The 56,495-nt window shown below is 48.2% G+C and carries 71 protein-coding genes and 1 pseudogene (2 of these 72 cut by a window edge); 14 read left to right on the forward strand and 58 right to left on the reverse strand.

Going from position 1 to position 56,495, the window contains the following annotated elements:
• From SPSYN_RS06445 to SPSYN_RS06460, 4 genes are all read left to right on the forward strand, one after another.
• Positions 1-380: the 3' portion of an MOSC domain-containing protein gene (locus tag SPSYN_RS06445; RefSeq protein WP_161821668.1), read on the forward strand. It extends 55 nt beyond the left edge of the window; 380 of the gene's 435 nt are visible here — the last part of the coding sequence; its start codon lies off the left edge, out of view; its stop codon occupies positions 378-380.
• A gap of 294 nt (positions 381-674) precedes the next feature.
• The gene (locus SPSYN_RS06450; RefSeq protein WP_161821669.1) at positions 675-1,721 is read left to right on the forward strand and encodes a tetratricopeptide repeat protein; all 1,047 of its coding nucleotides are present in this window, start codon (positions 675-677) and stop codon (positions 1,719-1,721) included.
• A gap of 236 nt (positions 1,722-1,957) precedes the next feature.
• Positions 1,958-2,386, forward strand: a complete 429-nt coding sequence (locus SPSYN_RS06455; RefSeq protein WP_243152944.1) for a MarR family winged helix-turn-helix transcriptional regulator — start codon at positions 1,958-1,960, stop codon at positions 2,384-2,386.
• Between the two features lie 22 nt (positions 2,387-2,408).
• Positions 2,409-2,702 carry a transcriptional regulator gene (locus tag SPSYN_RS06460; RefSeq protein ID WP_161821670.1) on the forward strand — a complete coding sequence of 98 codons (294 nt, stop codon included), beginning with the start codon at positions 2,409-2,411 and terminating at the stop codon, positions 2,700-2,702.
• Positions 2,703-2,752: 50 nt separating this feature from the next.
• On the opposite strand, the gene SPSYN_RS06465 is transcribed toward SPSYN_RS06460, so the two are convergent.
• Positions 2,753-3,688 (reverse strand): substrate-binding domain-containing protein, encoded by a 936-nt coding sequence (locus SPSYN_RS06465; RefSeq protein ID WP_161821671.1) that lies wholly within the window; start codon positions 3,686-3,688, stop codon positions 2,753-2,755.
• A gap of 236 nt (positions 3,689-3,924) precedes the next feature.
• Here SPSYN_RS06465 and SPSYN_RS06470 point away from each other — a divergent pair, with 236 nt between their 5' ends.
• Complete coding sequence (locus SPSYN_RS06470) at positions 3,925-4,116, forward strand: hypothetical protein (RefSeq protein ID WP_161821672.1); 192 nt, start codon at positions 3,925-3,927, stop codon at positions 4,114-4,116.
• A 219-nt stretch (positions 4,117-4,335) separates the two neighbouring features.
• On the opposite strand, the gene SPSYN_RS06475 is transcribed toward SPSYN_RS06470, so the two are convergent.
• The 6 genes from SPSYN_RS06475 to argC all read right to left on the reverse strand — a co-directional run bounded on the left by SPSYN_RS06475 (position 4,336) and on the right by argC (position 11,455).
• Entirely contained in the window at positions 4,336-5,544 is a 1,209-nt protein-coding gene (locus SPSYN_RS06475; RefSeq protein WP_161821673.1) for an argininosuccinate synthase, read from the reverse strand.
• Between the two features lie 37 nt (positions 5,545-5,581).
• Positions 5,582-6,529: an ornithine carbamoyltransferase gene (gene argF / locus SPSYN_RS06480; RefSeq protein ID WP_161821674.1), complete on the reverse strand. Its 948-nt coding sequence runs from the start codon at positions 6,527-6,529 to the stop codon at positions 5,582-5,584.
• A 167-nt stretch (positions 6,530-6,696) separates the two neighbouring features.
• Complete coding sequence (locus SPSYN_RS06485) at positions 6,697-7,893, reverse strand: acetylornithine transaminase (RefSeq protein ID WP_161821675.1); 1,197 nt, start codon at positions 7,891-7,893, stop codon at positions 6,697-6,699.
• A gap of 107 nt (positions 7,894-8,000) precedes the next feature.
• The gene (gene argB / locus SPSYN_RS06490; RefSeq protein ID WP_161821676.1) at positions 8,001-8,888 is read right to left on the reverse strand and encodes an acetylglutamate kinase; all 888 of its coding nucleotides are present in this window, start codon (positions 8,886-8,888) and stop codon (positions 8,001-8,003) included.
• A gap of 160 nt (positions 8,889-9,048) precedes the next feature.
• Positions 9,049-10,263 carry a bifunctional glutamate N-acetyltransferase/amino-acid acetyltransferase ArgJ gene (gene argJ / locus SPSYN_RS06495; RefSeq protein ID WP_161821677.1) on the reverse strand — a complete coding sequence of 405 codons (1,215 nt, stop codon included), beginning with the start codon at positions 10,261-10,263 and terminating at the stop codon, positions 9,049-9,051.
• 148 nt (positions 10,264-10,411) lie between these two features.
• Entirely contained in the window at positions 10,412-11,455 is a 1,044-nt protein-coding gene (gene argC, locus SPSYN_RS06500) for an N-acetyl-gamma-glutamyl-phosphate reductase (protein ID WP_161821678.1), read from the reverse strand.
• A gap of 146 nt (positions 11,456-11,601) precedes the next feature.
• Here argC and SPSYN_RS06505 point away from each other — a divergent pair, with 146 nt between their 5' ends.
• From SPSYN_RS06505 to SPSYN_RS06525, 5 genes are all read left to right on the forward strand, one after another.
• A complete protein-coding gene (locus SPSYN_RS06505) occupies positions 11,602-11,829 on the forward strand; it encodes a hypothetical protein (protein WP_161821679.1) in 228 nt (75 codons plus the stop codon).
• 405 nt (positions 11,830-12,234) lie between these two features.
• Positions 12,235-13,065, forward strand: a complete 831-nt coding sequence (locus tag SPSYN_RS06510; protein ID WP_161821680.1) for an inositol monophosphatase family protein — start codon at positions 12,235-12,237, stop codon at positions 13,063-13,065.
• Between the two features lie 170 nt (positions 13,066-13,235).
• Positions 13,236-13,451 carry a hypothetical protein gene (locus SPSYN_RS06515; protein WP_161821681.1) on the forward strand — a complete coding sequence of 72 codons (216 nt, stop codon included), beginning with the start codon at positions 13,236-13,238 and terminating at the stop codon, positions 13,449-13,451.
• Positions 13,452-13,760: a spore coat protein gene (locus SPSYN_RS06520; protein WP_161821682.1), complete on the forward strand. Its 309-nt coding sequence runs from the start codon at positions 13,452-13,454 to the stop codon at positions 13,758-13,760.
• A gap of 649 nt (positions 13,761-14,409) precedes the next feature.
• Positions 14,410-14,898: a TIGR00725 family protein gene (locus SPSYN_RS06525; RefSeq protein WP_161821683.1), complete on the forward strand. Its 489-nt coding sequence runs from the start codon at positions 14,410-14,412 to the stop codon at positions 14,896-14,898.
• A 167-nt stretch (positions 14,899-15,065) separates the two neighbouring features.
• On the opposite strand, the gene SPSYN_RS06530 is transcribed toward SPSYN_RS06525, so the two are convergent.
• The 6 genes from SPSYN_RS06530 to SPSYN_RS06555 form a co-directional block, all read right to left on the reverse strand.
• Positions 15,066-15,533 (reverse strand): DUF441 domain-containing protein, encoded by a 468-nt coding sequence (locus SPSYN_RS06530; protein WP_161821684.1) that lies wholly within the window; start codon positions 15,531-15,533, stop codon positions 15,066-15,068.
• Between the two features lie 11 nt (positions 15,534-15,544).
• Positions 15,545-17,095 (reverse strand): helicase-related protein, encoded by a 1,551-nt coding sequence (locus SPSYN_RS06535; RefSeq protein ID WP_161821685.1) that lies wholly within the window; start codon positions 17,093-17,095, stop codon positions 15,545-15,547.
• Positions 17,079-19,391, reverse strand: a complete 2,313-nt coding sequence (locus SPSYN_RS15960) for a DEAD/DEAH box helicase (protein WP_243152945.1) — start codon at positions 19,389-19,391, stop codon at positions 17,079-17,081. Before SPSYN_RS15960 ends, SPSYN_RS06535 begins: the two co-directional genes overlap by 17 nt.
• Before the next feature lie 159 nt (positions 19,392-19,550).
• The gene (amrS, locus tag SPSYN_RS06545; RefSeq protein ID WP_243152946.1) at positions 19,551-20,552 is read right to left on the reverse strand and encodes an AmmeMemoRadiSam system radical SAM enzyme; all 1,002 of its coding nucleotides are present in this window, start codon (positions 20,550-20,552) and stop codon (positions 19,551-19,553) included.
• Positions 20,553-20,603: 51 nt separating this feature from the next.
• Positions 20,604-22,010, reverse strand: a complete 1,407-nt coding sequence (amrA, locus tag SPSYN_RS06550; RefSeq protein ID WP_161821686.1) for an AmmeMemoRadiSam system protein A — start codon at positions 22,008-22,010, stop codon at positions 20,604-20,606.
• Positions 22,011-22,261: 251 nt separating this feature from the next.
• The gene (locus tag SPSYN_RS06555; protein WP_161821687.1) at positions 22,262-22,918 is read right to left on the reverse strand and encodes a LysE family transporter; all 657 of its coding nucleotides are present in this window, start codon (positions 22,916-22,918) and stop codon (positions 22,262-22,264) included.
• Positions 22,919-23,261: 343 nt separating this feature from the next.
• Here SPSYN_RS06555 and SPSYN_RS06560 point away from each other — a divergent pair, with 343 nt between their 5' ends.
• Positions 23,262-24,038, forward strand: a complete 777-nt coding sequence (locus tag SPSYN_RS06560; RefSeq protein ID WP_161821688.1) for an enoyl-CoA hydratase/isomerase family protein — start codon at positions 23,262-23,264, stop codon at positions 24,036-24,038.
• A gap of 70 nt (positions 24,039-24,108) precedes the next feature.
• Positions 24,109-26,778 (forward strand): cation-translocating P-type ATPase, encoded by a 2,670-nt coding sequence (locus tag SPSYN_RS06565; protein ID WP_161821689.1) that lies wholly within the window; start codon positions 24,109-24,111, stop codon positions 26,776-26,778.
• A 68-nt stretch (positions 26,779-26,846) separates the two neighbouring features.
• On the opposite strand, the gene cwlD is transcribed toward SPSYN_RS06565, so the two are convergent.
• The 43 genes and pseudogenes from cwlD to SPSYN_RS06775 all read right to left on the reverse strand — a co-directional run bounded on the left by cwlD (position 26,847) and on the right by SPSYN_RS06775 (position 52,728).
• A complete protein-coding gene (gene cwlD, locus SPSYN_RS06570; RefSeq protein ID WP_161821690.1) occupies positions 26,847-27,650 on the reverse strand; it encodes an N-acetylmuramoyl-L-alanine amidase CwlD in 804 nt (267 codons plus the stop codon).
• A gap of 224 nt (positions 27,651-27,874) precedes the next feature.
• Positions 27,875-28,267: a 30S ribosomal protein S9 gene (rpsI, locus tag SPSYN_RS06575; protein ID WP_161821691.1), complete on the reverse strand. Its 393-nt coding sequence runs from the start codon at positions 28,265-28,267 to the stop codon at positions 27,875-27,877.
• A gap of 21 nt (positions 28,268-28,288) precedes the next feature.
• Positions 28,289-28,720, reverse strand: a complete 432-nt coding sequence (gene rplM / locus SPSYN_RS06580) for a 50S ribosomal protein L13 (RefSeq protein ID WP_161821692.1) — start codon at positions 28,718-28,720, stop codon at positions 28,289-28,291.
• Positions 28,721-28,910: 190 nt separating this feature from the next.
• The gene (gene truA / locus SPSYN_RS06585) at positions 28,911-29,654 is read right to left on the reverse strand and encodes a tRNA pseudouridine(38-40) synthase TruA (protein WP_161821693.1); all 744 of its coding nucleotides are present in this window, start codon (positions 29,652-29,654) and stop codon (positions 28,911-28,913) included.
• A gap of 57 nt (positions 29,655-29,711) precedes the next feature.
• Positions 29,712-30,506, reverse strand: coding sequence for an energy-coupling factor transporter transmembrane component T family protein (locus tag SPSYN_RS06590; protein WP_161821694.1), 795 nt, complete (start codon positions 30,504-30,506; stop codon positions 29,712-29,714).
• Positions 30,503-31,381: an energy-coupling factor transporter ATPase gene (locus SPSYN_RS06595; RefSeq protein WP_161821695.1), complete on the reverse strand. Its 879-nt coding sequence runs from the start codon at positions 31,379-31,381 to the stop codon at positions 30,503-30,505. Before SPSYN_RS06595 ends, SPSYN_RS06590 begins: the two co-directional genes overlap by 4 nt.
• Entirely contained in the window at positions 31,363-32,205 is an 843-nt protein-coding gene (locus SPSYN_RS06600; protein ID WP_161821696.1) for an energy-coupling factor transporter ATPase, read from the reverse strand. The genes SPSYN_RS06595 and SPSYN_RS06600 overlap by 19 nt, the downstream gene beginning before the upstream one ends.
• 70 nt (positions 32,206-32,275) lie before the next feature.
• Entirely contained in the window at positions 32,276-32,617 is a 342-nt protein-coding gene (rplQ, locus tag SPSYN_RS06605; protein ID WP_161821697.1) for a 50S ribosomal protein L17, read from the reverse strand.
• A gap of 9 nt (positions 32,618-32,626) precedes the next feature.
• Positions 32,627-33,574: a DNA-directed RNA polymerase subunit alpha gene (locus SPSYN_RS06610; RefSeq protein ID WP_161821698.1), complete on the reverse strand. Its 948-nt coding sequence runs from the start codon at positions 33,572-33,574 to the stop codon at positions 32,627-32,629.
• A gap of 58 nt (positions 33,575-33,632) precedes the next feature.
• Entirely contained in the window at positions 33,633-34,259 is a 627-nt protein-coding gene (gene rpsD, locus SPSYN_RS06615) for a 30S ribosomal protein S4 (RefSeq protein ID WP_161821699.1), read from the reverse strand.
• Positions 34,260-34,281: 22 nt separating this feature from the next.
• On the reverse strand, positions 34,282-34,671 hold the full coding sequence (gene rpsK / locus SPSYN_RS06620) for a 30S ribosomal protein S11 (RefSeq protein WP_161821700.1): 390 nt from the start codon (positions 34,669-34,671) through the stop codon (positions 34,282-34,284).
• Between the two features lie 13 nt (positions 34,672-34,684).
• Positions 34,685-35,056: a 30S ribosomal protein S13 gene (rpsM, locus tag SPSYN_RS06625; RefSeq protein WP_161821701.1), complete on the reverse strand. Its 372-nt coding sequence runs from the start codon at positions 35,054-35,056 to the stop codon at positions 34,685-34,687.
• A 20-nt stretch (positions 35,057-35,076) separates the two neighbouring features.
• Positions 35,077-35,190, reverse strand: coding sequence for a 50S ribosomal protein L36 (gene rpmJ, locus SPSYN_RS06630; protein ID WP_161821702.1), 114 nt, complete (start codon positions 35,188-35,190; stop codon positions 35,077-35,079).
• 39 nt (positions 35,191-35,229) lie between these two features.
• On the reverse strand, positions 35,230-35,448 hold the full coding sequence (infA, locus tag SPSYN_RS06635) for a translation initiation factor IF-1 (RefSeq protein WP_006522848.1): 219 nt from the start codon (positions 35,446-35,448) through the stop codon (positions 35,230-35,232).
• A gap of 21 nt (positions 35,449-35,469) precedes the next feature.
• Entirely contained in the window at positions 35,470-35,763 is a 294-nt protein-coding gene (locus SPSYN_RS06640) for a KOW domain-containing RNA-binding protein (RefSeq protein WP_243152947.1), read from the reverse strand.
• Between the two features lie 88 nt (positions 35,764-35,851).
• Positions 35,852-36,598, reverse strand: a complete 747-nt coding sequence (gene map, locus SPSYN_RS06645; protein ID WP_161821703.1) for a type I methionyl aminopeptidase — start codon at positions 36,596-36,598, stop codon at positions 35,852-35,854.
• 13 nt (positions 36,599-36,611) lie between these two features.
• On the reverse strand, positions 36,612-37,877 hold the full coding sequence (gene secY / locus SPSYN_RS06650) for a preprotein translocase subunit SecY (RefSeq protein ID WP_423828287.1): 1,266 nt from the start codon (positions 37,875-37,877) through the stop codon (positions 36,612-36,614).
• Positions 37,878-37,890: 13 nt separating this feature from the next.
• Positions 37,891-38,334: a 50S ribosomal protein L15 gene (rplO, locus tag SPSYN_RS06655; RefSeq protein WP_161821704.1), complete on the reverse strand. Its 444-nt coding sequence runs from the start codon at positions 38,332-38,334 to the stop codon at positions 37,891-37,893.
• A 12-nt stretch (positions 38,335-38,346) separates the two neighbouring features.
• The gene (rpmD, locus tag SPSYN_RS06660; protein WP_161821705.1) at positions 38,347-38,526 is read right to left on the reverse strand and encodes a 50S ribosomal protein L30; all 180 of its coding nucleotides are present in this window, start codon (positions 38,524-38,526) and stop codon (positions 38,347-38,349) included.
• An 11-nt stretch (positions 38,527-38,537) separates the two neighbouring features.
• Positions 38,538-39,038: a 30S ribosomal protein S5 gene (rpsE, locus tag SPSYN_RS06665; RefSeq protein ID WP_161821706.1), complete on the reverse strand. Its 501-nt coding sequence runs from the start codon at positions 39,036-39,038 to the stop codon at positions 38,538-38,540.
• A gap of 29 nt (positions 39,039-39,067) precedes the next feature.
• Positions 39,068-39,433: a 50S ribosomal protein L18 gene (rplR, locus tag SPSYN_RS06670; protein WP_161821707.1), complete on the reverse strand. Its 366-nt coding sequence runs from the start codon at positions 39,431-39,433 to the stop codon at positions 39,068-39,070.
• 21 nt (positions 39,434-39,454) lie between these two features.
• Entirely contained in the window at positions 39,455-40,000 is a 546-nt protein-coding gene (rplF, locus tag SPSYN_RS06675; protein ID WP_161821708.1) for a 50S ribosomal protein L6, read from the reverse strand.
• Positions 40,001-40,024: 24 nt separating this feature from the next.
• Entirely contained in the window at positions 40,025-40,423 is a 399-nt protein-coding gene (gene rpsH / locus SPSYN_RS06680; RefSeq protein ID WP_161821709.1) for a 30S ribosomal protein S8, read from the reverse strand.
• Positions 40,424-40,444: 21 nt separating this feature from the next.
• A complete protein-coding gene (locus SPSYN_RS06685; RefSeq protein ID WP_161821710.1) occupies positions 40,445-40,630 on the reverse strand; it encodes a type Z 30S ribosomal protein S14 in 186 nt (61 codons plus the stop codon).
• 40 nt (positions 40,631-40,670) lie between these two features.
• A complete protein-coding gene (rplE, locus tag SPSYN_RS06690; RefSeq protein WP_161821711.1) occupies positions 40,671-41,213 on the reverse strand; it encodes a 50S ribosomal protein L5 in 543 nt (180 codons plus the stop codon).
• Between the two features lie 23 nt (positions 41,214-41,236).
• Complete coding sequence (gene rplX / locus SPSYN_RS06695) at positions 41,237-41,563, reverse strand: 50S ribosomal protein L24 (protein ID WP_161821712.1); 327 nt, start codon at positions 41,561-41,563, stop codon at positions 41,237-41,239.
• Positions 41,564-41,592: 29 nt separating this feature from the next.
• Positions 41,593-41,961, reverse strand: coding sequence for a 50S ribosomal protein L14 (gene rplN / locus SPSYN_RS06700; RefSeq protein WP_161821713.1), 369 nt, complete (start codon positions 41,959-41,961; stop codon positions 41,593-41,595).
• 45 nt (positions 41,962-42,006) lie between these two features.
• Positions 42,007-42,273 (reverse strand): 30S ribosomal protein S17, encoded by a 267-nt coding sequence (rpsQ, locus tag SPSYN_RS06705; protein WP_161821714.1) that lies wholly within the window; start codon positions 42,271-42,273, stop codon positions 42,007-42,009.
• A gap of 39 nt (positions 42,274-42,312) precedes the next feature.
• Entirely contained in the window at positions 42,313-42,516 is a 204-nt protein-coding gene (gene rpmC / locus SPSYN_RS06710) for a 50S ribosomal protein L29 (RefSeq protein WP_006522863.1), read from the reverse strand.
• The gene (gene rplP / locus SPSYN_RS06715) at positions 42,506-42,940 is read right to left on the reverse strand and encodes a 50S ribosomal protein L16 (RefSeq protein ID WP_161821715.1); all 435 of its coding nucleotides are present in this window, start codon (positions 42,938-42,940) and stop codon (positions 42,506-42,508) included. Before rplP ends, rpmC begins: the two co-directional genes overlap by 11 nt.
• A 5-nt stretch (positions 42,941-42,945) precedes the next feature.
• The gene (gene rpsC / locus SPSYN_RS06720; RefSeq protein ID WP_161821716.1) at positions 42,946-43,611 is read right to left on the reverse strand and encodes a 30S ribosomal protein S3; all 666 of its coding nucleotides are present in this window, start codon (positions 43,609-43,611) and stop codon (positions 42,946-42,948) included.
• A gap of 1 nt (position 43,612) precedes the next feature.
• The gene (gene rplV / locus SPSYN_RS06725) at positions 43,613-43,957 is read right to left on the reverse strand and encodes a 50S ribosomal protein L22 (RefSeq protein ID WP_161821717.1); all 345 of its coding nucleotides are present in this window, start codon (positions 43,955-43,957) and stop codon (positions 43,613-43,615) included.
• A gap of 24 nt (positions 43,958-43,981) precedes the next feature.
• Positions 43,982-44,266: a 30S ribosomal protein S19 gene (gene rpsS, locus SPSYN_RS06730; RefSeq protein ID WP_161821718.1), complete on the reverse strand. Its 285-nt coding sequence runs from the start codon at positions 44,264-44,266 to the stop codon at positions 43,982-43,984.
• 33 nt (positions 44,267-44,299) lie between these two features.
• Positions 44,300-45,127 (reverse strand): 50S ribosomal protein L2, encoded by an 828-nt coding sequence (rplB, locus tag SPSYN_RS06735; protein ID WP_161821719.1) that lies wholly within the window; start codon positions 45,125-45,127, stop codon positions 44,300-44,302.
• A gap of 60 nt (positions 45,128-45,187) precedes the next feature.
• Entirely contained in the window at positions 45,188-45,472 is a 285-nt protein-coding gene (gene rplW / locus SPSYN_RS06740; RefSeq protein WP_161821720.1) for a 50S ribosomal protein L23, read from the reverse strand.
• A complete protein-coding gene (gene rplD, locus SPSYN_RS06745) occupies positions 45,472-46,095 on the reverse strand; it encodes a 50S ribosomal protein L4 (protein ID WP_161821721.1) in 624 nt (207 codons plus the stop codon). Before rplD ends, rplW begins: the two co-directional genes overlap by 1 nt.
• 29 nt (positions 46,096-46,124) lie before the next feature.
• A complete protein-coding gene (gene rplC, locus SPSYN_RS06750) occupies positions 46,125-46,754 on the reverse strand; it encodes a 50S ribosomal protein L3 (RefSeq protein WP_161821722.1) in 630 nt (209 codons plus the stop codon).
• 153 nt (positions 46,755-46,907) lie between these two features.
• Positions 46,908-47,216, reverse strand: a complete 309-nt coding sequence (gene rpsJ / locus SPSYN_RS06755) for a 30S ribosomal protein S10 (protein ID WP_161821723.1) — start codon at positions 47,214-47,216, stop codon at positions 46,908-46,910.
• 39 nt (positions 47,217-47,255) lie between these two features.
• Positions 47,256-47,456: EF-Tu C-terminal domain-related protein (locus SPSYN_RS15860; RefSeq protein WP_480935853.1), on the reverse strand; the 201-nt coding region annotated here is incomplete at its 5' end.
• A gap of 2 nt (positions 47,457-47,458) precedes the next feature.
• Positions 47,459-47,951, reverse strand: a pseudogene (locus SPSYN_RS16470) (MCP four helix bundle domain-containing protein); the annotation flags it as partial.
• An 809-nt stretch (positions 47,952-48,760) separates the two neighbouring features.
• Positions 48,761-51,166 (reverse strand): AAA family ATPase, encoded by a 2,406-nt coding sequence (locus tag SPSYN_RS06765; protein WP_161821725.1) that lies wholly within the window; start codon positions 51,164-51,166, stop codon positions 48,761-48,763.
• Positions 51,163-52,287, reverse strand: coding sequence for a metallophosphoesterase family protein (locus SPSYN_RS06770; protein WP_161821726.1), 1,125 nt, complete (start codon positions 52,285-52,287; stop codon positions 51,163-51,165). Before SPSYN_RS06770 ends, SPSYN_RS06765 begins: the two co-directional genes overlap by 4 nt.
• Before the next feature lie 159 nt (positions 52,288-52,446).
• Positions 52,447-52,728, reverse strand: coding sequence for a DMT family transporter (locus tag SPSYN_RS06775; protein ID WP_243152948.1), 282 nt, complete (start codon positions 52,726-52,728; stop codon positions 52,447-52,449).
• A gap of 155 nt (positions 52,729-52,883) precedes the next feature.
• Between SPSYN_RS06775 and SPSYN_RS06780 the strand changes: the two genes are divergently transcribed.
• Together SPSYN_RS06780 and SPSYN_RS06785 are read left to right on the forward strand one after the other, a co-directional pair.
• Positions 52,884-53,126, forward strand: coding sequence for a DUF378 domain-containing protein (locus tag SPSYN_RS06780; RefSeq protein ID WP_161821727.1), 243 nt, complete (start codon positions 52,884-52,886; stop codon positions 53,124-53,126).
• Positions 53,127-53,756: 630 nt separating this feature from the next.
• Complete coding sequence (locus SPSYN_RS06785) at positions 53,757-54,080, forward strand: hypothetical protein (RefSeq protein WP_161821728.1); 324 nt, start codon at positions 53,757-53,759, stop codon at positions 54,078-54,080.
• Positions 54,081-54,344: 264 nt separating this feature from the next.
• On the opposite strand, the gene SPSYN_RS06790 is transcribed toward SPSYN_RS06785, so the two are convergent.
• Positions 54,345-55,268, reverse strand: coding sequence for a D-alanyl-D-alanine carboxypeptidase family protein (locus SPSYN_RS06790; protein ID WP_161821729.1), 924 nt, complete (start codon positions 55,266-55,268; stop codon positions 54,345-54,347).
• A 432-nt stretch (positions 55,269-55,700) separates the two neighbouring features.
• Positions 55,701-56,495, reverse strand: the 3' portion of a protein-coding gene (locus SPSYN_RS06795) for a hypothetical protein (protein WP_161821730.1). It continues 159 nt past the right edge of the window; only the last 795 of its 954 coding nucleotides appear in the window; the start codon falls outside the window, past its right edge; the stop codon is at positions 55,701-55,703.

Here is a 56,495-nt window from a genome sequence, read left to right on the forward strand (position 1 = left end):
ATATCGGTAACTGTAATCTGTTGGCTGATCATGGTTTGGAAGGGGACGCGCATGCCGGTCCCTGGCACCGTCAAGTTAGCCTGCTGGCTCTGGAAAGCGTGCAAAAAATGCGCGATATCGGGCTGGACGTTAACCCCGGGGATTTTGCCGAAAATATTACCACTGTAGGTATTAACCTGGTTGACCTGCCCATTGGCACAAAATTAGCCATCGGGGATGATACCCTGGGCGAGGTTACCCAGATTGGCAAGGAATGTCACACTAAATGCGCTATTTACTACCAGGCCGGGGATTGTGTCATGCCGAAGGAGGGTATTTTTATCAGGGTTTTAAACGGCGGCCATATTAAAGTTGGCGACCAGGTGCGGGTCGTGCATTAACAAGTTAAGCAACATCTCGCTATCTGTAAAAAATTGATCTCATGTCGGCTTACTTCGCTACGCCGCAGCGAAAAAAAACTAAATGCCTACCACTATGGTGCAGTAAGGTGGTGATAGTACTTTCCAGGCTATCAACACCTTACTGCTGCGTCCTTTTACGAGACGTTCCCTTATAGAACAGCGACATAGCAAACTACCGTGCATTTCGGCTGAGAAAAATAACGGATTAAGCAGGTATACAGGTTACTATGTCAGAATTAAGGGAATTATATTTGCCTGAAGGAGGGACAAGCATTGTCTAATGATAACATGACCACTGCAGCGGAGCTAAGGGAATTAGCCAATCAGCAACCCGATAGCCCGGAGGCTATCGTTGGCTTTGCCAAACAGCTGTTTAATATGACTTGTGTACAGGATGAAGCAGGTACTAAAGCTGCCGTAGAGGAACTTGGCAAATTAGCCGAGCAGCACCCCGAATATACGGCTGTGACCGTTAGATTTGCCCAGGGACTGTTCAATTTAACTTGTGTACAGGACGAAACAGGCGCAATGGCAACAATAGAGGAACTAAGTAAGCTGGCCGACCGGTACTCCGATTACGAGGAGGTTGTCGCCGCCCTTGCCCAAGGGCTGGTTAACTTGGCTAACCGGCAAGATGAGGCCGGTACCAGAACTACTGTGTCAAAGTTAAGAAAATTAGCTAATGAGCACCCCAATAATGAGGTGATTGCAGTTTCATTGGCCTACGGGCTGGTCGACCTGGCTAATAAACAGGACGAGTCCGGGGCGCTGACTGCTGTGAAGAAGCTTAAGAAATTAGCCAATCAGCACCCCGATAATCAGATGCTTGTAGTTACCTTAGCCTACGGGCTGGCCGATCTGGCCAGTAAACAAAACGAGGCCGGAGCCAAAGATGCTGTGGCTAAACTCAGAATTTTAGCCGACCGACACCCCCATCTTCCAGAGCTGGTCGTTGAATTAGCCAAAGGGCTGGTCAATCTGGCCAATCAGCAAAATGAAAAAGGGGCTACGGCTACTGTGGCCAAGCTAAGGAAATTAGCAGACCTGCATCCCGGTTCGGCTGAAATTATCGTTGCCCTGGCCTTTGGTTTGTTTGATCTGGCCTGCAAGCAGGATGCGGAAGCGGCTGAGGTTACCGTGGCGGAGCTAAGGGAATTATCGCACCGGCACCCCGGTAATGAGGAGGTTTTAATTAGATTCATTAATGGGCTGGTAGTTTTGGCTAATAAACAGGGTGAAGCCAATGCAGAAGCTACTGTAGCGGAGCTGCAGGAATTAGCCGAACAGTACCCCGCATTGTTTAAGGGCAATTATCATTAAACAAGCTCCAAGAAAAGCGTACATAACTTATGCCTGCGAGCTGCTGCGTTAACAGCAGCTCGCAGTAATTTCTATATATTTCAAGTGCAGCCTCAGCAAGCAATGTAATACACATATTTTAGGGCCATACCGCTTCTATGCCCTGTAAAATGATTAACCCTGCTAATTATTAATTGACATAACTATAATTGTAGTTTATAATTATTCTAAAGATTGTTAAAGGAGCCCTTGACACCGTGATTAGACTGGAAAACATTAGCGAATTCGATACCCTGCTTCAAGAGCTGGTTAAAGCTAATACCTGCCGGCTGAAAGGGCTCTTTAATGGCCAGGTAACACAAACACAATTTTTTTTACTCAAGCTCATGGCAGCACATGAGCATTGTAAAGCAGCCGATATTGCTCATATCTTAGATATTTCCCCATCGGCTGCCACCACGATTATAGACCGGCTTTTTAAAAACGGCTGGATAAAAAGAGAACGCTCCGACCAGGACCGGCGTATCGTATGGCTTAAATTAACCGAGCAGGGGAAAAAGCTGCTGTCCGATATCGAGGCCAGGAGGCTGCAATTATTAATGCGGCAGTTTGAGCATCTAACCGAAGAAGAAGTAATAGCGGCGTGTCAGGTATTGAAAAAAATTCTGACCGGGGCTGAAAAATAGTGTCTGGAAAGGGGTGCAGCGCATGAGCGTTATTGAAGGTGTTTTAAACTTCATCTTAATCTACTTTATCGTAAGTGGGATATTTAATTATATAGCTTATTCCCGGGCCAAAAAAGCAGCTAATCAAGCAGAACAGGAGCTGTCGGCATTTAATCTGCCCGTTAAAGAAGAAATTGAGCTGGTCCATGATCATATTTGTGGTTCTACACTGCCCAAGTCAGAAGCCTATGTCCTGGCTAAGGACGGCATCCGGCACTACTTTTGCAGCTGGGCATGCCGGAATAAATTTATTGAGGACAACAAATGTAAATGCTAACCCATGGTGGGAACCCCCTCCATGGGTTTGTTATATCCCTTCATTTTACATTACAGTTCCCCAACAATCTCGCCCATCATTGAAGTATCATAGCCACCCATCCCGTTTACTTCAGCTTTGAATTCATCTGACCTCAAAATAGCCATCACGGTTTGAAAATTGGATTTTTCCAGGTCATGCTTATACAACACGAGATCATAGCGTTCTTTCTTTAAGAAAACGAAATCCACTTCCGGCACCTGTAAAGCATCTTTTTCAATGCCCAGCCCAACATCAGCAAGCCCTCTAGCCACAGTACTGGCCACCGCGATGTGGGTTGTTTCTTCATTCTGATAACCCTGGATTACCCGTGCATCAATATTTAATTTGAGCAATTGTTCATCAAGCATAGCCCTGGTTCCTGAACCCCTGTCACGGTTAATCAAGGTTATATTTGGCTTGAGCAGGTCCGGCCAATCATGGATATCTTTGGGATTACCGGCAGCTACATAAAACCCCAGATTCCGATACACCAGATTAATTACCACCATACGCTGGCCGGGCAGCAATCTGCGAACATAGGGGATATTATATTCTCCTGTTTCGCCATCCCAGAGATGAGTTGCCGAAATATTTGCCGTGCCCTTATAAAGCGCCAGCAAACCGTCAATGCTGCCAACGTACGAACGTAATGAACGAAGCAGGGGATTCTTTTTTTCCAGGTAGCGTGTCAGTACATCCAGTATGATGTCTTGACCGCAAATAATTAATCCCTGATTTTCTATAATCATCTTTTCCAGTGAGTTCGGCAGATTCGCAGTGGTTGTTTCCATTGGTGCAACTGCTGCATGCATATATTTTTGCAGGTCGGCCGGGCTGATACGAATTTTCTTGCCCACCCGATAAGAAGGAATTTCTCCGCGTTTTAATAATTCGTAAACCGTTCCTCTGGATATTTTTAATAGCTTGCCTATTTCTTCCGGCGAATAGGAAAAGGGATCTTTCATGTTTTCACCTCATACAAAAACAGGGATTAAATTCGTATTACCCCTTGTCAAATATTATAACATATTATAAAATTTTATTTGATAAGGTTTAGTATCAATTAATATCAAGTTGTACAAATATATATTTTTTATAATGCAATGCAGTACTGTTTAGTTTTTTAAGCTCCAAATCATGGGTTACCGGTTGCATTTGCAGTTTTAGATATAATGAACACTTTCAGAGAGGATGTGGTCAAATGAAACAATACTGGCAATTTGACTATCATAGTGAATTTGGATGGAAGACCCGCTACTTCCACGCTACAGAGGCCAAAGTCCAGGGCCGGGTCAAGAGGTATACCGCCGATAGCAAAGAACTCAGAAATATTAGTAAGTCCAGGGCCAAATACCTCAGGGAGGAACTAAAAGCGCACATTATTGAATTATAATCTGATCTTAGTTATGCAGCTAAAATAACACTTACTATTGCACACTTAGAGTCAAACTATTTTAGCCTGGTTTGTCAATCAGGCTACTTTATTTATATCAACAATTATATATAGCACATAGATCATAATAAACAGTTTATCTTTCCTCAGATGATTTACCGGTTTTAATGTGTATTAGCTTAATAATAAAGCGGAGCCTGTTACCGGCTCCGCTTTAATTTATTTCCGCAAACCTGCTTGCCTTTCCATCAGTGCCCGCACCTTCAGCGGCAGGCCGAACAGGTTGATAAACCCGGCGGCGTCAGCCTGGGTGTACACTTCGTCACGGCCAAAGGTGGCCAGTTCTTCGCTGTACAGGGAATACGGCGAGGTGGTCCCGGCAGGGGTGCAATTGCCCTTGTACAACTTCATCCGCACAGTGCCGGTGACGGTACGCTGGGTTACATCGACAAAGGCATCCAGCGCCTCCCGCAGCGGAGAGAACCAGACCCCGTCATAAACAAGCTCGGCATAACGGGAGGCCACGAGTTCCTTGTAATGCAAAGTTGCCCGGTCTATGGTGAGCAGTTCCAGCTCCCGGTGGGCCAAATACAGGATGGTGCCGCCAGGGGTTTCATAAACGCCCCGGGACTTCATGCCCACCAGCCGGTTTTCCACCATGTCCACCACGCCAATGCCGTTGGCCCCGCCCAGTTTATTCAGCTCCATAATTAGTTCGACGGGAGGCAGCTCCCGGCCATCTACCTTTTTGGGTATGCCCTGTTCAAAGTAGATTTCCACATAGGTGGGCGTATCCGGGGCCTTTTCCGGCGGTACGGTGAGCAGCAGCACATCACCCGGCGGTTCCAGACCCGGATTTTCCAACTGCCCGCCCTCGTGGGAGAGGTGCCAGAGATTGCGGTCCATACTGTAGGGCCGGGATTTGGTCACCGGCACAGGAATGCCCCGGGCCTCGGCGTAGTCAATGGCATCATCCCGGGAGCGAATATCCCACTCCCGCCAGGGGGCTATTATTTTCAGCTCGGGTTTCAGAGCCTTCACGGCCAGCTCAAAGCGCACCTGGTCATTGCCCTTGCCGGTGGCGCCGTGGGCTACCGCTTCGGCCTCTTCCTGCTCGGCGATTTCCACCAGTTTTTTGCCGATCAGCGGCCTGGCCATGGAAGTGCCCAGCAGGTACTTGCCTTCATAAATCGCCCCGGCCTTTAAGGTGGGGTAAATATAATCGGTGACAAATTCTTCTCTGACATCTTCGATATACAGCTTGCTGGCCCCGCTTTTGATTGCCTTTTCATGCAGCGGCTCCAGCTCCTCGCCCTGGCCCAGATCAGCCGCCATAGCGATCACTTCATAGCCGTAGTTTTCCTTCAGCCAGGGTATGATGATAGAGGTATCCAGGCCTCCGGAATATGCCAACACTACTTTTTTCATGTTTGCCGACTCCCTTCTTAGTTACAGTAACGTTTGGCTATTTCGCCATCAGCAGCGCCATTACGGCCTTATGGGCATGCAGGCGGTTTTCAGCCTCGTCAAACACCGCTGAATGGGGCCCGTCAATGATATCCGGGGTCACCTCTTCACCCCGGTGAGCGGGCAGGCAATGGAGGAATATGTAATCCGGTGCCGCCAGGGCTGCCAGCCGGCTATTAAGTTGATAAGGTGGGAACGCCTTCTCCCTGGCCCTTTGTTCGCTTTCCTGGCCCATACTAGCCCAGACATCGGTCACCAGTACATCGGCCCCGGCCACAGCTTCCTCAGGGTTGTCGGTTATCGTTACCGAACCCCCCGTCTCCTGGGCATCCTGCCGGGCTTCCGCCACGATCTCCTCCCGGGGCATATAGCCTTCCGGGGAAGCCACGCTGATGTGCAGGCCGGTTTTGGCACAGCCATGGAGCAGCGAGTGGCAGACGTTGTTGCCATCTCCCACAAAGGCTAGCTTCAGGCCGGCCAGGCGCCCCTTGTGCTCCTGCACCGTCAGCAAATCGGCCAGTACCTGGCAGGGATGCATCAGGTCGGTCAAAGCGTTAATCACGGGTACGGAACTATACTCGGCCAGTTCCTCCACATCGCTCTGGGCAAAGGTGCGGATCATGATGCCGTCCAGGTAGCGTTCCAGCACCCGCCCGGTGTCGGCAATGCTTTCCCCCCGCCCCAGCTGAATGTCATTGGAGCTTAGAAACAGGGCGTAGCCGCCTAGCTGGTACATGCCTACCTCGAAGCTGACCCTGGTGCGGGTAGAGGACTTTTGAAAAATCATGCCCAGGGTCTGCCCTTTAAGCAGCGCGTGGGGCTTGCCCTGTTTTTGCGCTTGTTTCAGCTGCCGTGCCGTATCCAAGAACAGTGCAATATCCTGCGGGGTAAAGTCATGCAGAGAGAGCAGATCCCTCCCCCTTAAGGTATAGTTGATCGATTCCATTTAATTCACCGCTTTTCCTATAAATTACCACATCAGTAGAACTGGTAGATAATCTAGATCTACCATAACACGGCAAGATTTACAAGGTAAAACTATCAGCCAGGAAATATATTTGGCTTGATGCTTCCCCTACCCCGGAAGGTAAAAAGTGTCCCAATGGCTTATGCTCAGGCTTGCTGCTCCTGCAGCACCTCGTCTAAAATCCCCATCGCCCTGTCCACGTCCCCGGTGGTAATGGTCAGCGGCGGCACAAAACGCAGCACGGTATTGTTGGCGCAGTTAATCAGCAACCCTCGTTCCCGGCAGGCGTCTACAAACCCTGCACCCGGTACGGCCAGCTCCAGGCCCAGCATCAGCCCCAGGCCACGCACTTCCTTAATGAAGCTGTATTTACCGGCCAGCTCCTGCAGCTTTTCTTTAAAGTATGCCCCAACCTGGTTGCAGTTTTCCATCAGACCACCGTTAAGAACCGTCTGCATAGCGGCGATACCGGCAGCGCAGGCCAGGGGATTGCCCCCGAAGGTGGCCGCGTGGTCACCGGGCGCAAAGGCCTCAGCCACCTGCTCTTTAGCCAGCAGAGCGCCGATTGGGAAACCGCCGCCCAAAGCTTTGGCCAGGGTGAATATATCGGGTTCTACGCCGTAATGCTGGTAGGCCAGAAATTTGCCGGTACGCCCCAGGCCGGACTGCACTTCATCAAAAATTAGCAGCAAACCATGCTTATCGCACAACTCCCGCACCCCGGCCAGGTATTCTTGCGTGGCCGGTCGCACTCCGCTCTCACCCTGTACCGGTTCCAGCATTATCGCGCAGCTATGCTCATTGATAGCCTCACCCAGCGCTGCCAGGTCGTTAAATGGAACATATTTAAAGCCCGGGGGCAGCGGTTCCAAATCTTTTTGGTATTTCGGCTGCCCGGTGGCGGTAATGGCGGCCAGGGTCCGGCCATGAAAGGAATTCTCCGCGGTGATAATTTCGTACCGATCGGGGCCGTGATGCTTTTTGGCCCACTTTCGGGCAAGCTTAATAGCACCCTCATTGGCCTCGGCCCCGCTGTTGCAAAAGAACACCCGGTCGGCACAACTGTTGGACACTAAAATTTCCGCCAGTCGCGCTTGATTTTCAATATAATACAGGTTACTGACGTGAATCAAACGCGCGGCCTGCTCCTGTATCGCCTGCACCACTGCCGGGGGGCAATGTCCCAGTGAATTAACCGCTATACCGGCCACGAAATCAAGATATTCCCGGCCTTCCGCGTCCCACAGCCGCGCCCCTTCGCCTCGTACCGGGGCAAGGGGAATGCGCCCGTAGGTATGCATCACATATTGATCGCTTAATTGCATAATTTCATCAGTATTCAATGTTTAGCCCTTCCTTCTGCAAAATGGGTGCATGGGATCAGGTTCTTCTGCCGAGCCAATGCCCCGCGCCCGTTTGTCTTTCGCCCCTCCGACAATCAGTTCAAGTATTAATTCGTGACCATTGTGCCCACACCCTGATCGGTGAATATTTCCAGCAGCAGTGAATGGGGCACCCGGCCGTCGATTATGTGGGTGGTGCCCACCCCTCCCTGCAGCGCACAGGTACAGCATTCCACCTTGGGGATCATGCCCCCGTCGATGATGCCCTGCTCAATAAGCCGGGGTACATCCTGCATGGTGACCGTGGAAAGTAGTGAATTTTTATCTTTGCGGTCGGCTAATATCCCCTCAACATCGGTGAGAATAATCAGCTTATCGGCGTTTAAAGCCACCGCCAGGGCACCGGCAGCGACATCCGCGTTCACATTATAGCTGTTGCCGCCCTCGCCCACAGCTACCGGCGCCACCACGGGAATATAGCCTTCTTTGAGCAGCGTATCCACAATCCCGGGGTTTACTTCCCGTATTTCACCAACCAGGCCGATGTCCACGGCTTCCTCGCTGCCATCCGGATTACGCATCAGGTGCAATTTTTTATCAGCCACCAGCAGGTTGGCGTCCTTACCGGAGAGGCCCACCGCCGTGCCGCCGATATCATTGATCAAACCTACAATATCCTTGTTGATTTTACCCACCAGCACCATCTGGGCAATTTCCATGGTTTCCGCATCGGTTACCCTGAGGCCGCCGATAAAATTGCTTTCAATGCCCAACCTTTTTAACATGCCGGTAATTTCCGGTCCCCCGCCATGTACTATCACAGGTTGCATGCCTACATATTTCATCAACACTGCATCAGTCAGCACCGCTTTTTTTAACTCTTCATTCACCATGGCATGGCCGCCGTATTTAATAACCACAGTTTTACCGTAAAACTTCTTTATATAGGGCAGGGCTTCCACCAGAATACCCGCCTTTTCCATTGGGCTCGGCACCCAGCCACCTCCTCTCTTTCGGGGTCAGGCTTTAACTTTCTTAAACTAACCGTATAATCTAAATATATTGATACAGTCCAACAACACCACCTGGCCTCACGATATCGTCTATTCATTTCATTATTAACGCTGTTGCAGTGCAACAATTCTACACGCACAGTTAAGTTCGATAGCTGCCATTGATGCGAACGTAATCATAAGTGAGGTCACAACCCCAGGCGGTGGCGCTGTGCTCTCCGTTATGCAGATCGATAGTAAAAATCACCTGCCGGCCAGACAGCATCCCGGTAGCTTTTTCCTCATTGAAAGCAAGGGCTCCGCCATTTTTGGCCACCTGGATATCACCTACAAATATATCCACGACATCCGGGTTAAAGCTGGCCCCGGAATACCCGGCGGCACAGATAATCCGGCCCCAGTTGGCATCCTTGCCAAACACGGCCGCCTTCACCAAACTGGAGGAGGCCACAGCTCGGGCAACCAGGCGAGCATCCTGCCGGGTGGCCGCGCCATGCACCCGCACCTCAAGCAACCGGGTAGCCCCCTCACCGTCTGCAGCACAGGCTATAGCCAGCTTGCGGCACACCGCTTCCAGCGCCGCGCCAAAGGCGGCGTAATCCGCATCCTCCCCGCTGATGGGCCGGTTGCCTGCGGCACCGTTAGCCAGTACCAGTACCATATCATTTGTGCTAGTGTCGCCATCCACGGTAATCATATTAAAGGTGCGCTCCACCGCCCCGGTCAGCGCCTGGTGCAGTAAATCCGAATTAATGGCAGCATCGGTGGTAATAAAGCACAGCATAGTGGCCATGTTGGGGTGAATCATTCCCGATCCTTTAGCCATGCCGCCAATGGTGACTTGCACCCCGCCCAGCTCCACGGTCACCGCCGCTTCCTTGGCCACAGTATCCGTAGTCATGATGGCGATGGCGGCGTCATGACCGCCCTCCCGGCTCAATTGCGCCGCCGCCTGCCGTACACCGGACAGGACCCGGTCCATGGGCAAGGGCTGACCGATGACCCCGGTGGAAGCCACGAGCACCTGCTCCGCAGCCAGGCCTAACTGCTGCGCGGCCTCGCCGGCCATAGCCCGGGCATCCTCCAGCCCCTGGGGCCCGACACAGGCATTGGCATTGCCACTATTGGCCACAACAGCTCTGGCTTTGCCATCTTTAATATGTTCCATAGTTAGCAGCACGGGTGCCGCTTTAACAATATTGGTGGTAAAAACCCCGGCAGCAGCCGCCTCCCGATCCGAATACACCAGTGCCACATCTTTTCTTTCATATTTGATCGCCCCTACTGCCCCGGCTGCCGTAAAGCCCAGGGGGGACGTGATACCTCCGGCTATCTCTACATACGCTGTTTGCGACATGCTTGTTTTCCTCCAAACTCAACTGTTCTTTCTGTATCGCCCCGGTGTATACCTTTACCGCATCCAGGTCTGCCCGGGCGACTATGGCCGGCCGGCAAAACAAAACAATACGTTCCGTTTAAAACCAAAGCCCCTTAGTTATTAAGACTTATGGATACAACCCCGGCCGGTCCAAACCCATGGTTTCCGGCAAATCGTACATCAGATTCATATTCTGCACAGCCTGGCCCGCCGCTCCCTTGATTAAATTATCAATAACGGAAATTACCACCACCCGCCCGGTGCGCGGGTCAACCACCGGCACCAGGTCGCAGTGATTCGAGCCGGCTACTGCCTTGGTCTGGGGCAGTAACCCCTCAGGCAGCACCCGCACAAAAAATTCACCGTTATAATATTCCTCATATAAGGCACGCACCTTCGCCGCTGAAATTTCCTGCTTTAGCCGAGCGTAAAGGGTGCTTAAAATACCCCTGTTCATGGGGGTGAGGTGCGGGGTAAAGGAAATCACCATATCTTCACCCGCCAGCTTGCTCAGCTCCTGTTCAATCTCCGGGGTGTGCCGGTGCTGGCCAACATTATAGGCGCGGAAGTTTTCGTTTACTTCAGCAAAATGCACGCCCAAGGACAGACCCCGGCCGGCCCCGGAAACCCCCGATTTACAATCCGCCACCACCGTGCCGGTATCCACTAAACCGTGGGCTAACAGCGGGGCCAGCCCCAGTATAACACTGGTGGGGTAACAGCCCGGATTGCCTACCAGGCAGGCCGACCTTATTTTATCCCTGTGCAGTTCAGGCAGCCCGTACACCGCCTGCTCCAGCAAATCCGGCGCGGTATGTTCAACCTTATACCACTTTTCATAGACCTCCCGGCTGTCAAAACGAAAGTCTGCGCCCAGGTCAATAAACTTTTTCCCCTGCCTCAGCGCTTCCCTGGCTACGGGCATGGCATGCCCGTGGGGCAGGGCGGTAAAGATAACATCAGCTGCGCCGACCAGGGACGGCGGGTCCAGCTGAAGGCATTTCTGATCTACGTATCTGTATATATAAGGATAAACCTCATAAAACTGGCTGTCCTCATAACTCTGTGTGGTCAGCGCCACCAGCTCGGCCTGGGGGTGCGATACCAGCAAACGCACAAGCTCGGCCCCTGCGTAACCCGTAGCACCGATTATACCAACTTTAATTTTCATAGTAAATACCCTCCAAAAGCCATGCAATAATTATACATAGCCATGAATAATAATACAACAATTTTCCCTGCACATCTTTTAACCTATTTTCATAAATTACCTGTAATGAATAAAATTTATCCTATAAAAGGAGGTGCACCGGCTAGATGGCAGACAATAACCAAACTCCTTTTGACAGTCCGCTGGTTACGCTGATGCTGATGTTGGCCGCTAACACCCCTGATCCGGCGGGCAGTTTAAATAACCTGGGTCAGGCTATTAATTCCATGCGCGAAGCAGTGGCTAGTATTCATGCCGGGCTAGAATCCTTTCACAGCAAGGTGGTACCGCTGCTCATGCAGTCACCGGATACTAAAACCATGCCCGGCGAGTAGTAAATAAGCCTGTCCTGATACATGGACGCTTGCTGCCTGAGCACAACCCGGCCGGTGTGTTCAGGCACTTATATTTCCTAAACCGCCACCGGAATAACCGTTGTTCGGTTATTTTTCTCAGTTCCTCCGCTCATACCGGCCTTGAGCCGGCATTCCGGAGGCTTCCTTTTAGTTTATCTGGCCGGACTAAGGTTAATGCGGACAAGCAACCAGCTGTACCGAACCGGCCGACCTCGGACCGAGACTCCGTAATTAAGAGCAACCGCCACCGAATACTTGCATATTTTTCTGCCCTACAGATTTCTTGTATTTACCCACCAATTCCTGCCGGTTTTACAGATAACGATTCATTTAGCAAGCAGTTTGCATTATGATAATATATAAACAAATAAAGCAGGTGAAATAATGACAATTAAATATCAAGATGAACTCAGCCTGGCTGTCCAGGCGGCCAGGAAGGCCGGCCGGCTGATCAGAGATAAATTATACCGGCACCGGGTTACTGAAACCAAGTCCTGCCTGTCGGACCTGGTTACCGAGGTTGACCGCGAGGCGGAAGGCTGCATTGTTCGGCTGCTCAAACAGTATTTTCCCGGTCATGCCATCATCGGTGAGGAGCAACAGGGCAACTGCACCGGTGAGCCAGGCGGAAACATGACCTGGTACGTGGACCCGCTGGACGGCACCACCAATTTTGTCTTCGGGGTGCCGTTCTGCGCGGTATCCATAGCCCTGGCCGACCACGGGGTGCCGGTGCTGGGAGTAGTGCACGATCCGCTGCGGGAGGAAACCTTCACCGCAGTGCAGGGCGCCGGCGCACGGCTGAACGGCTCAACAATTAGTGCAGACAAGAGCATTGCCACCCTGGAACGCAGCCTTTTGGTGACGGGCTACCCGGGCAACATCGCTAACCGTCCCCGCATGCATCAGATTAACTACAGGCATGTGATCGATTGTTGCAACAACTTGCGTGCCCTTGGCTCTGCCGCTCTGGAGCTGGCTTATGTGGCCGGCGGCAGGCTTACCGGCTTCTGGGAGGTTTCCCTACGGCCATGGGATGTGGCGGCGGGCATGGTGCTGGTTCAAGAAGCAGGTGGCACGGTGAGCAACCTGGTCGGGCAGCCGCTGCAGATTGCCGAAGATGTGGATATTGTCGCCACTAACGGGCTGATTCAACAGGAACTGTTAAATTGCCTATCCTGGCGGAATGAACTCCCGACAGTTGGCGTAAGTTAATGGCTGGCAGTTTGCCGCCTGGACAATAAGTCTGCTCAAAGCCCCGATGCCCTCTTTGATTACTATATAGAACCAGCAGTATAGAACCAGCAGTGCAAGCAGTTTATGTAAATAGAATAATTTTTAATATTATGAAGCAAAATATAAAAAATTTGATAGGGGGGTTTTATTTGAGCCGTATTTCAACAATGGAAATGCTTCAACTGCGTGAATTGCTGCAGATGGAGACTAATTCGGTAGCTAAAGCCAAAGCAACAATGAGTCTAATCGAGGATGACGAACTGATGACCCTTGCCAAATCCGGTATCCAGGCTACCGAAGCCAGAATTAAGGGTATGCAAAAATTTATTAGCGATAACGATTTAGTTTCCATGGAGGTGCACTAAATGACATCTCTTTTTCAAAATTTAATGGGCAACGAAAACGATTTTAAAATAAACGACCAGGTGCTGGCCAATGACGCTTTAATGGCTTTAAAAGGCGCTTCCGTGGCCTATCTCGGCGCTACCCTGGAATCCGTAACCCCGGAAATTAGAAGAATGTACAATGAATATTTGACCCAGTGCGTCATGTCCCATGAAGCTACAACCGCCCTGGCCATTAAAAAAGGCTGGTACAAGCCCTACCTGGCCCCCGCCGAACAAATAAGCGAGTCCTTCAAGCAATCTGAGTGGGTATTAAACGCCAACACATAGAAAAACACATATAATCTAATCAGCACCGCACTAAACAAATAAGGCGGGGAGCCACGCCGACTGCGTAGTCTTCCCGCCTTTACTCTCTCCGAAGTTGACAAGATACTCCTTGCCTAACTTTAAATTTTTATTTTACCTCAATTCTGACGCTCTTTTAGGTAACGGGTTTTCTTCTTTCACCCCTACCATTATTGGTCATCAAAATATTAGCTATCCGAAGTACTACCTCCATGCCTCTGTTTACCCGGCCAAAAACAGTATAACTGGTGTAATTATAAACTGGTTGGCCTCTTCGCCGGTACAAGATAAAACGTCATGCACATTAAAGTATCTATTTTTGTTTGGGGAAAGCTTATTTTATCAACAACCAAATGTGCCTTTCCCCCAACTCTCACATCAAAATGAGTAAAGACGAAGACGGATGACGAAATGTAAAAGCCCCTACGCCTTTAATCAAAAGTAAGGGCTGAGTACATACTTTGCATCTCATCAAGTTTACGCTCAATATAAGATCATTTTTTCGACGTTCAGTTTTATCCAAAGACTGCACCGCAGTTAGTTTAAACAAGTTTAAGCCTGACCCCTTTGCCCGGGCGCAGCCTGCTCTGGTATGATAATAGTGAATTACTCAACATTGGAGGTACTGCCTGTGTCCAGGTTTATTGTCGGTGTCATGGGCGGCGGCGAAACTGCCACTGCGGAACACTGCCGGCTGGCTAACCGCCTGGGGCAGTTGATTGCCCGGCAGGGCTGGGTACTGCTTAATGGAGGCCGCCCGGCAGGTATCATGGAAGCGTCGGCCAGGGGGGCCAGGGAATACGGAGGCCTGACTGTCGGTATTTTGCCGGACCGTGACAGCCGGTCCGCCTCCGCTTATATAGACATTGTCATCGCTACCGGTATGGGGGACGGGCGTAATTACATCAATGCTCTTTCCAGCCATGTGCTCGTGGCCCTACCCGGCCAGGCCGGCACGATTTCAGAAATCGCCCTGGCGTTAAAAAACAACAAGCAGGTGATCCTGCTGGGCTGGGATACCGGTAATTTATTTAATGCCTACCGGCGCAATGGACAGCTGCACACGGCAACCACCCCGGAGGATGTAATTGGGCTGATCAAGTCCATAAGCCAAAGTTAAATAAAAATCATGTGATACCCTCCCGATAACTGCCCCCCGCCACGATTCCCAGCAACCGGTCGAATAAAAAAGGCGGGGATATCTGCCATCGTCCGCACCCCGCTGCGATACTCTTTTTACTGTCTTGCTTGATTAGCGGCTTAAGCCCTGCCAACCACACCTTTGTCCTACTTGCCGCTGCCGATTAATTGCATAACCAGCGCCACCATACCCCCGGCGATGAGGGGCCCCACGGGCACGCCCCGGAAAAAGGCCACCCCAATAATTGTGCCCACCATGAGACCGATAATCACCTGGGGTTGAATAGTTAAATAGCCAACCCCCCGCGCCCCCAAATAAGCCACGAAAATACCTGTGGCCACCGCCACCAGCCCGGAAAAGCTGGTCAGCGTTCCGTACAGCTCGGACCAGCCAATTCCCCCCTTAGCTAAGGGGATTAAAATCGCCAGGGTGATGATGCCGATGCCTATATTGAGGGCGTGCCTTTCCAACAGGGGAAACAGCTCCTCGCCGGGCAACAGGCGCAGCGCCAGCAGCGCCCCGGCCGCCACCGCCACAACGTAATTACGCCCCGCCAGGCCCAGCAGAATAATGATCAGGAGCAGGATACCGGCTTGTCCAAATGTTGCTGCCACTTGTTAACCCCCTAGATAAGTACCGCTACCTCGTCCCGGTCAAGTTTGCCCCGGATATCATGCATGGCCTGCCGGAAGGAGTAGTCTTCACCGGCGGCCCGCTCAATCTGCCGCAGCACGTCAATTTCCCTGCGGATAATAGAGAATATGTCGCCCTCATGCAAATTGCAACGTTTCTGCAAGTCATCAAAGGTAGAGTTGTTATACCAGCCTTCCGCCAGCGGGCCGGGCAATGGTGACCACCGGCAAAGCTGCTCCGGTACCCCGGCATCTAACAGTTCATTTCTGAGCAGAGCAACATTGTCCATATTATATGCCCCCGGCAAAACAACTTCGTCACGCCCGGGCTCGTAGTCAATACCGGCTAAAATTGCAGCGGTTTCAGCCGGTTCAGCTTCACGCAGGATGCCGGAAAAGACCAGTTCCGTCACCAGTATTTCCTGCACGTGCACGTGCAGCGCAAAGAGTCCCCGGGGCAGCAATGTTTTACCCTGGATGAAACCGAGCTTTTCCAGCAAAGCGCACATGCGGTGAAATTCCTTGTGGTAGTCCACGGCAAATTTTTTCAACTGCCGGTTACGCCGCACCAGTTCCTTCTTGCGCTCAACAAGGGCAGTTATTTCATCATGGGCATCCCGGCAGTCATGGTGCAGGCAGCCCTTGCCAGGCTGGGCCAGGATGGACTTAATCTCCACAATCCGCCCCGGCACCTCCGGTTTATGCCGGCGTTTGCGGTTGCGCAGGCGGTTGAGTTCTTTTTTCAACTTTTCCCGCAACAGGGGGCAGGTTGGCCCATCTTTATCCGTACAAAAGTTTTTGCGCAAAATGTAGATTTTTTCCTCAATCGCTTCAAGCTCCTCGGTCAGAGAGGCGGTTTCCCGGTTGTTCTGATATACCGCCAGGTTCTGGGATAGGTAGCGTTCAATTTCCGCCTCGGTCTTCCAGTGCAGCAGGCTTAAGGCTGTGTTCGGTGAAATCACCAGTCGGCCATGTACCGGTTCTACCTTGTCCTCATCAAAAAAACCGGTTTGCTCGGGGAATTTTTCATCTATATTAACATAAACGTGCCCCACCTTATCAAAGCCGCGCCGTCCTGCCCGGCCGGCCATCTGGAAAAATTCCCGGTTCAACAACCCGCGATGGTTGCGCCCGTCCCACTTGCGGGTGGCATCAAATACCGTACTGGCCGCGGGGAAATTAATCCCCACCGCAAAGGTTTCCGTACAAAAAAGCACAAAAACCAGCCTGGCCTCGTAAAGAGTTTCCACCAGTTCCTTCAACGCAGGCGACAAACCGGCGTGATGGTAGCCAATGCCCTGCATCAGCAGGCGCCGCAGATGCTTGCGGCGCCCTCCAAATAGCCCGGGGGTAACCTGCTCGGCCTTTTCCATTAGTTCAGCCACGCGTTTCTTTTCTTCAGGCAGCAAAAAGTCCCATTCACGGCTTAATTCCTCGGCCAAAAGCTCGGTGCGGCCACGGCTGAAGACAAAGTACAAGGCAGGCAGGTGGTCCTGGATTGCCTCGATCATCCCCACGCACTTGGCGTTATTTACTAAAGCCATATTTATCCTCCTCCCCGCCATGACCGTACATATACCGGCTGCGACTGCCTACCTGATGCAGCGCTTCAATTTCATCAAGTGCCTCTTCCTCATCCAGTATCTCGTTATCCGGGGTTATCCAGTTGATTTCCAGCGGCACAGCCCGACGGTATTCCTCTACCACCAAAACCTGGCTGCCCCGCACTGTTTCAATCCACCGGGCTATTTCATGGATATTGGGTACCGTAGCCGACAGGCCCAGAATGCGGATATGCGGCGGCGCGAAAATGATGCTTTCCTCCCAGGCCGTACCCCGCTCCACATCATCCAGGTAATGCACCTCGTCAAAAATTACATGGGATATATTATCCATCCACTCCGGATTGGCGAAGCACCAGTTGCGGAAAATTTCGGTGGTCATCACCAACAGCTGCGCCCGCTCATTAATCGAAACGTCACCGGTAATTAAGCCCACCCGGTAATGGCCGTATTGGCGGGCAAAATCACGGTATTTCTGGTTAGACAAGGCTTTAATGGGGGAGGTGTACACCACTTCCCGGCCCTGCTCTAAAATACTGTCCACCAGCCGCTCGGCAATCAGTGTTTTACCGGTGCCCGTGGGTGCCGCCACCAGCACCGACTGACCTTCCAGCAGGGCCGAAATGGATTTTTGCTGGAATTCATCCAGCACAATAGGACCGGTGGGCAAGGCAGCCGCGGATTTACTGCGCCTGGCGCGCCGCTTTTTATGCCACACCGGCCGTTCCGAGCTTTGAGGGGGCATCTCACCCCAGCCTTCACGGAGGTCGGGCAAGCGGGCCAGCAGGTCCTCCACATCGCCCCGGCGCAAAAAGTAAACGCCCCGCTCCGAACGCCCCACACTGCGCAAGTGCCCCTCCCGGATTAGCTGCCTGATCCGGTCCTGGGTGATACTAAGTATCCTGGCCGCATCCCCAGGCTTAATTTTTTCAGCCCGCCGCAGCAGTCTTTCCATATTGGGGGAACGGTGCAGAGCATCAACGGGAGCACGCCAGTAGCGGGTAACACCCTCCATTTGAAAGCCCTGCAGGTGTCCCAGTTCCCACAGGCCGGCAATATCACCGGGGTGCACGCCCAGCAGCCGCCCTGTTTCCCGGGCAGTGTAGGAGTTATCCAGCAGGAAAGCCACCGGCACCGTCGGGCCACCCTTGACGGGTAGATCCAGCCCTGTAAGCTCCTTCAGCTCACGGGCAATTTTCCCCGGCTCCGCCTTGATGGGCGCGCAAAAAAGCTCCCGCCGGGCTATTTTTAACTCCACGCAGCCGGCCTGCAGAGCTTCCTGCCGGGCTAATTTACGCTCGCGTGGAGCAAAATCTTCCAGGGTAAAAAAAGAACGCCCACCCATCTTCTGTTTCAGCGTGTAATGGACATACGCCAGGATCTCCCGGCGCCGCAGCTCCTCCGCACCCTCGGGCCGCGTATCCACAGTAACCCTTCCGTCCGGCAGAATCACAAAGGGTGGCTCTTCCCGTCCTTTTTTTATTTTGGCCACCAATTTCTTATGGCGCTTGAACATCAGGACAAATTCCTTGCGGCTAATAGGTTCACTGTGGGACAGGTACCGGCCCACCTCATCCCAGGCAGCGTCACTGTCCGGGTGAGTATAATACCCGCCGGGCAGGCAAACCAGATGGGCCACTGCCTCGGGTTGTAATTTTTCACCCAGCAATCGGCTAATTTCCTCCTCAGCGAGGACTTCATGCTCATCCAGCAAATCATCCACCTGCCGGCGCTGCCGCTGCACCAGCTGGCTGTGAGCCCGGGCGGCTTCAGCCCGGCGCTCCAATTCAGCCTGCCCGGCCGCTGTATCCCGCAGGGTATAGGTATGATCGGGCAGCAGCAGGACATCGGGCATGCCGCCGGGCAGCCTGGACGGTAACTCCATCAACAGCAGAGATGCCAGCTCCTCACGGGTACGGGGCACCCCATCATTCAGAAGTTCCCGGATCATTTCCTGGGCCTGGATCAATAATCTGGTCTTCAAAACAGAGATGTTGGAGACGATAATCTTCGCCGCCAGCCTTTTTTCTCGCCCGTCAGGTACAGCTGTCCCCTCCCCGCCAACACCGGGGCAGCTCAGTATAACCTCTTCCGGCGGCCCGTCCTGTGGCCCGGCCACCAGCACCTCACCCCGGACAGCCAGGGATTGCAAGGCACCTGACAGCTCATCGAGGCGGTTCCCTGTCCGGTTACATAAATCAGGCAGGCTTATCGAGCCGCCCGCGAGTATCTGCTCAAGCAATATTTTTTTTAATTCATCTGTTCTGGCGTTAGCCAATCTAACAACTCTCCTGACTACTCATTTAAGCTTAATATGATAACTATTATGAAAAAACATGCTACACGTATACGATTATATTATATCCGCTCATCAAGCAATTACTACAATAATCCTTGCCATGGACCCGATACCATTTGAACCGGAGAACTGAACTGTTTACATAATCACAGGTATTTTTTTCCCGCACTCCAAACAGACCCCGCCTCCCAGCTCTCCGATCTGGGTTTGATAGCCCTGCCGGTTGATTAAAATACTGCCGCAGCCCGGGCAGGTTGTATCGGCAGCTGCCAGCTGTGGAACATTACCCAGGTACACATAACGCAGCTGCTGCCGGGCCAGGTTTTTAGCCATCTTCATCGTCTCCTCGGAGGTAGGCGGTAAGTCAAGTTTGTAGTTGGGAAAATAACGGGAAAAATGCAGCGGTATATTCGGGTCTATCCCGGCCAGCCAATCTACCAAACGTTTAATTTCCTCCGGACTGTCGTTTAAGCCGGTGACCAGTAGAGTGGTGATTTCCATGTGGCATTGCCCGTAAACCGTCTCCACCGTACGCAAAACAGGCTCCAGCCGGCCAGCACAGGTCGAGCGATAAAAATCATCGGTGAAAGCCTTCACATCAATGTTCATGGCGTCAATGTATGGCAGCAGGGTTTGCAGTGGCTGTTCATTGACATAGCCATTGGTAACCAGCACATTTTTGAGACCGGCATCATGAGCCAGCCTGGCTGTGTCGTACACGTATTCATACCACATGAAAGGCTCCGAGTAAGTATAGGCCAGTCCCACGCAGGGATAACCGCGCTCCCTTTGCTGTAAGGCCAGCTCCACCGCCTGCTCCGGCTCCAGGCGGGTAGTCTGCGGGGTCCCCTGGGCAATCTGCCAGTTCTGGCAGAAACCGCAGCGCAAATTACAACCCACCGTGCCCAGGGAAAGGATTAGCTGTCCGGGGTAAAAATGGTAGAGGGGTTTTTTTTCAATTGGGTCAAGGGCATAAGAGGAGCACTCGGCATAATTGACGGCATAAAGAGTGCCCCCCACATTTTCCCGTACCCGGCAAAAGCCCCTTTTGCCCGGGGCAATATTGCATAGCCTGGGACACACTTTACAGTTAACCTGTTCTTCAGGTCCTTTGGTATAGAACATTACCTCGTGCCGCATCACACCAACTCCTTGTCACAGATAGTAGGTAAGCATAAACTATTACCAAACCTAATGGTACCGCACCACCTCAAAACGCTCCAGACGAACTTTCTCTCCCGGGCTAATGCCTGCTTTTTGCCTGGCGATCGCCACCTGTTCATCAACGGTATCGATACCCTCCAAATCCGGCAGCAGCAGCCCCCGCCTGCCGCCCGCGGAAACAATCACGCCGTATTTATGGGGATCCAGCTCGTCCAGGCCGTGTACAGGCTCCGGCTCGCCTAAAATATCCACCGAAATATCCAGCTCGGGCAATTCCTCCGGCTTCACCGGGTAAAAACGGGGATCCCGGATAGCGGCGCTGACGGCATTCTCGGCAATTTCCTCGGCAATATTGTTTTTTGTGGGAGCAATGGTGCCGATACAACCCCTCAGCCGGCCATGCTTCTTCAGCGACACAAACACCCCCGCCCGGCGCCCGGCGAATTCCTCCGGCACCTCCTGGGGCTTAAATTCATCCCGCCCGCCATGATAATAGTTCTCAAGCACCCTGCGGGCCAGCTGCACGGGATAACTTTCCGCCGTCCTTTTTTGGCCGGCCCGGTCCAGAACCAGGCGCCGGATTTTATCCTGCAGCCGGCGCTGCTCGTCCCGGGCGCCGGGCACCAGGGAGGCTACCAGGTAGCCGACCCCGAACGGCCCTTCATAAGACAGCACCTCGCTGGTTATCTCCACCCCATCCAATGCGCCCAGCATCATGATGATGGACCGCAGACCACACTCACCGGCCTGTTCAGCCAGCTCAGGATCAAGCCCGCATATACCCTCCACATCCCCCACGCGCACCAGTTTCACCAGCCGGTGGTCAAATTCCTTGCCGGCCGGATGGTAGCCATTCGGCGCATCCAGGGTCAAACGGTGGGAAAGATCAGAACTGGCCAGCACAGCCACGTGTTTATTTAATTCCCCCGCGGCTTCCCGAAGGGCGACCCCGAAGGAATACAGTTGGTAAAAGGGCAGCAGTCCCATTGAGACATGCACGAGAGGAATATGCACACCCGCTTGCCGGAGAAAATATAGCGGTGCCATGATGCCATGGTCCAGCCCGGTGGTGACGCCATAACGCCTGGCCAGGGTACTGTCGATACCCGCCACTGTGATATTCTGCAATCTGGCCTTGTTCTGTATTTTTTGCACCAGAGCCAGATCATTGGCCAGTGCAAAGCGCACCCCGGGAGCATTAAACTGGCCCAGATTGCCACTCAGTTCCTTTTCGGCGTTGATCCCAATACCATCGCTGAATACAGTGCCGTGGGGAGAAATCATAACCAGTGTTTCAGCGTCGCTTTCACTTAACCGCCGTCCCAGTTCCAACATCGCTTTTTTTGTGTTGGCCACCTCATTATCCCGGCCCTGCCCCACTTCAGGTACCATCACCGGCGGGTGAGGACAAATACCGCAAAAAACAATCGACATAGGTTATACCCGCACCGCGGCCCGGCCGCTGCGGGTGCTCAACTCCTTCCTTAAATAACTGGTCCTATTATATTGTTCATTAAGCCCGGTGCTATATACAAAATAAACTGCCCACCTGCTAAAATAACCCGCCCACGGGCGTACCACCAAAATAAAACGGTGACCATGCTCCCGGCCTAGCTGCCGTTATGCAAAGTCATGTTTTGATTCTGTAAAACTTCGGAATGCAACATCCAAAGTCTTTCCAAAGCTTAAGACAAACCGCTATAGACAAAATAGCTACCCAGCACCAATAAAAATAACCCACACACCGCTATGACACCACGGTAGAATTGTTGATTTAAAAACCTGCGCCCACCGGCCACTGCCCCCGATATAAACCCGTACCAGATGAAATCGGCCAGCAGGTGCCCGCCCATAAACGCAAGCAGCCCGGCCGTACCCCGAGCCATTGCAGTGGTGATATAGGCCAGACCGATTGTCGCCCACCAAATACTCCAGTAAGGGTTAGACAAGCTAACCAATATGCCTGCCAATACCGGATGAATCCTGTATCGCCGGGCCGCCTGTTCACCGGTTATTTCCTCAACCTCGGGTGTCAGCTGCAAGGAAACCTTGCCCTGCCGGGCATCCCGGTACATGGTCCAGCCCAGGTAAATTAAAAAAGCTCCTCCAGCCAGAGCAATAACCATATGCACCTGTTTAGCCAGCAATATTTCGACTGCTCCCCACAACAGCAGCAGCACCAGCAGAACTTCCAGCAGGGCATGCCCCACCATTAACAGCGGCCCGGCAATAAAACCGCGCCGAACGACTTCACCAATGGTCACTGTCAACAGCGGTCCTGGCATGGCTGCGCCGGAGAAGCCAACCACCAGCGCAGTTATAAAAATTGCACTTAAGTCCATACCCGTACTCCCCCGTAACTTATCTTAACTTAATTAATTATACGTGTTAAAATATATATCCAGGTAGGGCGGCCAAACATCTTACAGACTAGCCCGGTAAACCTGCTACATAAGCCTGATAATTAATTATAAGCAAAATCTTTACCAAGTAACAGGTTATCATGGTAGAATTTAAATAAAATCTTATTATGTTAAGCCAACCTGGTTTATTTTCAATACCAATATACTGATCCGGAAAGCTTGTATTGCTTTAGCATATAAATTGAAGGATTGAAAATATTGTAACTATAAAAAAGTATCTTTTTTCAAGGTAAAAAAAACTTTATATGGGGAGATAATGAACATGGCATATACAACTCTGCTGGTGCGAAAAAATGAACACATTGGTATAATCACTTTAAACCGCCCGGAAAATTTAAATACTTTTACTACTGTAATGGCTCAGGAAATTAACCGGGTCCTGCATGACCTGGAACAAGACGCAGAAATCCGGGTCATCATTATTCAAGGCAAAGGCAAAGCCTTTTGTGCCGGGGTAGATGTAAATGAGATGAATGGTAAAAACATGGTGGAACGCCTGAACTGGGTTAATTTAATGGGTCAGCTGAGCTTAACGATTGCTTCTATGGGTAAGCCGGTGATTGCCTCTGTCCAGGATCTTGCTATAGCCAACGGCACTGGCATAGTATTGGCGGCTGACCTGGCTATAGCCGCCGAAGGCGCACGTTTCGGCACTACCGCAGTAAACCTCGGCTTGTTCTGCATGGGTCCGGCGGTAGCCCTATCCCGTCATGTAGGCAAGAAAAAAGCGCTGGAAATGCTTTTAACCGGGGACATCATTGACGCAGAGCAGGCTAAGCAGCTTGGCCTGATCAATAAAGTTGTCCCCCGGGAGGAACTGGAAACTGAGACCTTGCAACTAGCACAAAAAATTGCCGCTCAAAGTCCTCTGGCCGTACAAATGGGTAAAAAGTCCTTTTATAAAATGTGCGATTTAGAATACGCTAAAGCCTATGAATTGGTTAATCACCATTTTGCCATCCTGTGCTCTACCGAAGATGCCCAGGAAGGAGTCAATGCCTTTTTAGAAAAAAGAACACCACAGTGGAAAATGCGTTAAACACTATATAAAGCCCTGGTTAAATAAACTACGCCATATCAACAGTACCTTATTAGGAGGATCAGAGCAAATGCCAGCACACCCGCACACAATGGAAGCAGATGCAATAATCGCTCATCTTCAAACGGATCTGGAAAATGGGCTGAATAGTGAACAGGTACAACGCCGCCTGGCCGAGCACGGCGAAAACAAGCTTCAAGAACAAGCCGGCATCTCCCCCTGGGTTATTTTATTAAACCAGTTTCGCAATATTATTACTGCTTTATTGCTAGTGGCCACGGCTATTTCTCTGCTGCTGGGTGATTATATTGAAGCGGTGGCTATAATAGCGGTGATTATCCTGAACGCGGCATTTGGTTTTGTTACCGAATATAAGGCAGAGCAAGCGATGGATGCGTTAAAAAAGATGGTGACCGCCACTGCCAAGGTGGTGCGTGACAGTAAGTTGCAGGAAATTGCCGCTGAACAACTGGTACCCGGCGATATTTTGGTCCTGGAGGAGGGCGACCGGGTTACTGCCGATGCCCGTTTGGTGGTAGCCGAAAATTTGGCTACAGTAGAAGCTTCTTTAACCGGTGAATCCCAGCCGGTAAATAAAAAAATAGATGTACTGGAGCAAGCCAACCTGCCCCTGGGCGATCGTAAAAACATGGTTTACATGGGCACGATGGTGGTCCGAGGCAATGGGCACGCTGTAGTCACCGCTACCGGCAGCCATACTGAAATAGGCGGTATTTCCTCTTTGCTTGAACAAACCGTTTCCGAGGAAACCCCCTTGGAAAAGCGCATGGCTGTTTTAGGTCGCTCCTTGGCCGGCATCAGCCTGGTTATTGCTGCAGTGATGGTAGCTGTAGGTATTGCTATGGGACACCCGGTGTTTGAGGTTTTAGAGACAGCCATCGCCCTGGCTATCGCCGCAGTACCCGAAGGGCTGCCTGCCGTTTTCACCATTACCCTGGCCATCGGCATGGCCCGCATGGCTAGGCAAAACGCGATAATTCGGCGTTTACCGGCGGTGGAAACTCTGGGTTCAACCACGGTAATCTGCACCGACAAAACCGGTACCCTGACCGAGAATGCCATGACTTTGGAACAAATTTGGCTGGGGGGGCGGCTAATCTCGGTAACCGGTTCCGGTTACACACCCGAAGGAGATTTTTTGGACGATGGCCGCAAGGCAGAGGTGCAGAGTGATTTGGCGTTATTTCTGCAAGCCGGTGCTTTGGCCAGTAACGCTTCTATCAATAAAAATGAAACCGGCCAGTGGGATGTGGTGGGTGATCCTACGGAGGGTGCCCTGGTAGTGGCCGCGCTAAAGGGTGGCTTCGACCCCGAAACAGCCAGGAGGTCGGGTTATAGGGAATTGAAGGAAATCCCCTTTAACTCTGATGAAAAGCGCATGGCCGTCTATTACAGCCTGCCCGACGGGAAAATACAGGTAATGGCTAAAGGAGCTCCGGGGGTAATCCTGGAAAGCTGTGCCTCACTGCTCAAAGACGGTGCATTAGTGCCCATGGATGAACAGGTAAGGCAGCAAGCCCTGGCAGCAAATGAGCAAATCGCTCATCGGGGTTTGCGTGTGCTGGCCGTAGCTTATCGCCCGGTACAATCTATAGCAGAAGAACCCTACCGGGACCTGATCCTCATCGGTCTGGCTGGCATTATGGACCCGCCCCGGGAGGAAGCCAAGCAGGCCATCGAGGAGGCTACCCAGGCCGGCATCCGCACCATCATGATCACCGGAGACCAACCGGAAACCGCTCAAGCCATCGGCAAGCGCCTGAGCCTGCCCCAAGGTGACATTATCCACGGTGCTGCCCTGCACAACATGTCCAAAGAACAGTTAACCGCTGAACTAGCCCATACCAGCATATTTGCCCGGGTCACCCCCAAGGACAAGTTAGAGATTGTGGATGCCCTGCAGGACAAGGGGGCAATTGTAGCTATGACCGGAGATGGCGTGAATGATGCCCCGGCCTTAAAGGAAGCAGATATCGGGATTGCTATGGGCATACAGGGCACCGTGGTGGCTAAAGAGGCGGCCGACATGGTCCTGGCGGACGATAATTTTGCCACTATTATTAAGGCCGTCAAGGAAGGCAGGGTTATCTTTGATAATATTTCAAAGTTTATTCACTACCTGTTTTCCTGCAACCTGAGTGAAATCCTGTTCATCTTTATCACTCTGCTACTGGGTCTGCCCCTGCCCCTGGTGGCCTTGCAGATTCTGTGGCTAAACCTGGTGACGGATGTTTTCCCTGCGCTGTCCCTGGGCTGGGAACCTGCCGATAAGGGCATCATGAAGCGCCCGCCCCGCGAACCAGGCCAGGCTATTCTCACCAACCGGTTTAAATTACGCTTACTTATCCAGGGTATTGTGCTGGCGCTGGCAACCCTGGCAGCCTACCTGTATACCCTGAACACCACCGATAATTTGGACAAAGCCAGAACCGTGGCCTTCGCTACCCTGGCAGCGGTACAATTGCTGCATATTTTTAACGTGCGCAACGGCGGAGTCCTTAAACTGGATCGCACCTTATTCAACAACTCATACGTCTGGGGGGCTATAGTGCTGGTGCTTAGCTTGCAGACGCTGGCTATCTATCAGCCTTTGCTTAACCGAGTACTGCATACAGTACCGTTAGACATGGGTGATTTAATCATTGTCATATCAACTACCTTAGCTGCAATATTGATTATTCAGGTCATGAACCGGTTTAAATTTTTATATGAACGGTAAGCCGGAGTTGAGCGTCAAATCTCTAATCTAAGAACTATTATACTAACGCATTAAGCCGGCAGCTATTTCTACGGGGCATTATAGATTTCTCCTTTATTCTGCATAAAAGTCTCCGTAGCCTTTTCCTTGTCCACCGCTCCACTGGTAGGCGTGGCGTGTCCGGCAAAGTATTTGACCATGCCGGAATAGATGACATAGGCAAGTTTGCCTTGATAATCGACATCGCCCATTAATTTTTCTTCTTTGGCGTTGCTGATAAAGCCAATCTCCACAATAACTGCCGGCATTTTAGCATTACGCGTGGTATAATAGTCCACTGCTTTGGCTTTCCGGTTGGTATTTTTTAGTAGACGGATTAATTCCGATTGAATGCTGGTGGCAAGTTTCTTGCCCTCTTCCGAGCCTGGCTGGTAAAAAGTTTGCGCCCCGTGCTCCGTTGGTCCGCTTTTAAAACTATTGACATGCACGCTGATGAAAGCATCTGCATCGTGCTCGTTAGCCAGGGCTACCCGCCTGGCCAAATCCTGTCTTTTGCGTGTAAGCAGGCTGCCGCCTTCCTCGCTAAGGTCCATATCAGACTCTCTAGTCATTAGCACAATCGCGCCTGCCTGGCTTAAAACCGTGGCCAGTTTACGAGCAACCTCCAAGGTTATATCCTCTTCAATAGCCCCGGTTGGACCCTTAGACCCGGGATCGATACCACCGTGTCCCGGGTCTACCACAATCACCTTGTTAGCTAGCGACCAGGATAAAGCGGCTACCCGGCGGTTTTCCATATGATCATAAATAGCCCGCAGCGAAAAAAAACCGAGCACTAAAATAACAGTAAACAAACACAAATAACGAAATCTCACCCTGATTACCCGCAGCATTTATTCATCCCCTCCCGCACTTAACGGGGCTCATTTAGCCCCCGTTTAAAATTATGCGGGTGTCAAATTAGATATGTGGAAAAAAGCAAGCGCCTGCTGGTACCATAACGGCCACAAACACACGAACAGTACGGCAATCGAGGGTAATCGGAGCCTGAAAGATAAAAAAAGACCACCTTATCATTTCCGGTGGTCTGGGTTGCAAATTTAGTTTTTTAATAAGCTTAACGTTTGGAGAATTGCGGGGCGCGGCGGGCCTTTTTCAGACCGTATTTGCGCCTTTCCTTCATTCGCGGGTCGCGGGTTAAAAAGCCGGCTTTTTTTAGCACAGGCCTCAAGTTAGGGTCTGCCTCAACCAAAGCGCGGGCAATACCCAGTTTGACAGCACCGGCCTGACCACTGACACCACCGCCCAGTACTTTGGCCATGATATCGAATCGATTACTCGTGCCGGTTAACTCCAACGGCTGGCGAGCTATAATTTGCAGCGTCTTCCTGCCGAAATATTCCTCCAAACTTTTATTATTAATCGTCATTTTGCCTTCGCCGGGGCGAAGAAAAATCTTAGCTACCGCATCTTTCCTGCGTCCGGTTCCATAAAATTGCACAAAAGCCACTCATGCTCCTCCTTTCGACCGTTACATTTCCCAAATTTCCGGCTTTTGAGCCGCATGGGGATGTTCACTACCGCGATATACCCTTAGTTTCTTGGCCATATTTCTGCCCAGGCTGTTATGGGGCAACATGCCGGTAATTGCCTTGTAAACGGCCAATTCGGGTTTGTTTTGCATTAACTTTTCATAGCTGGTGGCTTTCAATCCACCGGGATAGCCTGAGTGCTTGTAATACATCTTCTGGCGCAATTTATTACCGGTAAGAATAACCTTATCAGCATTAATAATCACTACATGGTCACCTGTATTTACGTGGGGCGTAAAAATTGTTTTATGCTTCCCTCTTAACAGCCTGGCAGCCTCAGTTGCCAAACGTCCCAGGACCTTACCCTCACCGTCAATTATGTACCATTTGCGCTGGACATCGGCGGGCTTGGCCATATATGTCGTCCTCATACTATTATTACCTCCTGCGTGGTGAAAAGAAACCATACTGGCTAATCGGGGGCTCTTCGATTGCCACTAGGTCACACATGAAATTATTTTAATACATAGTATTTCCAGTGTCAAGGTAAAATAATTTATCGACAAACCGGTAGTTCATCCTTCATTCACCGAACGGTGCTTAGTGTTTGGATAACCACTACTAATATTCTACAAATTCAAGGCATAAGCCTTGAGGTGACATGGTCGGTCCGGCTAATGCCCGCTGTTTAGAGCTTAGTATTGTTTTAATCGCTTCCGGGTATATTTTACCTGTACCCACCTGTAATAGTGTACCGGCCATTATGCGCACCATATTGTATAAGAACCCATCGCCATTGAAAACAAACTGCACCAAGGACCCTTTACGTATAACCTCTGCACGGTACAGTGTGCGCACCGTAGTTTTCACTGTTGCTCCGGCTGCCTGGAAACATTTAAAGTCGTGTTCCCCCATTAAATATGCACAGGCCGCTGACATGGCTGCGTCATCCAGTGGAACCGGTAAAAAACTGCTGTACAAACGGTGAAATGGCGAGGGAATGCGGTTATTCCATATCGAATAGCAGTAAGTTTTAGACCTGGCGGATTTACGGGCATGGAAATCTTCCCCGACCTCCTGGGCGTCCGTTACGACAATATCACGAGGTAACAAGCCATTGATGGCCAGTGGCATACGTTCCACCGGTATAGGCCAACCCGCTGCATCAAAGTTAACCACTTGACCCCGGGCATGGACCCCCGAGTCGGTACGTCCTGCTCCAATTACCTGAACCCGGCGCCCCGCCATCCGGCCAAGGCACTGCTCTAAAACTTCCTGTATCGTAACCAATCCGGTACCCCGCTGTTCTTGAAAACCGTAGTAGTTCGTACCGTCATAAGCCAGGGTTAACTTAATATTACGCAAGGGCTCACCTCGCGGGAAAATATTGATCTATACAGTGCCTGCACAACAGGCAGTTCATTATAACGCTTTGGCAGTGATCACCGCTGCCAAAATAGCTGTATTGAGGAACAGCGCTGCATAATCTGCCGGTCTAAACCGCATAACGTGTAAACGGGAGCGAGCAGCGCCAACCCGGTAACACCTTATTTCCATAGCCAGGGCCAGTTCGTCGGCCCGGCTAAAAATATTCGTCAGCAGCGGCACCATAAAGGGAGTTAGCCGGCTTACTCGTTCCTTGATGCTGCCGCTGTTAAAGTCGGTTCCCCTGGAACGCTGTGCCAATAGCAGCATTCTGGCTTCATCAAATAAAGTAGGCACAAAGCGCAGTGCCAGGTTAATCATCATGGCCAATTCCTGTACAGGTACCCGCATCCGGCGTAGCGGTGACAACAGCCATTCCAACGCCATGGTCAACTGCAGAGGTGTGGTAGTAAAGGTTAGCACAGATGCCGCTAATAACAACACACTAATTCGCCACAATAACCACCCGCTATACAGCAAACCTTCACGGGATATCTTAATAAATCCCAGGGTAAGCAGCGCGTTACCAGGCGTAAAAAAAACTTGTAACACAAAACTAATGAGCAGCAGCACCCACAAAGGTTTTAAGCTTTGCCAGTACAAGCCCGGCTTGATGCCCGACAAGAGCACAACCAGCAGCGTCCATAGAGATACCAGCGTTAAACCGAGCGGATTAGATGTCATAAGCACAGCTGGAACTAGCAGTGCAATGCAGATTAATTTAGACCGTGGATCCAGGCGGTGCACCGGAGAGCCGGCCGGCAAATATTGACCCATCGAAATATTGTTCATAATGACGCTCCCCCCGGCCGGGCTCCGTTGGTCTGTAACAGTTGTTGCAGTAATTGGGCGACATCTTCTATGGACTGCGGCAATGAGGGTAAAGGGATACCCTCCTGGCTCAACCGCTGCGCTAGTTCCACAGCAAAGGGAGCTTTTAGACCTGCTCTATGCAGCAACTCAGTTTGACTCAGCACTTCCCTGGTGGGACCAATAGATAAGAGCACACCCTGGTGAAGCACCGCTACTCGCTCGGCAAAGACAGCTGCGTCCTCCAGGTGGTGGGTAATTAATATCACCGTCATTCCATGCTGCGCTTGAATTTCCTTTATGTTGGCCAAAATTAACTGCCTGGTTGCAGGTTCAAGTCCGGCCCCCGGCTCGTCCATAATTAGTATCCGGGGACGCATCGCCAGCACTCCGCAAATAGCCACTCGCCGGAGCATCCCACCGCTAAGGGTTCTGGGGTCCGCGGACAGTATTTCTTCCGGCAAACCTACCAGGGCAACCGTATCTTTGACCTGCTTACTCACCGTTGTACTGTCCCAGCCCAAATTACGAGGACCAAAAGCAATATCTTCAAATACAGTGTTACTAAAGATTTGCCTTTCCGGGAATTGGAAAACCAAGCCGACTTGCCGCCACAATTGCTGACGATGTTGTTTATCGGAAATTGCACGGCCTAACACCTTTACACAACCGGCGGTGGGTAACAGCAGACCGTTAAAGTGCTGCACCAGGGTGGATTTACCACTACCGGCTGAACCGGCAAGAGCGATAAATTCACCATCATACACCGTCAGCTCGATATCCCGCAGAGCCACTATTTCCAGCGGTGTACCGGGATAATATACATGCGTTAGTTCCTCTACTTCAATACACGGCATAAAAAATTTACCATATCCTCCATGGTGACAATTCCTACCGGCAGAGTAAAACCTTGTTCCACCAGCCGGTAAGCTAGTTCGCCGGCGCTGGTTGAGGTTAACCCAAGTTCATGCAACAGCTCAAACTGACTAAACAACGCTGCAGGCTCAGCATCAAATAACAAACAACCTTTGTCAAGCAGCCAAACCCGGTCGGCACAAGCAGCTTCATCCATATGGTGGGTGATTAGTACTACCGCTGTACCAGACTTGGAAAGACTGCGTAACACCTGCAGTACTTCCTGTCGGCCAAAAGGATCGAGCATCGAAGTAGGTTCGTCCAACACCACACATAACGGTTTCAAGGCCAGCACACCGGCTATAGCTAAACGCTGTTTTTCGCCCCCGGAAAGCATATGGGGCGGACGGCTGCGCATATCACTTAAACCAACTGCCGCTAACGCCTCTTCCACCCGGCGGAACACTTCGGCAGAGGGCAGGCCTAAATTTTCAGGGCCAAAGGCCACATCCTCCTCCACCACGGCAGCCACCAATTGATTATCAGGGTTTTGCATAACTAATCCAACGTTCCGGCGTATCTCTTGGCGCGATTCTGGCCTGGCAGTATCCAGACCATTTATCATTACCCGTCCGCCGGAAGTTAACAATAATCCGGCCATTACCCGGGCCAAAGTAGATTTACCGGAACCGTTAGGACCAATCACAGAAATAAACTCTGCTCTGCCGACACATGCGGAGATATCCTGCAGTGCGGCAAATTTACTGCCCGGGTAGGCATAAGATACACTTTCCAGTTCAATAAGTATATTGCTAGGACCGGGCATAACTAATAACTCCCTGCCTATAAATGCCAAGAGGAAACCGCAATTAGCGATTTCCCGGTCAGCAAATCGATTATACCATTTCTAACAGTGCCATCTGGGCAGCATCACCGCGCCGGTAACCTAGCTTAACTATGCGGGTATAACCACCCTGGCGTTCAGCGTATTTGGGTCCATAGGTGTCAAACAGTTTACGAACTACTCTTTCCTCGTAAATATATTCCAGTGCCTGGCGGCGAGCAGAAAGATCTCCACGCTTGGCCAGAGTTACCATTTTTTCAGCAATTCTTTTTACCTCTTTGGCTCGGGTCTCAGTGGTGGTAATACGTTCATCGCGAAACAGAGCAGTCACCAGGTTACGCAACATTGCCTTTCGATGGCCGGTGTTGCGACCCAATTTAGCGTAGGCCACCATTATCCCTCCTTAATCATCTTCGCGGCGCAGTTTCAAATCCAACTCGGAAAGTTTGTTCATGACCTCTTCCAAGGATTTTTTGCCCAGGTTACGTACCTTCATCATATCCTCCTCGTTGCGCTGAACCAACTCTTCTACAGTGTTGATACCGGCCCGTTTCAGACAATTGTATGAACGTACGCTTAAATCAAGCTCTTCAATCGGCATTTCCAGTATCTTATCCTTCTGTTCTTCTTCCTTCTCAACCATTATTTCAACTTCTGCGGCAGACTCGGTTAAACCAATAAACAAACGCAGATGTTCACTTAATATCTTTGCACTAAGGCTTACTGCTTCATCCGGTTTTATACTGCCGTCAGTCCAAACTTCCAAGGTAAGCTTATCATAGTCTGTGCGCTGACCTACCCTAGTATTATCCACATTGAAATTAACCTTGCGCACGGGAGTGAAGATAGAATCAACTGGAATTACCCCGATAATATGATCACCTTTTTTATTGCGCTCAGCTGATACATAGCCACGGCCTTTGGAAACAGTCATTTCCATAAACAACCGTCCATCCTCAGCCAGAGTAGCAATATGCATATCTGGGTTCAAAATTTCCACGTCCGGGTCTACTAAAATGTCCCCGGCTTTTACTGCACCTTCTTGTTGAGTCTCAATACGGATAATCCTTTCCTCGTCTGTATGCATTTTAAGACAAAGAGACTTGAGGTTAAGGATTATATCGGTTACATCTTCTTTAACACCCGGTATCGTGGAGAATTCGTGCAGCACCCCTTCAATTTTAACCGAGGTTATCGCTGCGCCTGGTAGCGAGGATAGTAATATACGTCGTAGCGAATTGCCCAGAGTAATCCCGTAACCCCTCTCCAGCGGTTCCACCACAAATCTACCATAGTGTTGGTCATCATTAATTTCTGCGCATTCGATTCTAGGCTTCTCAATTTCCAACATAACTTAGATTTAAACCCCTCCTTAGGACGGATTAGGATTTCCCCTGCTCAAACCCGTACTACTTAGAGTAAAGCTCTACTATAAGGGTTTCTTGAACGGGGGCATCTATCTGTTCCCGAGAGGGAAGAGCTACCACCCGGCCTTTTATTTGCTCGGCGTCGTATTCCAGCCAGGCCGGGGCTGTGTTATCGGCTGCACGTTCAATTAATTCCTTAACCCGCGGCGATTCCTTGCTTCTTTCACGGACAGTAATTTCATCCCCAACCCTAACCAGGAATGAAGGAATATTGGTCTTCCGGCCGTTAACAATGAAATGACCATGGCGCACTAATTGGCGGGCTTCGTTACGTGAAGCGCCCAAACCCAGGCGGTAAACCACATTGTCTAAACGACGCTCCAATAAGCGTAATAGATTTTCACCAGTCACGCCTGGCTGCCTGGCTGCTGTGAAATAATAGTTTCTAAATTGCTTTTCCAAAACCCCGTAAAAACGACGGGCTTTTTGCTTTTCCCTCAACTGCAGGCCATACTCGGAAACCTTTTTCCGACCCTGACCATGCTGACCGGGAGCATAACTACGGCGGTCAATACCACACTTACCGGTATAGCAACGGTCACCTTTTAAATACAGCTTTTGACCTTCGCGACGGCACAGCTTGCACTGCGGACCCGTATATCTTGCCATAAGTTGCTTACTACACCTCCTCTTATACTCTCCGGCGCTTGGGCGGCCGGCATCCATTGTGGGGAACAGGTGTAACGTCCTTTATTACACTAACCTCCAGCCCTACAGCCTGCAAGGAACGAATAGCAGCCTCACGCCCTGCGCCTGGTCCTTTCACTGATACTTCCAGTTCCTTCATACCGTGTTCCATGGCTTCTTTAGCAGCCTTTTCAGCTGCCATTTGAGCAGCAAAGGGGGTGCTTTTCCGTGATCCTTTAAAACCAACCCCGCCGGCGCTGGCCCAAGAAATAGCATTACCTTTTGTATCGGTAATGGTTACTACCGTATTGTTAAATGTCGACTTGATATGTGCCACGCCACGGTCGATATTCTTACGTTCCCGTCTTTTGGTTCTAGTTGCTCTACGAGCCATTTATATCCCCCCCTTACTTTTTCCTACGTACGCCAACCGTGCGTTTCGGACCTTTGCGCGTCCTGGCGTTGTTTTTAGTATTTTGACCGCGTACCGGCAGCCCGCGGCGATGACGCAGTCCACGATAGCAGCCGATTTCTATCAATCTCTTGATATTCAAAGCTATTTCTCTGCGCAGGTCGCCCTCTACACGATAGTTCTTTTCAATGACATCTCTTAATCTGTTTACTTCATCCTCAGTTAAGTCCCTGACCCGTGTATCAGGGCTAACTCCAGTTTGTTCTAATATTTTCTGCGAGGTGGGCTTACCAATGCCGTAAATATAGGTAAGGCCAATTTCCACTCTTTTATCCCGCGGTAAATCTACTCCCGCGATACGTGCCATTCCTTATAAACACCTCCAGCTTACCCTTGCCTTTGTTTATGCTTGGGGTTTTCACATATCACCATGATCTTACCTTTTCGACGTATAATCTTGCATTTTTCACATATTGTTTTCACAGAAGGCCTGACTTTCATTGTTCAACCTCCTCGGGCCCTTACTTTTAGTACGGAACGCTATTTGTAACGATAGACAATGCGCCCTCGGGTTAAATCGTATGGGGACAATTCCACCATGACACGGTCCCCGGCTAAAATCCGGATAAAATTCATCCTAATCTTCCCACTCACGTGGGCCAAAACCTTATGGCCGTTTTTCAGTTCCACCCGGAACATAGCATTCGGCAATGGCTCGATTACAGTACCTTCAACTTCTATAACATCCTTACCTGACATTAGATAACAAACCAACCTCCTTTAAAATGGCAGCTCTTCCGTTTTATCTAGCAAGCCCTCAAGCGCTCTGCGTATTTCGACATTACTAATACGCTCACCCAACTTCAACTTACCAGCAATCTCCTTGGCGATTTTCCCGTGCAAAATAAGATGTTTAATGTTCTTTTTCTTCGGATTCTCTAATCGCCTAACCGTTCCGTCAACAGCAAGTACGTAACAATCATCAATAACCTGAAGCACCAGATAGTACTTACCGCTATCTCGCCCGGCCTTGGGTTCCACTAGCTGTCCCGGGGTTATCCCAAGCTGCACCATTATTCATCCTCCAGACAAGCCAGGGTACAAAATCAAGTCCCTGCCCATATTACTTCCACACCATATTATGTAATTATAGTGCACAATTCTAGGGCAATGTCAGAATCTCCGGCTCACTATCGGTAATTACAATGGTATGCTCAAAATGAGCCGATGGTTGACCATCCTGTGTTACCACCGTCCATTTATCCAGAAGAGTTTGTACATGGTAACTTCCCATGTTTACCATCGGTTCTATTGCTAATGTCATGCCAGGCTTAAGCCGTGGTCCTCGACCTGGCCTACCAAAGTTCGGTACCTGGGGTTCTTCATGCATTTTAGTGCCAATGCCATGTCCAACGTAATCTCTAACCACCGAATAGCCATTTTTTTCAACATAATCCTGCACAGCATAAGATATATCAGATAGTCTGTTTCCGTTCCTTGCCGCATTTATGCCTTCTGCTAGCGCTGCACGAGTTACATCCAATAACCTTTGCAGCTCTTCAGAAATTTCACCGACCGCAAAGGTACGGGCAGAATCTCCAAAATATCCATTTATTTCCGCACCAACATCAATACTAATAATATCTCCATTTTCCAATTTTCTTAAACTAGGAAAGCCGTGTACCACCTGTTCATTCACCGATGCACAAATGGTGTATGGAAAACCGTAAAGCCCTTTAAAAGCCGGATTAGCTCCCTGGGAAATAATGTATTTCTCAGCCAACTGGTCCAGTTCTGCGGTAGTTACTCCAGGCGTGATGTTCTTGGCTAACTCGTCAAGAGCTCCAGCCACCACTTTACCGGCTTCCCGCATGAAAGACAATTCCCGCTCAGATTTACAGATAATCATACAAACACCCCGGTTACTTGATAAACCCCTGATAGCTTCTCATTAATAGTTGCGATTCAATTTGTTTCATTGTATCCAAAGCTACACCAACCACAATTAATAAAGCTGTACCGCCAAAATATATATTCGGTATTCGTGTAGCCAACAACACGAAGTTTGGTAAAATTGCAATTAACGCCAAAAACACGGCACCAGCCAGTGTTATGCGGTTCATAACTCTAGCAATGTATTCTGATGTGGGGCGACCAGGCCTGATACCAGGTATGAAACCACCGTACTTTTTGATATTATCTGCCATGTCAACCGGGTTCATAATTACTGCAGTGTAAAAATAAGTAAAGCCAATAATCAATAAAGCGTAAATCAATGTATGAGCTGCCGAATTCCAACCAAAGTATTTTACATAAAATTCAGCTATGGCAGAGCCCTGAAACCAGCGTGCAATTTGTTCAGGAAACATCATTAATGAAGAAGCAAAAATTACAGGAATCACACCGGCTTGATTCACCTTCAGAGGTAGGTGAGTTGTCTGCCCGCCGTAAACCCGGCGACCCACCACACGCTTGGCATATTGTACGGGAATACGCCTTTGGCCTTCTTGGACGGCCACTACTCCAGCAATAACCAGCCCACCGATAACAAGTAGGATGAGCAAGCTCATTACGTTAATTGTGCCGGCCTCAAACTGCAGGTACAGGTTTTGAATACCTGAAGGCAGGCGACTAACTATACCGGCAAAGATCAACAATGAAATACCATTGCCAACACCACGCTCAGTAATCTGCTCGCCGAGCCACATCAGTAATGTCGTACCGGCCGTTAAAGTAAATATTATGACAACATAACTGAAGAAACCAGGACTATGCAGAACTCCATATTTACCCATCATCACGCTCATGCCTACAGCCTGAAGAAAAGCGAGTACCACGGTAAAATAACGTGTATACTGTGAAATCTTTTTGCGCCCCTCTTCACCTTCCTTGGCCAGGCGCTCCAAATGTGGTATAACCACTGTGAGGAGCTGCATTATAATTGAAGCATTGATATAAGGGATAATACTCATTGCAAACACTGAAAAACTTTTAAAAGCACCGCCTGATATTACATCAAAAAAACCTAATATGACACCGGCAGTATCAATAAGCTCGCGAAACGCATCGACGTCCACTCCGGGAACTGGAATATGAGCCCCAACGCGAAAAATAAAAATCATCGATAACGTAAACAGTAACTTGGTACGCAGCTCACTGACTTTAAATGCACCTTTCAAGCCATCCATCAGTGTTGCCACATTAAATCACCTCAGCCTTACCACCGGCAGCTTCAATTTTTTCTAGCGCCGACTTGCTAAATGCATGGGCTTTAATGGTTAGTGGTTTTTCCAGGTTTCCCTCGCCTAGGATTTTAACCCCATCCCGTATCTTTCTGATCACTCTGGCTTCGAGTAAAATTTCAGGGGTCACCTCGGTACCGTTTTCAAAGCGGTTTAATTTATCCAAGTTTACCGTAATAATCTCCTTTTTGAAAGGTGCATTAGTGAATCCCCGCTTGGGCATACGCCGTTGCAAGGGCATCTGACCGCCCTCAAAACCGGGTCTCACTCCGCCACCGCTACGGGCTTTTTGGCCTTTGTGCCCGCGACCGGCTGTTTTACCCGATCCGGATCCGATACCCTGACCTTTACGGGTAGGCTTACGCCGTGCTCCAGGGGTTGGTTTCAATTCATGCAGGTTCATTGTGCACCTCCTTTATACTTCCTCCACTTTAAGCAAATGGGAAACTTTATTAATGGCGCCCCTTATCTGGGGTGTATCTTCCTGGATAACAAAGCGATTTGTTTTCTTAAGGCCCAGGGCGCGCACAGTTCTTCTTTGGGTCTCCGGTTTACCAATAACACTTTTGACCAGGGTAATCTTCAGCTTGGCCACAAAATACCCCCCTAACCCAACAGTTCTTCCACAGATTTATTGCGCATACGGGCAACTTGCTCCGGCGTTTTCAACATTTTAATAGCTTCAAAAGTGGCGCGCACCACATTATTGGCATTGTTAGAACCCAGAGACTTTGTCAAAACATCCTTCACACCGGCCAGCTCCATTATAGCCCTGACAGGACCGCCCGCAATAACGCCGGTTCCTGGTGCAGCGGGTTTTAATAACACTCTTCCCGCACCAAATCGGCCAATGACTTCATGCGGAATTGTAGCCTCCGCAAAAGGTACATTAACCAGTTTCTTCTTGGCATCCTCAACAGCCTTGCGAATAGCTTCAGGCACTTCACTGGCTTTGCCCAACCCGGCGCCTACTGCGCCGTTACCGTCTCCGACAACTACCAGGGCCGAAAAGCTGAACCGCCTGCCGCCCTTGACCACTTTAGCCACTCGATTTATAAATACTACTTTTTCGGAAAACTCGGACTTGGGTGGTTCAAATCTTGACACCGTTTCCCCTCCTTTTTAACCGATTCTTCTTAAAACTCAAGACCGCCCTCTCTGGCACCATCGGCCAGAGCCTTAACACGTCCATGGTAAACATAACCGGCCCGGTCAAACACTACCTGTTTGATCCCCTTTTCCAGGGCTTTGGAGGCAATGAGTTTGCCCACTGCCGCAGCAGATTGCCGGTCACCTCCAGACATCGTACCTTTAATTTCGGGCGAAAGGGATGAGGCGGTCACCAGTGTTTCGCCACGCTCATCATTGATAATCTGTGCGTATATGTTATTGAGGCTGCGGTACACATTCAGCCTCGGACGCTGTTCGGTACCATTGACCCTGTTACGTACGCGCAGTTGACGTTTCTTGCGCAGCGTATTACGGTCGGGTTTTTTAAACATGCCACTTCACTCCTTCCCCCGTTAACGTTTAGCCCCGGCTTTGCCCACTTTACGGCGGATATGTTCGCCCTCATACTTGATACCTTTTCCCTTATAAGGCTCGGGCTCCCTTACCGACCGAATGTTGGCCGCTATAGCACCTACCATTTCTTTATCAATGCCCTTAACCGATATCTTGGTAGGAGCCGGCACTTCAATTTCTATCCCCGCGGGTGGAATAATTTCCACCGGATGTGAGTATCCCACAGTTAATACCAGCTTATTACCCTGCATGGCAGCACGGTACCCTACACCCACCAACTCTAAATTCTTTTGGAATCCGTTAGCAACGCCCTGTACCATATTATTTAACAGGGTACGGGTAAGACCGTGTAGAGCCTTGTGCATCTTGTTATCTGATGGTCTCTCCACTACCATAGTACGGTCATCTACAAACTTAATTAGCATGTCCTGATGGAATACTTTTTCCAGCTTCCCTTTAGGACCCTCAACCCGCACGGTGTTACCATCCAATGTAGCCGTGACCTTATCGGGAAGCGGTACCGGTTTTTTGCCGATTCTGCTCATGCCTTACACCTCCTATGCCCTGCTCTACCAGATGTAGCAGATAACCTCGCCACCCAGGCCTTCCTTACGGGCTTTTTTGTCGGTCATAATCCCCCGGGAGGTTGAAATAATGGCAATACCCAATCCTCCCAATACCTTGGGAATAGAATCTTTGCGAGCATATACACGCAACCCGGGTTTGGATATGCGTTTGAGACCAGTAATCACCCGATCTTTACCTGCACTGTACTTGAGGTAAACACGGATGATACCTTGTTTGCCATCCTCAATGTACTCATAATCCCGGATAAAACCTTCTTGCTTGAGAATTTCTGCAATAGATCGCTTCATTTTGGAAGCGGGTGCTTCAATCTTATCGTGAAAAACCATATTGCCGTTTCGGATACGTGTCAGGAAATCAGCAACAGGATCAGTCATCACCATCTAAGGAGTACCTCCTTCCTTTTACCAACTGGCCTTCCTCAGTCCGGGAATCTCGCCTTTGTACGCTAATTCCCGAAAGCAAACTCGACAAATCCCAAACTTGCGCATATATGCATGAGGTCGGCCACATATATTACATCTGTTGTGCGCCCGCACCGTAAATTTGGGAGGGCGCTTGGATCTGGCTATCATCGACTTCTTAGCCACACATTTCCCTCCTTTTGTTGAAATCCTATATTACCCGCTCTTAAGCTGCTTTAAATGGCATCCCGAGTAAACGGAGTAATTCCCGGGCTTCTTCATCAGTCTGGGCGCTGGTAACGAAAATAATATCCATGCCCCTGATCTTATCAATTTTATCGTAATCGATTTCCGGAAATATAAGTTGTTCTTTAACACCCATGCTATAGTTACCCCGCCCGTCAAACGACTTCGGGGATGTACCACGGAAGTCCCTCACACGGGGCAGTGCTATATTCATTAACCTGTCGACAAACTCGTACATCCGATCGCCCCGCAGCGTAACCTTACAGCCAACGTTCATCCCGGCACGTAACTTAAAAGCAGCAATGGATTTTTTTGCCTTGGTGACCACTGGCCGCTGGCCTGTTATAATCATTAAATCGTTCACCGCAGCATCAATAGCCTTACTATTCTGGATGGCTTCACCCACCCCCATATTGATAACTACCTTTTCCAGCCTGGGGACTTGCATGGGGTTTTTATAGCCAAACTTTTCCATCATGGCCTTAACTACTTCATCTCTGAATTTATCCTTAAGCCTTGGCACACCTATACCCTCCTTCCGCCGGGTTAGCTGAGCACTTCCCCGCATTTCTTACACTGGCGAATCTTTTTCCCATCTTCCAGTATTTTCTTGCCCACCCGAGTGGGGCGATTACATTTACTGCAATACAGCATTACATTGGAACTATGGATCGGGGCTTCCTTCTCCATAATACCACCTTGCGGCATACTACGGGTAGGTTTGGTGTGACGTTTAACCTTGTTTACACCTTCTACTACCACACGGCTTTTGGCTGGTTGCACCTCCAGCACCTTACCTTTTTTACCGGCGCTTTTACCACGAATCACTAATACTGTATCACCTTTATGCACATGAACTTTGGGCTTGGTCATATCCGTTGCACCTCCTGTAGCGGCATCTACTACAATACTTCCGGGGCCAGGGAGACAATTTTCATATAATCATGCTCTCTTAATTCCCGGGCCACGGGCCCAAAAATACGGGTGCCACGCGGAGTTCCGTCCTCTTTTATGATTACCGCAGCGTTTTCATCAAATTTAATGTAAGAACCATCGGGACGACGTACTTCCTTTTTGGTTCGGACAATAACAGCCTGAACCACGTCACCTTTCTTAACAACGCCGCCTGGTGTAGCTTCCTTGACGGATGCAACTACCACATCACCCAAACTGGCATATCGGCGTAACGAACCGCCCATCACGCGAATACACATCAGCTTACGGGCACCAGTATTATCTGCCGCTCTAAGCATTGTTTGTACTTGAATCACCGTATTAGCCTCCTTCGCACAATAACCCCGGCGGGCTACCGGCGGCTATAACTGCTCTGTCTTGCGTAATATTTGCACCACACGCCACCTTTTATCCTTGGACAATGGCCTGGTTTCCATTATCTTGACCTTGTCGCCGATATTACATATATTTTCTTCATCGTGGGCCTTATATTTTTTAGTTTGTCTGATAGTCCGGTTATATAGCGGGTGTCTTACTAATAATTCCACAGCTACAACAGCTGTTTTATCCATTTTATTACTTACAACCACGCCTGTTTTAGTTTTGCGCAAGTTGCGCTCCGTCAACATGGCTACCCCCTTCCTGCTTCGGGATAATACGTTTATTCACTAGGCCCGCTTGATACCAATTTCCCTTTCCCGAATAACAGTTTTTACGCGGGCAATATTTCTTCGAACTTCCTTGATACGCATGGGGTTATCCAGTTGTCCGGTAGCTAGTTGAAAGCGCAGCCGGAACAACTCATCCTTGGTATCGTTCATTTTCTTTTGTAATTCCTCAACGGTCATATCTCGCAGTTCCTTAGCTTTCACTTGCCTCACCTACTTCCCCACGTCTTACAAACTTAGTCCTGATGGGTAGCTTGTGCGAAGCCAAGCGCATGGCCTCCCGGGCAACCTCTTCATTTACGCCGGCTAACTCAAACATAATCCGACCGGGCTTTACAACAGCTACCCACCACTCGGGTGCACCTTTGCCACTGCCCATCCTGGTTTCAGCCGGCTTTTTAGTAACCGGTTTATCGGGGAAAATCTTAATCCATACTTTACCGCCACGCTTAATATAACGTGTCATCGCAATACGAGCGGCTTCGATTTGCCGATTGGTAATCCAGCCGGGTTCCAGCGCTTTTAACCCATAATCCCCAAAATGGACTTCATTGCCCCCCTTGGATTTACCCGAGGGTATCGCCCCGCGGCGCTGCTTGCGGTATTTTACCCTTTTTGGCATGAGCATAAAGCCTATTCGCCTCCTTTACCGGCAGTGGTTCTTCTACCTTCCGGCAAAACTTCTCCTTTATATATCCAAACCTTAATACCGATTTTTCCATAAGTTGTGTTTGCTTCAGCAAATCCATAGTCAATATCAGCCCGCAAGGTGTGCAAAGGAACTTTGCCTTCACTGTACCACTCGGTGCGAGCAATTTCAGCCCCAGCTAAACGACCGCTGCATGAAATCTTGATCCCCTTAGCGCCCATCTTCATAGCCCTGCCAACGCTTTGCTTCATAGCCCGGCGGAAAGCAATTCTTCTTTCTAATTGCGAAGCCACGTTTTCTGCTAATAGCTGGGCATCGATTTCAGGTACTTTCACTTCAACAATATTGATATTGACATGTTTACCGGTCATTTGTTCCAGCTGTTTGCGTAAATTTTCCACCTCGGTACCGCCCCGTCCGATAACAATACCGGGCTTAGCTGTATGGATAGATAATTTTATTTTATTAGCAGCCCGCTCAATCTGTATGCGGGCAATGCCTGCGGCAAACAATTTCTTCTTAACAAATTTGCGTATATTATAATCTTCTAGCAAAAGAGTGGAAAAGTTTTTCTTATCAGCATACCATTTACCTTCCCAGTCTTTAATAATGCCAATGCGCAACCCAACGGGATTTACCTTCTGCCCCACACTAACCCTCCTTTTTTTCTTTTACTACCACAGTAATGTGGCTGGTACGGTGACGCAGCACATCCGCACGCCCCATAGCTCGGGGTTGCCACCGTTTCAAGGTGGGTCCTTGATCTACATAACAAGCGGCCACATACAGGTTATCCTTATTCATTTCATAATTATGCTCGGCGTTGGCGGCGGCTGATTTAACCACCTTAGCTACTGGTACAGACGCCCTCTTGGGCGTGAATTTTAATATTGCCAGTGCTTCTTGTACATCCTTACCCCTTATTATGTCAATAACCTGACGCACTTTACGTGGGGAGATGCGAATATATTTCGCAACCGCTTTTGCTTCTTCCATGGTTGTTATACCCCCTTTACACGTTTACTTCAAGGACGTAGACCTTTCAGTATGAGAACCGTGTCCTCGGAAAAGCCTCGTGGGGGCGAACTCGCCTAATTTATGACCAACCATATCCTCGGTAACATATACGGGAACATGTTTCCTGCCATCATGCACTGCGAGAGTATGCCCGATCATATCCGGGAAAATGGTGGAACGGCGGGACCATGTTTTAATGACCCTTTTATCGCCCTTTTCATTCATCTCTTGGATTTTATTAAGGAGCTTTTCGTCACAATACGGGCCTTTTTTTAGAGAGCGACCCATCGGCTAGCCTCCTTCCTGCAGCTGTACATTATCTTATTTTTTACCACGCCGCTTAACAATTAAGCGATCACTGGACTTTTTCTTCCGTGTGCGTGCACCCAGAGCCGGTTTACCCCAAGGAGTTACCGGATTTCTACCAACGGGTGAACGGCCTTCACCACCACCATGCGGGTGGTCCACAGGGTTCATTACCACGCCACGTACTGTGGGGCGTTTACCCAGCCAGCGGGAGCGGCCGGCTTTACCAACAGTTATATTCTCGTGATCCACATTACCAACCTGGCCAATCGTAGCCCGGCAATCTTGTAAAATCAAACGCATTTCTCCAGAAGGCATACGTACATGCGCGTATTTACCCTCTTTGGCCATTAGCTGCGCAGACGAGCCGGCTGATCTAACCAATTGGCCGCCGCCCTTGGGGTGCAGCTCAATATTATGAATCATTGTACCCACTGGAATATTACGCAAAGCCAGGGCATTGCCCACTTTGATATCAGCTTCAGGACCTGATTCAACTTTTTGACCTACCTGCAGGCCCACCGGAGCAATAATATAACGTTTCTCACCATCAACGTAATGCAGCAGGGCAATACGTGCCGAACGGTTAGGGTCATACTCAATCGTGGCTACCTTAGCCGGTATACCGTCCTTATCCCGTTTAAAATCAATTATCCGATATGCCCTTTTATGTCCTCCACCACGGTGACGCACAGTTATTCTGCCATTGGCATTTCTGCCGGCTTTGCTATTAAGCGGTTCCAGCAGGGATTTTTCCGGTTCGCTGGCAGTTATTTCCTCAAAAGTTGAAACTGTAACAAACCTTCGACCCGGCGATGTAGGTTTGAATTTTTTAATCCCCACCTGGTTTCCCTCCTTATCGCGCTCCCGTGCCCTTGCCTGGACAGCGAGAGAATCATTTCACTAAACACCTTCAAAGAGCTGAATTTTTCCTTCTTTAAGAGTAACAATGGCTTTTTTACGATCGGGTGTCTTGCCCCAGCGATTACGAACCCGCTTTAATTTGCCCTTGACCCGCATAGTACGCACTTTGTCAACTTTAACATTAAACAATTCTTCCACGGCCTTGCGGATCTCAATCTTGTTGGAACCTATATCCACGATAAAGGTGTACTTGTTTTCTTCCACCAAACCCATACTTTTTTCGGTAATTACCGGCTTCTTAATAATATCGCGAGGGTTTTTCATTAAACAAACACCTCCTCAACCCTGGCCACCGCGTCTTTGGTAATGACCAGCGTTTTATGCGCCAGTAAATCGTAAACATTCAGCCCCGGAACACTTAATTGCTTAATTCCCGGAATGTTACGAGCCGACTTATAAACCATGTCATCTCTCTGGGCAGTAACTACTAAAGCTTTGTTATTAACTTTAAGGTTACTAAGTATCTTTACCATATCCTTGGTTTTGGGCACATCTAGCTTTAATTCTTCCAATACAACAATGGTGCCACCCTCAACTTTGGACGACAGTGCTGATTTCATAGCCAGCCTGCGTACCTTTTTAGGAATCCGGTAGCTATAATCACGCGGGTGTGGCCCAAATACAGTGCCACCGCCGCGCCAAATGGGTGAACGGTTCGACCCGGCCCGAGCGCGACCGGTACCTTTTTGACGATAAGGTTTGCGGCCACCACCGCTGACCTCTGCTCTCGTTTTAGTATCGTGGGTACCCTGCCGTCTTCCGGCTAACTGCATGGTTACAACATCATGCAACGCTTGCTCGTGAACAGCAATACCGAAAATATCTTCTTTTAATTCGATTTCCCCGACCTGGTCACCGTTCATATTATACATAGCAACTCTGGGCATGAATGACTTCCTCCTTTCGCTGCGCGCCGTTACCTGGCTTTAACGGATTTCTTGACCATAACCAAACCACCACGCGGGCCTGGAATGGCTCCCTTTATTGCCAGCAGATTTTGCCCGGCATCCACCCGGACAACCTCTAAATTCTGTATGGTCACCCGTTCAGCGCCATAGTGCCCCGGCAGTTTTCTGCCTTTGAACACCCGGGCCGGACCTTTGGCCCCCAGCGAACCGGGCCTCCGGTGATACTTGGAACCGTGAGCCATAGGCCCACGATGGAAGCCATGGCGTTTGATACCACCCGAAAAACCACGTCCTTTGGTGGTACCCACAACGTCAACTTTTTCACCGGGTGCAAAAATATCCGCTTTGATTTCCTGCCCAACTTCATAGGCATCAATGTCATCAACGCGTATTTCCCGCAGGTAACGCTTGGGCTTGATACCCGCCTTTTCATAATGGCCTTTCATTGGCTTGTTAACCAGATTTTCCCGTTTTTCACCAAAGCCTACTTGAATGGCAGCATAACCGTCATGTTCAACGGTTTTCTTTTGCGCAATTACACAGGGTCCGGCTTCAATAACGGTTACCGGCAAGGCAATACCTTGCTCTGTAAATACCTGAGTCATACCAACCTTCTTACCCAATATTGCTTTGGGCATTACTCCTTGCACCTCCCGAGCCTGCTCGAAGTACAATGCTTCATAGGCTTTTCGATGCCGTCAGCGGTTCAGCGTATGAAGTTCAATGTCAATATGACCAAACTTAGCTGAACTTGACCTTCGAGACTGCTTTCTGTTAATTTCTTATCTTGCTTACAGTTTAATTTCAATATCCACACCGGCGGGCAGGTCTAAACGCATTAACGCATCTACTGTTTTTGGTGTAGGTTCCATGATATCAATCAACCGCTTATGAGTTCTCATTTCAAATTGTTCCCTTGAGTCTTTATTAACGTGCGGGGAACGTAATATCGTATAGATATTTTTTTCCGTGGGCAAAGGTACAGGACCCGCCACATTGGCTCCAGTCCGCCGGGCAGTTTCTACAATCTTCTGGGCCGATTGGTCCAGCATATGATGATCATACGCCTTAAGCCGTATACGGATCTTTTGATTTTTCATGCACTGACCTCCTTTCGCCTAAAAGAAGAGCGTCAAAAATTACTCGTTAATACCGGTAACCACACCAGCACCCACCGTGCGACCACCTTCACGAATGGCGAAGCGCAATCCTTCTTCTATAGCAATGGGAGTGATCAGCTCGATATTCATTCTAATGTTATCGCCCGGCATAACCATTTCCACACCCTCCGGCAGCTGGGCTACGCCGGTAACGTCTGTGGTGCGGAAGTAGAACTGTGGNNCAATTTCTACAATTTGGTTTGTTATTTTAAACATTTCAACTCTAAAATTTTGATTATCGATGATTATTTCAATTGCTTCGTCTTTACGACCTTCTTTAACCAGGGTTTCAACTTGGTTTTGTAAATTATTATAAGTGTTATACATAAATTTTAAATTAGACACTAATTTCTTTGTCTGGTTTAACTTTACTGATTTATCCAGATCATTTAAGGCTAGTAATGTGATTTCTCTAGAATCTGCTATACTTTGTAGATCTTTTTCCATACTCTCTTTATTATTATCTAGCATGGTAAGATCCCTAAAAAGCCTGCTGGTATTATTGATTTCAAAACGGACAATATTTGCCAAACGGACCTTTTCATAATTATTTTGCACTACTTCGTTCGTGTTATTTTTAAATTGGCTAACAATATTAAGAGAAATAATATTGATAATTATAAGTAAAACTAAAAAGATACCAAAATCAATATATAGTTTATTCCTTAATTTCATAAAAACTTATCTCTCCTTATGTTTTAATTTACGAATGTTTTGAAAAATATAATGGTGTAACTATTATCTTGCATTTTGTTTATTAAATTAAACGGCAAAGTCATTATTACCTTCGGGAATAATGCAACAAATTGTCATATCGTTAATATTTCTATATAACAAGCTGATACCCATAAGAACATCGTCGTTTAAAATATTAAGTCAATGTATTATTTAGCTATTTGGTCAGCATTGCCAGGCGTATGTAAACCATACCGGCAGTGCAGCATTGTCCATCTGGATTAAATCCCCGAAAAAACAATCTTGTACGGGATAAATTAGCTGTCAAAATAAAAAACGGGTTTATCGCTTTTAATTCTCCCAGAGATAGCAATAAAAAGAAGAAAGCTGGGAATAATATCCTCAGCTATCTCCGGCAGAACCCTGCAGAGCGCTCGGGTTTCTCCCAGCATTGCCCTATCCTCTCTGCAGGTAAGAGCTATTATGAGCCTACCCAAAATTATAGCTAAATAATCCAATTACACAAAGTTATGGACATACCCATTGAGAAAGTTGAAAGGGTGGATTAATGTTGTTTTGTTGTATAGCAAACTATTATAAAATAATATCTAAAATAAATTCACACATGACCAGGGCAGGCTCCAGGGACGGCCTAGTCATGTGTGGATTCATTCGAATAGCTGTCTATCAAGGTTATTAAGTACAACTGTCCTCGTGCTAGCCTGTTGTAAGTAATATCAATACTCAAATACCAATACCCTGTGCCCTACTATTGTAGCAAGTTGTTGGTTTAAAAACATACCTTCGAATTAAATATGAATCACGTTGCCACTTAATAAATCCGCTGTTGCAGGGTCACAGGTGGTAAAGATGACCTGATTATTTCGAGCGTACTCTTTAATTAGTTCGACAGCCCTGACTTTTCGATCTGGATCGAGATTAACCAGGCAGTCGTCGAGGACAACAAAGCCTTGCTTATCTTTAAATAGATATTCCAGCAGGGCAAACCTTAAGGCCAATAACACACAGTCATAAGTCCCCGCAGAAAACAAAGTACTTGGCAAGGCGATGTTATCTTCCTTAATGATCCCTACTTCAAGATTACCCCTTAGTTTACCAACAGAATATTTGCCCAGGGTCAGTATGGACAGGTATTTACTGAATAACTCAACCAGAGGTTCATTGGAACCTTGATCTAATTCCTTTAACTTACGGTTTAAGGTTTGCTTGATCTGCAGCAGGCAATGCAAATGTGCCAGCTGCTTCTCAAAATTAAGTTCAGCTTCCTTATAAAGAGGCGCTAATTCCTCGAAGGATACGTCAGGCAATTTAATGGCGTAATAATCCTGGGTTAATTGGATATCTTCTTTGGCGGCTTGTTCGTAAGCCGCTCTTAATTGCTTTAGATGACTTAGAAATTCTTCCGTAGTTCTGAATTCCTGTGGAAGTGCAGCTAAGTTTTGCAATTTTGCCTCTGTTTCTTTAATACTGATTAAAGTAGTAGTCAGCAAGTCAATTACTTTATCCGGGTTTTCGTATTTATCGGTCCACTCTTTAAATGTTTTAGCCAAGCTGATCACTTCTGCTTTCAGGTTGGTTAGCTCACTATTTATTTTTTGCTTGTCCTGGTTAATTTCTTTTACATCCCTGGCACTGAGGTTTTTCTCTAGTTGAATAGATGCTTTAAGCTGCTCAACAGTCTTATCCCCTAACAAGGTCTCAATTTGTTTTTGTAGGCTATTAATATCACTCTGCAGCTGCTTGTATAGACGGTGATTTACCTTGGCTTGGGCTAGATCGGGAACATTAAGCCTGGACAATATACCGGTAAGCTCTTCTTCTGCCTCTTTGTACTGTCGCTTGAGCTCGGCAAAGGCGACTTCCCCTGCCCTTACTTCCAGGTCAAAGCCATCCTCAATTTCAACACGCAGATAGCCGCTTGCCGTTAAATTGGCTCCTTCTGTGAGCTCTTCCCGCTCATGAAGACCCCTGGTGACGAAAACCAGGTAACCCTGACTCTTGTTTAATCTGCCCAGCAAGGTTCCCGCTTCCATTTTAGCTTTGGCGGATAACATGCTTTCGTGTAGTTTATCCAAACGTCTAATTTCTTCGTCCTTAATTTCAACCAGCTTATTTTGTTCGGCTATTTTTCCAGCTATCGCCTGACTAATACTGTCAACTTTAGCCAGGAGTTGTTTGGTCTGCTGAGCTTTTTGGATTAAATCAGCGCTTTTTAGTTCATCCTCTAATTGCTGTGCTTTGGTCTCCAACTTTTGCAGTTCATTCCCTTTATTACTTAACTCCATTTGCATAATCGGGAATTGTTTGTAAACTTCTCTTAATACAGCTGCTTTTTTTTGCAGGTTTAATAACTGGGATTCTAAAATTGAGCGTTGAATAATGTCTCCTTCAAATTGAGCGTACTTACTGCCCTGCTCTTTAATCTGTTGTTTCCTGGCCCGCACCGCTTTTAGTTTTTCACTGAGCAAGGAAAATTCGGTTTCGACCTTTTGCGCACTCTCCATGTCCTGCTTAAGTTGCTCTTTTTGGTAATAAGCGGCTAAAACACTGCCAATCCCTCTTTTCCAGGGGTTGTTAATACCTTTATTACCCTCGGGGCGGTTGTTTGCCAGGTCCCATTTAGCAGAATAAACCAGCAGCTTTTGATCAATTAGCTTCTTTAATTTTTCTACAGAAATCCCATCTAAAACCATGACCGCCCGTTTTAAAATATTATCAATGACAGCCGAGGTTTCCTCGTCTTTACTAATCTTCTCCAGGGCTTCCCGGATGTCTTTCTGTCTGGCAAATACTATATTTTTAAAAGTGTTTTCGCCGTAACCCAATGCCTCCTGCAGCTTTTGGGTCATAGTACCCTCATCTTTGAGCATTTTACCGTCAAATCTTACGCTGCCGGAAGGAGCAATACCCCATTCCTTACTAATTTCAAAATCCAGGTTATTTATATTAAAACAAGTTTCTACGACAGCACTATCACCATCTGGATAAGGGAGGTATTTTTCATAAAAATCTCTGCCTATATTTGTATTTCGTTTTAAGTTGTGGCTCCTAAATAAGGCGGCAAACATGGCATCTATTACCGTGCTCTTACCGGCCTCGTTGGCACCGACAATGACATTTAAACCATCCTCAAATTTAATTATTTTATTTGAAACGCCACCGAATTTTTTACATTTGATATACTTTATTTTCATCCGGCTTTTACCTCTCTGACCAATTCGTAAGCTACCTGTAGAGCTTCTTCATCGTTTTGCGCAATAAGCTCCATGAAAAGCTGGTGGGGCAGAGAACCGGCGGTAAATTCCTGGTCGATCACATCCGCTGTAATTTTTAAACCTAATCCTGAATCATCGATTAAAACATAAGCCAAGCTCTGTTCTAATTCCTGGTAGAGGGCTTGTTTTTGGTTAAATAACTCACGATCAACCCGTCCCTTGATGCTTAGACGCAGCAGGGTTTGAGTGGCTGTTTCATTTAAATATTTTTGTTTCAACCTGTCCAGGGAATCCCAATCAGTAATGATCTCTTCAGTATCAATAAATCTATAGTAGCCGGTAGCAAGTCTTTGGGCTTGAACATTCTTTTGTTCATCAATTTCAATCAGCCAGGCATGACCAACATGGGAACAGTCCATGCCATCAGGTTCGGGAGTACCGGCGTTATAAATTTTATGGCCTTTCACCAGCTCCAGGTCCGGATAAGGCACATGGGTATGTCCCAGCAGCCAAAGATCAACCGGAATATGTTCTAACTCACTAACCTGCATGTAAAAGTAATCTTGTTTTAAGTCTGGAGATAAGCCCTCCAGAGCTCCATGGGCAATCCCGATATGTAAGGCAGCTGTAGGTAGTTCATGTAATTCATTAATCCAGCCCAGGTTGTTGGCTTTACTTATTTTTTTATTGCATGGAGCAGGATAGATGGCTACATCTAAGTCATGGGTTTGAGCCAATTGATAAACCTTATTTTCATTTAATACAACAATTTTGTCGGACAGTTTTCTGGTAAATAAATCCCAAAGCTCAATCATCCCATTGTCATAATCATGGTTGCCTGGCATGACCAGGACGCAATCCCCAGCAAAATCCTCAAGTATATTAATTACTCTTTCAGCATCTTTTTTGGCTATGGTTGTTTTATCAAATAAGTCGCCGGCAATAACAAATAAACGGCACTCTTTCTCATTGGCCGTTTGTATGAGATTGGCCAGCGCTTTGAATCTTGCCTCAACCAATTCTCCCCGGATAAATTCAGGGTAACCGTTGAATTTCATACCAATATGAACATCACTGGTATGAAGTATTTTTAAGGCCATGCCCATTACCCCCTTATGATAAAAAAACGTGATACTTAAAGCATGTTCACGTTGTTTGCTCTATAAGGTTCGCTAAAACATGTTATATTCCCTTTAATATTTTACTGGAGTGGCAGCTTTAGAGAATACGGTTATTTAATTCTTCGCAGAATATACTCTTTATGCTTGTTGACCTGTTCTGCAATACGCGTTAACTGCAAAGAGTGTTGTTGGTGACCTTTGAATAGTGCGTTGAAACTCCTCCTCTTTTGATTTGTTAAGTATAACAACATCTGCAATTATGGTAAGAAAAGCTTTGTTTTTCAAAATACTTATATCTTCATGGAAAAGCACAATGCCGACCAATGCCGTTAAAGCTGTCCCCATACCAGCCCACACAGCGTAGGCTGTTGACAAAGGTAGATACTTTAAGGCCAGTCCAAATTCTTGCCCCTCTTCCAATAAGTTAAGTCCGCTATACTTTACAGCTTGGTAGCATTGAATGAATATAGAAGAATGGTGTAATATGTATTGTCAATGTGACTTGTAAATGGGTAAGTATAAAATTTATTAAATTGTAAAAGAATAGAGGTAAATTACAATGAGGAGGCTATTACATGGATTGGTTGTCAAGAACTGCTTTAGTACTGGTGATTATTGGGGCTATTAACTGGTTGTTGGTCGGTGTCTTTCAATGGGATCTGGTAGCCGCTATTTTTGGCGGTGCCGAGTTGAGAGAAACATCTAGCTTGAGCAGGTTAATTTATTCCATAGTTGGTCTGGCCGGACTTTATTGCATCACTTTCCTCTTCAGGGAAAACGCAATTACAGACAATGCTGTTAAAAATAATGATAAATAAACCTCAAGCAAAATTATGAACATCAAAACGGGCACCTTCGGGTGCCCTGTTAATTTTCTTGCTTGCAGTTTCGCCTCCGCACCGCATGAAGCAGCGTCCCAGGTAATTACCCCGGCGAAGCCTTTCCATCAGCAGAAATTGGGGTTACCCCCTAAGGTGATCGGTTTTGGTTGACGATCAGGGAAATTTAATTGCATTTTGGGAGTGATTTGGTGGGGTTGGTGGTTAATTACTAGCTTAAATTAAGCCGAATCTTTTAAGCACATACACGGTAATCATGACGTAAATAACCAGGCTTAACAGCAAGGAGATAATATCACCCAAGCAATATTGAATGGCTTCAGGGTAATTAAAGATTTTAGAGGCAAACCCAAGGTAAAAAGCCCAATGCCTAAGCCAATGCCTGCACCCTTTAAAAGGTAATAACGCCCATTAAAAATATAACTAAACATAAACGCTATGATCACGCCAAAGAAGGCACCAATAAAAAAGCGTTAACAAAGCTGAAAGCCCAAAAGACAGGGGGGTGTCCTGTCTCGCTGTGTGCCTTTAAGCTGGAATAGATTTGAGCATGTTGAAAGATAATATGATATGACGCTGATTTTTTGAGACGTTTTAAAGGGGAAGCAAATGAAAAAGCAGGATATTCGCGTTAAAGACTACATTAATACTCGTTTGCTCAAAGGGATTTTAACCGGTGCAGCCATTGGCGGGCTGGTGGGAGCGCTAGCCGGTTTCCTGTATCCAGGACTCGGCCTGGAATCGGCCTCTGTTGCCATTGGGGCAGCCGTAGCCAAAACGGCACTGGGTCTGGTTACCGGTGGTGGTATAGGTGCCCTGCTTAGTTTCCCGGCCGCCGCCAATTACCCCGTATTGGCTAAAAAACCAGCTGTGCCCGAGCCTGACCAAACGCACCAGTTGCGTGAAGAGCATTTGGAAATCACCAAAAAGTGAGTGCAAACCGGGGATGTTACGGTGCATCAAAAGGCACAGCAGAAGAAAAACACATTATTGTTCCGTTACCCGTGAGGAACTGGTCATTCAGGCTCAAGGCCTACCTGCTGATATGGTTCGGTCGCCCGCCAGGCAAGACACATAACCCCAATTTTAGGGGGTAATTTTTTGTCCGGCGTAGATTAATACCGAGAGCCTGGGGCTGTTCCAATGTAGCCTTTATCCAGATATTATAGTTAGTTTAAATAAGTTTAAGCCTGACCCTTATAGCTTATTATACACGGTATAAGCATCAACAATATTATATTGCTCTGATTCGTGATTGCCCTTAGACCCCGCTGTAACAAGAATATACTCCCTGCCATCTTTCTGCGCAAGGCTTGCAAGGCATAGACCGGCTTCTTCAGTGTATCCTGTTTTGCCGCCAAGTATTTTCCCGTCGTTAATTAATGGGCTCTCCATATTTTTAAACATTGTGTTTACAAAGGTAATCCCGCCTGGATTTTTGTTTGTCGGTGTTGTGGAGTAGATTGAAGCAGTAAAAATATCTCTAAACGTGTTGTTTTGTAACGCATAGATCAAAATTATCGACAAATCCTCTACGGTAGTATAGTGTTTATAGTTATGAAGACCGGTGGTATTGGTAAAATGCGTATTTTTTAAGCCGAGTACCATTGCTTTTTGATTCATCATCTCGACGAAACTTTGCTCTGATCCCGCAATATACTCTGCAAGCCCAATACAACTCTCCGCTCCGCTCGGCAACATTACGCCGTAAAGCAAATCAATTGCTCGGACCTTTTCACCCGGTTGAAAACCTGCCATTGACGCATCAGATTTGTACAGTTCCGGAAACATCGAATTAGAAAGAACTATACTTTCCTGTAAATCCGGTAGCTTCTCAATGGCAACAATTGCAGTCATAATTTTAGTCAAAGATGCGGGGTAAATTTTTTGTCTGCTGTTTTTCTGCATCAAAATACTGTTATTATCCAGTTGAATCAGAATCGCATTGGAACTGTGCAGGTTGTCTAAAGGTATGGAAAAAGCAGAATCAGGTGCTACCTTTAATGAAGGGACCAACGATTCGCCGTTAAGTGCAAGGTTAATTATATAAGCAAAAGCAATAACGACAATCATTAATGAAATGATCCTAAATTTTGATTTCCCCTTTTTTGTTTTTCTCATCTAAAAAACAACTCCTTATTTTGGTGCTATTTTTATTTAAGCACGGTTGGAAGAGCTATGTTGAAATTCCTTCTTATGAACATCTTAAGATTTTCTTATGACGGAAGCTTTACCATAAATATGGTATGTTCCGGGTTGCTTTCTCTGTGATCATTCAACATGCGCTGTAACAATTTCCTAATATGGTTTTAAGTGATGGTCATTTGTTGTTCTAGCACTATTAATCACCTAAATTTTACAGCATAAAAGGCGTGACTCCTACAATTAATGTAGAAGTTACGCCTTATTAGTAGACATACTCTGGTTAAATTGCATAACATAGGCCATTATCTAATTGCCCACTACATCGTTTAACTCACAGAGTCCAAATAGGATAGTCTGCGCTTATTCGATGAATTAGCGGTGTACACAAATGACCGAACCGCTAAATATTTAATTATATAGTTGTTCGAAAAGGCTTTTTATATATTTATTACGACTCTTATTTATCTCTTTTAAGACTTCTATCCAGCCGGGCGATAACGATACTTTTTTAAGGAAATCGTTTAATACCGGTATGCTTGAAACAGCCCATGAATCTTTGCTTTGCATGGCCATTTCAATAAGTGCAACCCATATCAGCCAATATTTATCTTCCCGAAAAATGTGCAATATATCGGAAAACAATTCGGAAGGCCTAGTAGCCTCAAAGAATTTTGAGTAACTTAAAAGACCAATTCTAAGAGTGCCAATGTGTTGGATCATGTTATCGGCAATAGCATTATTATCAATTACTAATTTAATAGCAATATCAATTAGTTCTTCAATCTCTCGTTTTTGCTCGTCTTCTTCTTTTGCTAGATCGGAGAACCATAGTGCATCTTTGTATTGATATCTACTCCAAAATTCAATTGAATCATCATCATATAGGGTAGTTCGAGTATTTTTTTTACAAGTGAAATCAATAGCCTCACCATTATCCAAATTGACTGCTACCAGGAGACGACTACCTTTAACACCACTTTCCATTTTAACTGAATGAACTAAAGCAGGGCTAACTATAAATTCATTGTTTATATTGGGAGCTACTGTTTTAGACTCAATAGTTACTAATCCTATAGAAATACCTCCGCGTGGTAAAAGAAAATATCGGTCTCTTTCCGTATATCGTGCGTTCATTCTTAAGCATTCACGATATAACTGACAAACAGTGTCCAGCAATAATGACTTATCATTACTATATGCAAT

The sequence above is a fragment of the Sporotomaculum syntrophicum genome (assembly GCF_009932395.1).
GTDB lineage: Bacteria > Bacillota > Desulfotomaculia > Desulfotomaculales > Desulfallaceae > Sporotomaculum > Sporotomaculum syntrophicum.

Coding starts and splice junctions, on each gene's coding strand:
- SPSYN_RS06460 (WP_161821670.1), top strand. CDS start 2,409: ATGAGCGTTATTGAAGGTGTTTTAAACTTCATCTTAATCTACTTTATC.
- SPSYN_RS06465 (WP_161821671.1), bottom strand. CDS start 3,688: ATGAAAGATCCCTTTTCCTATTCGCCGGAAGAAATAGGCAAGCTATTA.
- SPSYN_RS06470 (WP_161821672.1), top strand. CDS start 3,925: ATGAAACAATACTGGCAATTTGACTATCATAGTGAATTTGGATGGAAG.
- SPSYN_RS06475 (WP_161821673.1), bottom strand. CDS start 5,544: ATGAAAAAAGTAGTGTTGGCATATTCCGGAGGCCTGGATACCTCTATC.
- argF (WP_161821674.1), bottom strand. CDS start 6,529: ATGGAATCGATCAACTATACCTTAAGGGGGAGGGATCTGCTCTCTCTG.
- argJ (WP_161821677.1), bottom strand. CDS start 10,263: ATGTCGCAAACAGCGTATGTAGAGATAGCCGGAGGTATCACGTCCCCC.
- argC (WP_161821678.1), bottom strand. CDS start 11,455: ATGAAAATTAAAGTTGGTATAATCGGTGCTACGGGTTACGCAGGGGCC.
- SPSYN_RS06505 (WP_161821679.1), top strand. CDS start 11,602: ATGGCAGACAATAACCAAACTCCTTTTGACAGTCCGCTGGTTACGCTG.
- SPSYN_RS06510 (WP_161821680.1), top strand. CDS start 12,235: ATGACAATTAAATATCAAGATGAACTCAGCCTGGCTGTCCAGGCGGCC.
- SPSYN_RS06520 (WP_161821682.1), top strand. CDS start 13,452: ATGACATCTCTTTTTCAAAATTTAATGGGCAACGAAAACGATTTTAAA.
- SPSYN_RS06535 (WP_161821685.1), bottom strand. CDS start 17,095: ATGGCTTTAGTAAATAACGCCAAGTGCGTGGGGATGATCGAGGCAATC.
- amrS (WP_243152946.1), bottom strand. CDS start 20,552: ATGCGGCACGAGGTAATGTTCTATACCAAAGGACCTGAAGAACAGGTT.
- amrA (WP_161821686.1), bottom strand. CDS start 22,010: ATGTCGATTGTTTTTTGCGGTATTTGTCCTCACCCGCCGGTGATGGTA.
- SPSYN_RS06555 (WP_161821687.1), bottom strand. CDS start 22,918: ATGGACTTAAGTGCAATTTTTATAACTGCGCTGGTGGTTGGCTTCTCC.
- SPSYN_RS06560 (WP_161821688.1), top strand. CDS start 23,262: ATGGCATATACAACTCTGCTGGTGCGAAAAAATGAACACATTGGTATA.
- SPSYN_RS06565 (WP_161821689.1), top strand. CDS start 24,109: ATGCCAGCACACCCGCACACAATGGAAGCAGATGCAATAATCGCTCAT.
- cwlD (WP_161821690.1), bottom strand. CDS start 27,650: ATGCTGCGGGTAATCAGGGTGAGATTTCGTTATTTGTGTTTGTTTACT.
- rplM (WP_161821692.1), bottom strand. CDS start 28,720: ATGAGGACGACATATATGGCCAAGCCCGCCGATGTCCAGCGCAAATGG.
- SPSYN_RS06590 (WP_161821694.1), bottom strand. CDS start 30,506: ATGAACAATATTTCGATGGGTCAATATTTGCCGGCCGGCTCTCCGGTG.
- SPSYN_RS06595 (WP_161821695.1), bottom strand. CDS start 31,381: ATGCCGTGTATTGAAGTAGAGGAACTAACGCATGTATATTATCCCGGT.
- SPSYN_RS06600 (WP_161821696.1), bottom strand. CDS start 32,205: ATGCCCGGTCCTAGCAATATACTTATTGAACTGGAAAGTGTATCTTAT.
- rplQ (WP_161821697.1), bottom strand. CDS start 32,617: ATGGTGGCCTACGCTAAATTGGGTCGCAACACCGGCCATCGAAAGGCA.
- SPSYN_RS06610 (WP_161821698.1), bottom strand. CDS start 33,574: ATGTTGGAAATTGAGAAGCCTAGAATCGAATGCGCAGAAATTAATGAT.
- rpsD (WP_161821699.1), bottom strand. CDS start 34,259: ATGGCAAGATATACGGGTCCGCAGTGCAAGCTGTGCCGTCGCGAAGGT.
- rpsK (WP_161821700.1), bottom strand. CDS start 34,671: ATGGCTCGTAGAGCAACTAGAACCAAAAGACGGGAACGTAAGAATATC.
- rpsM (WP_161821701.1), bottom strand. CDS start 35,056: ATGGCACGTATCGCGGGAGTAGATTTACCGCGGGATAAAAGAGTGGAA.
- rpmJ (WP_161821702.1), bottom strand. CDS start 35,190: ATGAAAGTCAGGCCTTCTGTGAAAACAATATGTGAAAAATGCAAGATT.
- infA (WP_006522848.1), bottom strand. CDS start 35,448: ATGTCAGGTAAGGATGTTATAGAAGTTGAAGGTACTGTAATCGAGCCA.
- SPSYN_RS06640 (WP_243152947.1), bottom strand. CDS start 35,763: ATGGTGCAGCTTGGGATAACCCCGGGACAGCTAGTGGAACCCAAGGCC.
- map (WP_161821703.1), bottom strand. CDS start 36,598: ATGATTATCTGTAAATCTGAGCGGGAATTGTCTTTCATGCGGGAAGCC.
- secY (WP_423828287.1), bottom strand. CDS start 37,877: ATGGATGGCTTGAAAGGTGCATTTAAAGTCAGTGAGCTGCGTACCAAG.
- rplO (WP_161821704.1), bottom strand. CDS start 38,334: ATGAACCTGCATGAATTGAAACCAACCCCTGGAGCACGGCGTAAGCCT.
- rplR (WP_161821707.1), bottom strand. CDS start 39,433: ATGTTTAAAAAACCCGACCGTAATACGCTGCGCAAGAAACGTCAACTG.
- rplF (WP_161821708.1), bottom strand. CDS start 40,000: ATGAGCAGAATCGGCAAAAAACCGGTACCGCTTCCCGATAAGGTCACG.
- rpsH (WP_161821709.1), bottom strand. CDS start 40,423: ATGGTGATGACTGATCCTGTTGCTGATTTCCTGACACGTATCCGAAAC.
- rplX (WP_161821712.1), bottom strand. CDS start 41,563: ATGACCAAGCCCAAAGTTCATGTGCATAAAGGTGATACAGTATTAGTG.
- rpsQ (WP_161821714.1), bottom strand. CDS start 42,273: ATGTTGACGGAGCGCAACTTGCGCAAAACTAAAACAGGCGTGGTTGTA.
- rplP (WP_161821715.1), bottom strand. CDS start 42,940: ATGCTCATGCCAAAAAGGGTAAAATACCGCAAGCAGCGCCGCGGGGCG.
- rplV (WP_161821717.1), bottom strand. CDS start 43,957: ATGGAAGAAGCAAAAGCGGTTGCGAAATATATTCGCATCTCCCCACGT.
- rpsS (WP_161821718.1), bottom strand. CDS start 44,266: ATGGGTCGCTCTCTAAAAAAAGGCCCGTATTGTGACGAAAAGCTCCTT.
- rplW (WP_161821720.1), bottom strand. CDS start 45,472: ATGAAAAACCCTCGCGATATTATTAAGAAGCCGGTAATTACCGAAAAA.
- rplD (WP_161821721.1), bottom strand. CDS start 46,095: ATGCCCAGAGTTGCTATGTATAATATGAACGGTGACCAGGTCGGGGAA.
- rplC (WP_161821722.1), bottom strand. CDS start 46,754: ATGCCCAAAGCAATATTGGGTAAGAAGGTTGGTATGACTCAGGTATTT.
- rpsJ (WP_161821723.1), bottom strand. CDS start 47,216: ATGAAAAATCAAAAGATCCGTATACGGCTTAAGGCGTATGATCATCAT.
- SPSYN_RS06765 (WP_161821725.1), bottom strand. CDS start 51,166: ATGAAAATAAAGTATATCAAATGTAAAAAATTCGGTGGCGTTTCAAAT.
- SPSYN_RS06770 (WP_161821726.1), bottom strand. CDS start 52,287: ATGGCCTTAAAAATACTTCATACCAGTGATGTTCATATTGGTATGAAA.
- SPSYN_RS06780 (WP_161821727.1), top strand. CDS start 52,884: ATGGATTGGTTGTCAAGAACTGCTTTAGTACTGGTGATTATTGGGGCT.
- SPSYN_RS06785 (WP_161821728.1), top strand. CDS start 53,757: ATGAAAAAGCAGGATATTCGCGTTAAAGACTACATTAATACTCGTTTG.
- SPSYN_RS06790 (WP_161821729.1), bottom strand. CDS start 55,268: ATGAGAAAAACAAAAAAGGGGAAATCAAAATTTAGGATCATTTCATTA.